Origin of the sequence: Pseudomonas sp. MWU12-2037 (assembly GCF_023242345.1) — a bacterium.
Lineage (GTDB): Bacteria > Pseudomonadota > Gammaproteobacteria > Pseudomonadales > Pseudomonadaceae > Aquipseudomonas > Aquipseudomonas gingeri_D.
Genome location: NZ_JALLIZ010000020.1, coordinates 56,183 through 112,186, shown reverse-complemented (window position 1 = coordinate 112,186; position 56,004 = coordinate 56,183). Strand labels below are relative to the sequence as shown.

At 59.4% G+C, this 56,004-nt stretch carries 55 protein-coding genes and 5 tRNA genes (2 of these 60 only partly in view); 21 read left to right on the top strand and 39 right to left on the bottom strand.

Annotation, left to right across the window (positions count from 1 at the left end):
- On the top strand, positions 1–750 hold the 3' portion of the coding sequence (gene nadC / locus M5B42_RS26990; protein WP_248747524.1) for a carboxylating nicotinate-nucleotide diphosphorylase. Its footprint begins 99 nt before the window's first position; only the last 750 of its 849 coding nucleotides appear in the window; its start codon lies off the left edge, out of view; its stop codon occupies positions 748–750.
- An 8-nt stretch (positions 751–758) separates the two neighbouring features.
- Here nadC and M5B42_RS26985 read toward each other — a convergent pair whose 3' ends face one another.
- Genes M5B42_RS26985 through M5B42_RS26975 form a run of 3 tightly spaced genes read right to left on the bottom strand, consistent with a single transcriptional unit; the run spans position 759 to position 2,895 of the window.
- Positions 759–1,256, bottom strand: a complete 498-nt coding sequence (locus M5B42_RS26985) for a methylated-DNA--[protein]-cysteine S-methyltransferase (protein ID WP_177099389.1) — start codon at positions 1,254–1,256, stop codon at positions 759–761.
- Positions 1,253–2,749, bottom strand: coding sequence for a DNA-3-methyladenine glycosylase 2 (locus M5B42_RS26980; RefSeq protein ID WP_248747523.1), 1,497 nt, complete (start codon positions 2,747–2,749; stop codon positions 1,253–1,255). Before M5B42_RS26980 ends, M5B42_RS26985 begins: the two co-directional genes overlap by 4 nt.
- Complete coding sequence (locus M5B42_RS26975; RefSeq protein WP_248747522.1) at positions 2,746–2,895, bottom strand: hypothetical protein; 150 nt, start codon at positions 2,893–2,895, stop codon at positions 2,746–2,748. Before M5B42_RS26975 ends, M5B42_RS26980 begins: the two co-directional genes overlap by 4 nt.
- Before the next feature lie 831 nt (positions 2,896–3,726).
- Between M5B42_RS26975 and M5B42_RS26970 the strand changes: the two genes are divergently transcribed.
- The 4 genes from M5B42_RS26970 (at position 3,727) to M5B42_RS26955 (ending at position 8,741) form a co-directional block, all read left to right on the top strand.
- Complete coding sequence (locus M5B42_RS26970) at positions 3,727–4,797, top strand: hypothetical protein (protein WP_248747521.1); 1,071 nt, start codon at positions 3,727–3,729, stop codon at positions 4,795–4,797.
- Positions 4,798–4,833: 36 nt separating this feature from the next.
- Positions 4,834–7,092, top strand: a complete 2,259-nt coding sequence (locus tag M5B42_RS26965; protein WP_248747520.1) for a hypothetical protein — start codon at positions 4,834–4,836, stop codon at positions 7,090–7,092.
- Entirely contained in the window at positions 7,092–7,847 is a 756-nt protein-coding gene (locus M5B42_RS26960) for a hypothetical protein (RefSeq protein WP_248747519.1), read from the top strand. Before M5B42_RS26965 ends, M5B42_RS26960 begins: the two co-directional genes overlap by 1 nt.
- Before the next feature lie 450 nt (positions 7,848–8,297).
- A complete protein-coding gene (locus M5B42_RS26955; protein ID WP_248747518.1) occupies positions 8,298–8,741 on the top strand; it encodes a hypothetical protein in 444 nt (147 codons plus the stop codon).
- A gap of 135 nt (positions 8,742–8,876) precedes the next feature.
- Here M5B42_RS26955 and M5B42_RS26950 read toward each other — a convergent pair whose 3' ends face one another.
- The 5 genes from M5B42_RS26950 to M5B42_RS26930 all read right to left on the bottom strand — a co-directional run bounded on the left by M5B42_RS26950 (position 8,877) and on the right by M5B42_RS26930 (position 13,008).
- Positions 8,877–9,698: a hypothetical protein gene (locus M5B42_RS26950; protein WP_248747517.1), complete on the bottom strand. Its 822-nt coding sequence runs from the start codon at positions 9,696–9,698 to the stop codon at positions 8,877–8,879.
- 89 nt (positions 9,699–9,787) lie between these two features.
- Positions 9,788–10,003 (bottom strand): hypothetical protein, encoded by a 216-nt coding sequence (locus M5B42_RS26945; protein WP_248747516.1) that lies wholly within the window; start codon positions 10,001–10,003, stop codon positions 9,788–9,790.
- Entirely contained in the window at positions 9,990–10,160 is a 171-nt protein-coding gene (locus tag M5B42_RS26940) for a hypothetical protein (protein ID WP_248747515.1), read from the bottom strand. The genes M5B42_RS26945 and M5B42_RS26940 overlap by 14 nt, the downstream gene beginning before the upstream one ends.
- Before the next feature lie 581 nt (positions 10,161–10,741).
- Positions 10,742–12,670: a hypothetical protein gene (locus tag M5B42_RS26935; RefSeq protein WP_248747514.1), complete on the bottom strand. Its 1,929-nt coding sequence runs from the start codon at positions 12,668–12,670 to the stop codon at positions 10,742–10,744.
- Positions 12,667–13,008: a hypothetical protein gene (locus tag M5B42_RS26930; protein WP_248747513.1), complete on the bottom strand. Its 342-nt coding sequence runs from the start codon at positions 13,006–13,008 to the stop codon at positions 12,667–12,669. The genes M5B42_RS26935 and M5B42_RS26930 overlap by 4 nt, the downstream gene beginning before the upstream one ends.
- 622 nt (positions 13,009–13,630) lie before the next feature.
- On the opposite strand from M5B42_RS26930, the gene M5B42_RS26925 reads away from it, so the two are divergent.
- Together M5B42_RS26925 and M5B42_RS26920 are read left to right on the top strand one after the other, a co-directional pair.
- Positions 13,631–13,873, top strand: a complete 243-nt coding sequence (locus M5B42_RS26925) for a hypothetical protein (protein ID WP_248747512.1) — start codon at positions 13,631–13,633, stop codon at positions 13,871–13,873.
- Positions 13,866–14,795: a site-specific integrase gene (locus M5B42_RS26920; protein WP_248747511.1), complete on the top strand. Its 930-nt coding sequence runs from the start codon at positions 13,866–13,868 to the stop codon at positions 14,793–14,795. Before M5B42_RS26925 ends, M5B42_RS26920 begins: the two co-directional genes overlap by 8 nt.
- A gap of 232 nt (positions 14,796–15,027) precedes the next feature.
- Here M5B42_RS26920 and trfA read toward each other — a convergent pair whose 3' ends face one another.
- The 8 genes from trfA to M5B42_RS26880 all read right to left on the bottom strand — a co-directional run bounded on the left by trfA (position 15,028) and on the right by M5B42_RS26880 (position 22,116).
- Positions 15,028–15,906, bottom strand: coding sequence for a plasmid replication initiator TrfA (trfA, locus tag M5B42_RS26915; protein WP_248747510.1), 879 nt, complete (start codon positions 15,904–15,906; stop codon positions 15,028–15,030).
- 2 nt (positions 15,907–15,908) lie between these two features.
- Positions 15,909–16,112, bottom strand: a complete 204-nt coding sequence (locus M5B42_RS26910) for an AlpA family transcriptional regulator (RefSeq protein WP_248747509.1) — start codon at positions 16,110–16,112, stop codon at positions 15,909–15,911.
- A 109-nt stretch (positions 16,113–16,221) separates the two neighbouring features.
- On the bottom strand, positions 16,222–16,977 hold the full coding sequence (locus M5B42_RS26905) for a hypothetical protein (RefSeq protein ID WP_248747508.1): 756 nt from the start codon (positions 16,975–16,977) through the stop codon (positions 16,222–16,224).
- A complete protein-coding gene (locus M5B42_RS26900; protein WP_248747507.1) occupies positions 16,974–18,191 on the bottom strand; it encodes a tyrosine-type recombinase/integrase in 1,218 nt (405 codons plus the stop codon). Before M5B42_RS26900 ends, M5B42_RS26905 begins: the two co-directional genes overlap by 4 nt.
- A gap of 165 nt (positions 18,192–18,356) precedes the next feature.
- A tRNA-Thr gene (locus tag M5B42_RS26895) sits at positions 18,357–18,432 on the bottom strand.
- 39 nt (positions 18,433–18,471) lie between these two features.
- Positions 18,472–19,890, bottom strand: a complete 1,419-nt coding sequence (locus M5B42_RS26890; RefSeq protein ID WP_248747506.1) for an O-antigen ligase family protein — start codon at positions 19,888–19,890, stop codon at positions 18,472–18,474.
- A gap of 41 nt (positions 19,891–19,931) precedes the next feature.
- Positions 19,932–21,578 (bottom strand): tetratricopeptide repeat protein, encoded by a 1,647-nt coding sequence (locus tag M5B42_RS26885; protein WP_248747505.1) that lies wholly within the window; start codon positions 21,576–21,578, stop codon positions 19,932–19,934.
- A gap of 130 nt (positions 21,579–21,708) precedes the next feature.
- A complete protein-coding gene (locus M5B42_RS26880; protein WP_248747504.1) occupies positions 21,709–22,116 on the bottom strand; it encodes a prepilin-type N-terminal cleavage/methylation domain-containing protein in 408 nt (135 codons plus the stop codon).
- A 226-nt stretch (positions 22,117–22,342) separates the two neighbouring features.
- On the opposite strand from M5B42_RS26880, the gene pilB reads away from it, so the two are divergent.
- From pilB to yacG, 5 genes are read left to right on the top strand one after another with little or no spacing between them, the layout of a single operon-like run.
- Entirely contained in the window at positions 22,343–24,043 is a 1,701-nt protein-coding gene (gene pilB, locus M5B42_RS26875; RefSeq protein WP_248747503.1) for a type IV-A pilus assembly ATPase PilB, read from the top strand.
- A 3-nt stretch (positions 24,044–24,046) separates the two neighbouring features.
- Entirely contained in the window at positions 24,047–25,264 is a 1,218-nt protein-coding gene (locus tag M5B42_RS26870; protein ID WP_248747502.1) for a type II secretion system F family protein, read from the top strand.
- A gap of 2 nt (positions 25,265–25,266) precedes the next feature.
- A complete protein-coding gene (locus M5B42_RS26865) occupies positions 25,267–26,139 on the top strand; it encodes an A24 family peptidase (RefSeq protein ID WP_248747501.1) in 873 nt (290 codons plus the stop codon).
- Positions 26,136–26,759 carry a dephospho-CoA kinase gene (gene coaE, locus M5B42_RS26860; protein ID WP_248747500.1) on the top strand — a complete coding sequence of 208 codons (624 nt, stop codon included), beginning with the start codon at positions 26,136–26,138 and terminating at the stop codon, positions 26,757–26,759. The genes M5B42_RS26865 and coaE overlap by 4 nt, the downstream gene beginning before the upstream one ends.
- Entirely contained in the window at positions 26,756–26,959 is a 204-nt protein-coding gene (gene yacG / locus M5B42_RS26855) for a DNA gyrase inhibitor YacG (protein ID WP_248747499.1), read from the top strand. The genes coaE and yacG overlap by 4 nt, the downstream gene beginning before the upstream one ends.
- A gap of 11 nt (positions 26,960–26,970) precedes the next feature.
- On the opposite strand, the gene M5B42_RS26850 is transcribed toward yacG, so the two are convergent.
- The gene (locus M5B42_RS26850; RefSeq protein ID WP_103494742.1) at positions 26,971–27,186 is read right to left on the bottom strand and encodes a hypothetical protein; all 216 of its coding nucleotides are present in this window, start codon (positions 27,184–27,186) and stop codon (positions 26,971–26,973) included.
- A 62-nt stretch (positions 27,187–27,248) separates the two neighbouring features.
- Entirely contained in the window at positions 27,249–27,935 is a 687-nt protein-coding gene (locus M5B42_RS26845) for an energy-coupling factor ABC transporter permease (protein WP_248747498.1), read from the bottom strand.
- 141 nt (positions 27,936–28,076) lie between these two features.
- Between M5B42_RS26845 and M5B42_RS26840 the strand changes: the two genes are divergently transcribed.
- From M5B42_RS26840 to M5B42_RS26830, 3 genes are all read left to right on the top strand, one after another.
- Positions 28,077–28,703 carry a DUF1780 domain-containing protein gene (locus M5B42_RS26840; RefSeq protein WP_103494689.1) on the top strand — a complete coding sequence of 209 codons (627 nt, stop codon included), beginning with the start codon at positions 28,077–28,079 and terminating at the stop codon, positions 28,701–28,703.
- Positions 28,704–28,769: 66 nt separating this feature from the next.
- A complete protein-coding gene (locus M5B42_RS26835) occupies positions 28,770–28,943 on the top strand; it encodes a DUF3094 family protein (RefSeq protein WP_100941192.1) in 174 nt (57 codons plus the stop codon).
- 63 nt (positions 28,944–29,006) lie between these two features.
- Positions 29,007–30,305, top strand: coding sequence for an NAD(P)/FAD-dependent oxidoreductase (locus M5B42_RS26830; RefSeq protein WP_103494688.1), 1,299 nt, complete (start codon positions 29,007–29,009; stop codon positions 30,303–30,305).
- 188 nt (positions 30,306–30,493) lie between these two features.
- Here M5B42_RS26830 and M5B42_RS26825 read toward each other — a convergent pair.
- The 7 genes from M5B42_RS26825 to rluD form a co-directional block, all read right to left on the bottom strand.
- Positions 30,494–30,570, bottom strand: a tRNA-Pro gene (locus M5B42_RS26825).
- A 93-nt stretch (positions 30,571–30,663) separates the two neighbouring features.
- A tRNA-Lys gene (locus M5B42_RS26820) sits at positions 30,664–30,739 on the bottom strand.
- 5 nt (positions 30,740–30,744) lie between these two features.
- Positions 30,745–30,821, bottom strand: a tRNA-Pro gene (locus M5B42_RS26815).
- Positions 30,822–30,830: 9 nt separating this feature from the next.
- Positions 30,831–30,906: transfer RNA gene (locus M5B42_RS26810), tRNA-Asn, on the bottom strand.
- A gap of 397 nt (positions 30,907–31,303) precedes the next feature.
- Positions 31,304–33,868, bottom strand: coding sequence for an ATP-dependent chaperone ClpB (gene clpB / locus M5B42_RS26805; RefSeq protein WP_152742072.1), 2,565 nt, complete (start codon positions 33,866–33,868; stop codon positions 31,304–31,306).
- 130 nt (positions 33,869–33,998) lie between these two features.
- Positions 33,999–34,724 (bottom strand): peptidoglycan editing factor PgeF, encoded by a 726-nt coding sequence (gene pgeF, locus M5B42_RS26800; RefSeq protein ID WP_248747497.1) that lies wholly within the window; start codon positions 34,722–34,724, stop codon positions 33,999–34,001.
- Positions 34,721–35,683 (bottom strand): 23S rRNA pseudouridine(1911/1915/1917) synthase RluD, encoded by a 963-nt coding sequence (rluD, locus tag M5B42_RS26795; RefSeq protein WP_103498791.1) that lies wholly within the window; start codon positions 35,681–35,683, stop codon positions 34,721–34,723. Before rluD ends, pgeF begins: the two co-directional genes overlap by 4 nt.
- 150 nt (positions 35,684–35,833) lie before the next feature.
- Here rluD and M5B42_RS26790 point away from each other — a divergent pair, with 150 nt between their 5' ends.
- The 4 genes from M5B42_RS26790 to M5B42_RS26775 all read left to right on the top strand — a co-directional run bounded on the left by M5B42_RS26790 (position 35,834) and on the right by M5B42_RS26775 (position 40,219).
- Positions 35,834–36,856 carry an outer membrane protein assembly factor BamD gene (locus tag M5B42_RS26790; RefSeq protein WP_103498792.1) on the top strand — a complete coding sequence of 341 codons (1,023 nt, stop codon included), beginning with the start codon at positions 35,834–35,836 and terminating at the stop codon, positions 36,854–36,856.
- Positions 36,857–37,060: 204 nt separating this feature from the next.
- A complete protein-coding gene (locus tag M5B42_RS26785) occupies positions 37,061–37,294 on the top strand; it encodes a PP0621 family protein (protein ID WP_103498793.1) in 234 nt (77 codons plus the stop codon).
- A complete protein-coding gene (locus M5B42_RS26780; RefSeq protein WP_248747496.1) occupies positions 37,284–38,873 on the top strand; it encodes an ATP-binding protein in 1,590 nt (529 codons plus the stop codon). The genes M5B42_RS26785 and M5B42_RS26780 overlap by 11 nt, the downstream gene beginning before the upstream one ends.
- Before the next feature lie 2 nt (positions 38,874–38,875).
- Positions 38,876–40,219, top strand: a complete 1,344-nt coding sequence (locus tag M5B42_RS26775; protein WP_103498795.1) for a sigma-54 dependent transcriptional regulator — start codon at positions 38,876–38,878, stop codon at positions 40,217–40,219.
- A 3-nt stretch (positions 40,220–40,222) separates the two neighbouring features.
- Here M5B42_RS26775 and thiO read toward each other — a convergent pair whose 3' ends face one another.
- The 7 genes from thiO to M5B42_RS26740 are packed head-to-tail and all read right to left on the bottom strand — an operon-like array spanning position 40,223 to position 47,081.
- Positions 40,223–41,323 carry a glycine oxidase ThiO gene (gene thiO, locus M5B42_RS26770; protein ID WP_248747495.1) on the bottom strand — a complete coding sequence of 367 codons (1,101 nt, stop codon included), beginning with the start codon at positions 41,321–41,323 and terminating at the stop codon, positions 40,223–40,225.
- A gap of 53 nt (positions 41,324–41,376) precedes the next feature.
- Entirely contained in the window at positions 41,377–41,775 is a 399-nt protein-coding gene (locus M5B42_RS26765; protein ID WP_248747494.1) for a type IV pilin protein, read from the bottom strand.
- Between the two features lie 8 nt (positions 41,776–41,783).
- Entirely contained in the window at positions 41,784–44,900 is a 3,117-nt protein-coding gene (locus tag M5B42_RS26760; RefSeq protein WP_248747493.1) for a PilC/PilY family type IV pilus protein, read from the bottom strand.
- Complete coding sequence (locus tag M5B42_RS26755; RefSeq protein ID WP_248747492.1) at positions 44,887–45,399, bottom strand: PilX N-terminal domain-containing pilus assembly protein; 513 nt, start codon at positions 45,397–45,399, stop codon at positions 44,887–44,889. Before M5B42_RS26755 ends, M5B42_RS26760 begins: the two co-directional genes overlap by 14 nt.
- Positions 45,400–45,403: 4 nt before the next feature.
- Entirely contained in the window at positions 45,404–46,096 is a 693-nt protein-coding gene (locus M5B42_RS26750) for a prepilin-type N-terminal cleavage/methylation domain-containing protein (RefSeq protein ID WP_248747491.1), read from the bottom strand.
- Entirely contained in the window at positions 46,093–46,605 is a 513-nt protein-coding gene (pilV, locus tag M5B42_RS26745) for a type IV pilus modification protein PilV (RefSeq protein WP_178130024.1), read from the bottom strand. The genes M5B42_RS26750 and pilV overlap by 4 nt, the downstream gene beginning before the upstream one ends.
- On the bottom strand, positions 46,596–47,081 hold the full coding sequence (locus M5B42_RS26740; RefSeq protein ID WP_248747490.1) for a GspH/FimT family pseudopilin: 486 nt from the start codon (positions 47,079–47,081) through the stop codon (positions 46,596–46,598). The genes pilV and M5B42_RS26740 overlap by 10 nt, the downstream gene beginning before the upstream one ends.
- 111 nt (positions 47,082–47,192) lie before the next feature.
- On the opposite strand from M5B42_RS26740, the gene M5B42_RS26735 reads away from it, so the two are divergent.
- A complete protein-coding gene (locus tag M5B42_RS26735; protein ID WP_248747489.1) occupies positions 47,193–47,765 on the top strand; it encodes a GspH/FimT family protein in 573 nt (190 codons plus the stop codon).
- Here the strand turns inward: M5B42_RS26735 and ispH are convergent.
- From ispH to murJ, 6 genes are all read right to left on the bottom strand, one after another.
- The gene (gene ispH, locus M5B42_RS26730; protein ID WP_152742083.1) at positions 47,742–48,689 is read right to left on the bottom strand and encodes a 4-hydroxy-3-methylbut-2-enyl diphosphate reductase; all 948 of its coding nucleotides are present in this window, start codon (positions 48,687–48,689) and stop codon (positions 47,742–47,744) included. The genes M5B42_RS26735 and ispH overlap by 24 nt on opposite strands.
- Positions 48,690–48,723: 34 nt before the next feature.
- Positions 48,724–49,161, bottom strand: coding sequence for an FKBP-type peptidyl-prolyl cis-trans isomerase (gene fkpB, locus M5B42_RS26725; RefSeq protein WP_177099610.1), 438 nt, complete (start codon positions 49,159–49,161; stop codon positions 48,724–48,726).
- Positions 49,162–49,168: 7 nt separating this feature from the next.
- Positions 49,169–49,684: a signal peptidase II gene (gene lspA / locus M5B42_RS26720; protein WP_103498804.1), complete on the bottom strand. Its 516-nt coding sequence runs from the start codon at positions 49,682–49,684 to the stop codon at positions 49,169–49,171.
- Positions 49,677–52,508 carry an isoleucine--tRNA ligase gene (gene ileS, locus M5B42_RS26715; RefSeq protein WP_177099345.1) on the bottom strand — a complete coding sequence of 944 codons (2,832 nt, stop codon included), beginning with the start codon at positions 52,506–52,508 and terminating at the stop codon, positions 49,677–49,679. The genes lspA and ileS overlap by 8 nt, the downstream gene beginning before the upstream one ends.
- The gene (gene ribF, locus M5B42_RS26710) at positions 52,505–53,455 is read right to left on the bottom strand and encodes a bifunctional riboflavin kinase/FAD synthetase (protein WP_152742086.1); all 951 of its coding nucleotides are present in this window, start codon (positions 53,453–53,455) and stop codon (positions 52,505–52,507) included. Before ribF ends, ileS begins: the two co-directional genes overlap by 4 nt.
- A gap of 130 nt (positions 53,456–53,585) precedes the next feature.
- Entirely contained in the window at positions 53,586–55,124 is a 1,539-nt protein-coding gene (gene murJ, locus M5B42_RS26705; protein WP_248747488.1) for a murein biosynthesis integral membrane protein MurJ, read from the bottom strand.
- Between the two features lie 253 nt (positions 55,125–55,377).
- Between murJ and rpsT the strand changes: the two genes are divergently transcribed.
- Positions 55,378–55,656 (top strand): 30S ribosomal protein S20, encoded by a 279-nt coding sequence (gene rpsT / locus M5B42_RS26700; protein ID WP_016967023.1) that lies wholly within the window; start codon positions 55,378–55,380, stop codon positions 55,654–55,656.
- 225 nt (positions 55,657–55,881) lie between these two features.
- On the opposite strand, the gene M5B42_RS26695 is transcribed toward rpsT, so the two are convergent.
- Positions 55,882–56,004 carry the final stretch of a CreA family protein gene (locus tag M5B42_RS26695; protein ID WP_177096025.1) on the bottom strand. It continues 339 nt past the right edge of the window, so the window shows 123 of its 462 coding nt (coding positions 340–462); the start codon falls outside the window, past its right edge; it ends in the stop codon at positions 55,882–55,884.

The following is a 56,004-nucleotide window of genomic DNA, read 5'->3' as shown; positions in this document are numbered from 1 at the left end:
CTGATCCCCGCCGAGCGCCTGGCCAAGGCCACCATCATTACCCGCGACGCGGCGACCATCGCCGGTACGGCCTGGGTCGATGCGGTGTTTCGCCAGCTCGACCCAAGGGTGGCCGTGCATTGGCAGGTACGCGACGGCGAACGGGTACAGCCGAACCAGCCGCTGTTCCATCTGGAAGGCCCGGCGCGTTCGTTGCTCAGCGGCGAACGTTGCGCCCTGAATTTCCTCCAGCTGCTGTCCGGGGTCGCGACCCATGCGCGTTATTACGCCGACCAGGTCGCCGATACCGCAGTCAAGCTGCTGGATACCCGCAAGACCTTGCCGGGTTTGCGCCTGGCGCAGAAGTACGCGGTGACCTGCGGCGGCTGTCATAACCATCGGATTGGCTTGTACGACGCGTTCCTGATCAAGGAAAACCATATCGCCGCGTGCGGCGGGATCGCCCAGGCGATCAGCGCCGCGCACAAGATCGCCCCGGGCAAGCCGGTGGAGATCGAGGTGGAAAGTCTTTCCGAGCTCAAGGAAGCGCTGGCAGCGGGGGCGGATATCATCATGCTCGATGAGTTGAGCCTGGACGATATGCGCGAAGCGGTGCGCCTGAATGCCGGCAAGGCGAAGCTGGAAGCCAGCGGCGGGATCAATGAAAGCACCCTGCGGCCGATTGCCGAGACCGGCGTGGACTATATCTCCATTGGTGCGATGACCAAGAATGTGAAGGCGGTGGATCTGTCGATGCGTTTGAGTCTCTGAGAAGAGGCTCAACGCAACGAAAAGCGCCGCGACTCAAGCTCCAGCAACCATTGCTTGGCCGCCAGCCCGCCACCGAACCCGGTCAGGCTGCCGTTGCTGCCGATCACCCGATGACAAGGCACGATCACCGGCACCGGATTGCGTCCATTGGCCGCCCCGACTGCCCGTGACGCCTTGGGTCGATTGATCCGCTGGGAAATTTCGCCATAGCTGGTGGTCACGCCGTAAGGAATGGTCACCAGGGCTTGCCAGACGTCTTTCTGGAAGTCCGTGCCGAGCATATTGAGCTTCAGATCGAACTCGACGCGCTCACCGGCAAAGTACTCCTCCAACTGAATACGCACCTGTGCCAGTTTCTCCGGCGCATGCAGCCAGCCGTCCAATGGCGTCTGCGGCCGATAGTCCAGCTCGAAGCGCAGCTCCCGCAGCCCGTCGTCGTCGGCCACCAGCATCATGGGGCCGATGGGCGAAGGGATGATGTCGTAGTAAATCTGGCTTGCCGTCATTTTTGACTCCTGCGTATCGATTCTGCCTCACTCGCCCCGCGCCACAGGTACATCACCGTATAGGCGCGCCACGGACGCCAGTCTTCGGCGAGTAGTTCCAGCGCCTTGGTACTCAAGGGCGGAACATCCCTGACCACTTCGCGACGCAGGATCAGGTCCGCCGCCGGGAAGGCATCGGGATGATTGAGCGCACGCATGGCGATGTAGTGCGCGGTCCATTCGCCAATTCCCGGTAAGGCGACCCAGCTTTTGACGAAATCATTGAGACGTTGCTCTGTACGAAAACTCACCCGACCATCGAGCAAGGCCCGGGCGATACCTTGAATGGTGGCGGTGCGTGTCCTGATCACGCCGATTGAGCCCAGGTCCGCGTCGACCATCTGTTCTGGAGACGGAAACAAGCGATCCAGGCCCGGTGCCGGCGGTGCCTCAAGGACAGTGCCGAAGCGGGTCAGCAGTCGGGATGCCAGGGTACGTGCCGCCGCCACACTGACCTGCTGCCCCAACACTGCCCGCACCGAAATCTCGAAACCATCCCAGCCGCCTGGCAGCCGCTGACCGGGATAACGCCCAACCAGAGGCGCCAGCACCGGGCTCGCGCCCAGGGTAGCGGCGATGGACTGGGGGTCGGCGTCCAGGTCAAACATCCGGCGAATTCGCGTGACCACCGGCAGCATCTGCCCGGGCGGGACATTGAACAGCTCCAGCTTCAAGGCATGACCGCCATCGGGCCAGGCGCTGATCTGCAGCCAGCTGGGCGATTCGCGATTGCCGAAGACTCGCCGATAGCCTTGCTCGTCGACCACTTCGATACCCGGCAAGGCACGACTGGCAAGGAACGCCAATACAGCCTTGAAATCGTAGGGAGGTCGATAGCCCAGGCGCAGGACCAACGCGCTGTTGGCATTGGCCAAGGGCTTGCGGCGAAAATCCCGGGGCGGTGCATGGTTGGCTTCGGCAAAGGCCGAATTGAAGCGGCGCAGACTCTGGAAGCCCGAAGCCAGCGCCACTTCGGTGATCGGCAGCGCGGTTTCGGTCAGCAGTTGCTTGGCGAACAACAGGCGCTGGGTGGCATGGACCGCGATAGGTGGAGCGCCAAGGTGTTTGACGAACAGGCGCCGCAGCTGTCGGGCGCCGACATCGAGTCGGGCAGCCAGGTCGTCGAGGGACTGTTCGGCGAGAAAACCTTCGTGAATCAGCTTCAGCCCGCGGCCGACCAGATGTTCGCCGTGCAGCCAGATAGTGTTGCCCGGCGCCAGTTCTGGGCGGCAACGAAGGCAGGGGCGGAAGCCCAAGGCCTCGGCGGCGGCGGCACTGGGGTAATACTGCACATTCTCGACCTTGGGCGGACGCGCCGGGCAGACGGGGCGGCAGTAGATCCGGGTGCTGAGGACCGCCGTGAAAAATACCCCGTCGAAGCGCGCATCGCGGCTCAGGCGGGCCTTTTCGCAGATATCGGCCGAGGGAAATGAGGAAGCAATGGTCGTGTTCATGGGCAGAGACTAGCACCGGTGATGGGGCTGTTCTCGCCATTTTCGGACGTTAATGATGTGGTGCCGGAGATAGGAATCGAACCAATCTGAAAAAGTTCAGTAAACACGTCAGCTTTTGCTGATACAAAAACAATATAGGTACTCATTTAGGGACTCAGCAAAAACCAAGGTCTGCCGTCAGCTCTTAACCGCTGTGGCACCTCAGATTAGTCCAGGCATTTGCATTCGATCTGACCACTGATTGCATCGGATTTGACCAGCACGCTTAGTAATCATGATCGGCAGGGAGCTGCCCATAGCTGACGGTGGCGACAGGCAGAAATCGGCCGATTCTGTTGAAAAAGTCGACCTGAGCTGGCTGTCCGTGCATTGAGCGTTGAAAACGCCATTTTTGCACGCTGCTACGTAAAATCTGAGTCCTGAACCCTCTGCTCAAAACACAGATTTCAATCTCAGACGCGTACTTTTCTGCCATGGAAACCGAAGCCGACTTTTTCAACAGAATCGGCCAATTTCTGCCTTTCAGCAAAGGCAGAAAACGCCCAGTAGCACCTGTCGTTTCCGCTTTTGGATTCTCAGATCAAACTTCCTGGTAAGCTGATATGAACACGCTCGCCGGAGATGCTTTCCAGAAACTCTTGGGGAAGAACTCTTTCGAACACATCCAGCGTGGCGCTGTACTCGGCATGATGTGTCCTCCGGATTTATGGAAGGACAGGCATGGACCTTATAGGCAACGAGATCGGGCGCTAATCGGCCAAAAGCAATCAGATGTAACGGGCAGATCACGGCTCCTAAACCTACTTGTGGCGGCTGCGTTTCCTGAGCTTTAAGCTGAGTGCGTCCGGGGTCTGGCTAAGCTAGCCTATACGAGTCGCACCTATAGCCTGATAGCTGTAAAACAAGGGCAATTGTGCGCTACCGAACAGCGGGATACTTGATAGACTGCGCCGCACACGTCCAGGGAGTGGTAAATCATGCGTGGGGCGTTCGCTCTGATTGCGCTGTTAAGTGTTTTCTGGTCTTGCCAAGGGTATTCAGCCCTCAAAGTGGAGCAACTCAAGTCCACGGTCGATCCGCAAAAAGCCGAGGACTTCGCCACGCCGCTGATCGTGGGGTCGCCGGCAACGGTCGCACGACGCATCAATAACTGGCTGCAATATACCCAGCTGGGTTTGACTGACGGCGCGTATAAAACCTCGCCCTTTGAAAACCAGGACCCAGAGACAGGCACAACCGGCCTGAGCTACGTCGTGCTGGGGCAAACCCCGCAGTATTTGTCGCTTGAGTTGCGTGGCGAGTATATGGGTGCCTATCCCAGCTCCCACAGTCAGCCTGTGGTGTTTGATCTGCAGAGTGGAGACCGGATCGAGCTGGCGGACCTGCTGACACCGTCCGGTATGGCGCGCTTCGACAAACGCATGCTCCGCGAGCGTCTGGCGGCCATTGATGCCTTCCTGAAACTGCCGGACACGCGCTTATCGGAAGGTGATCAGGATGGCCACGAAGACTCCGAAACCCAGCGCCGTCTCTATCGGGAATGTCGTGCAAAAATGGTGAGTGGCCAGATCCGCCGCAACGAGTTTTATCTCGCCGACGGCAAGCTGACGGCGCTGCAAGGCTGTGACTTTCCCCATGTCGTCCAGGCGCTGGATGACCTTATGGATTTACCTCACAGCGAAACGTTTGCCGCGCTGGATCATGACCTGACGCCCTATGGTCACTGCCTGTTGATCGCTCATGGCACGCAGTGTGGTTTGCGCGCCGCGTCGGGGATCCACGAAGGCTTGTACGTGGGCACGATGGCTGGCAAGTTGCCGATCAGCCTGATGGTGTTTGGTGATGGCGGGCCATTTTATTTCTATGACCGCTACAAGGAACACATTCCCTTGACGCTCTCGCGACTGGGAGCGGGGCACATCGTGTTGTTGTTCTCCCACGAAAACCAGTCGTCCGAGAAGTTTGATTTGACCGTCGCTGCCGATGGCAGCCTGTCCGGCGGCTGGAGCCGGGGTGGGGCCGAGCCGGTTCCCGTCGTTCTGCATTAATTTCGCCAGGCCATTTCACCCCAATAAGGAAGTCCCATGTTTAGGGCGCTGTCAGCTTGTGTGCTGCTGTGTTTCGTCGGTCCTGCCATTGCCCTCGGGGTCGAGAGTGTTACGCCCGCATTGCCTTTTGCGCCTTTACCAGCCGTCACGATCAACGAATCCGGCAGCTTCACGCCCAATGCTGCCGGTGTACTCGAGTGGATTGGGCATGACTCCTACAAATCTTCCACAGGTGAAAAATGCCCGGTCAACCCGATGACTTGGGACAGTTGGAACCCGGTGACGGGCGAGTTGGTGCAGCGACCGATAGTCATCGATGGTCACGAAAATGATTCGCTCTATTGGCAGGCGCGACTGGCCACCGGGATCGTCGGGTTCTGGGCCATTGACTGTGGCGGACGCAAGGCCGGCTGGTTCGGTTTCATTGGCAACGATGGCAAGGTGTTGAGGTTGGACGACAAGCAGTGGCCCCGCCTGGTTTATCGTTCACGCACGGTGGTGCTTTCAGCGACCTCGCTGGCGCACGTCTGGCGCGCAAACAACGATCATTATTTACACGCGGAGATTGTCCGTTTGCAAGACAACACCTTGCAAGTGCAGTCGATACCCGACCTGCCAATCGCCTATCGAAACGACTATGGGCTGGCGGCGTATGGCGACCGTCTGATGATTCTCGGGGGTGGTGACGAGGAGTATCGCGGCTGCAATGTGTGCCGTGACGAAACCCATGTGTTCGACGCGACTACTGGCCAATGGAGCGATGGCCCGAAGATGCTGGAAGGTCGATCCGAACTCAACGCCACGGCCCTGGCCGATGGCAGTGTGCTGGTTTCGGGTGGCTACACGCGCAAGGCGGGATGGGGGAAAGGGCCTTCGCAGACTGCCGAGAGGCTAAACCCGGCGACCAACCGCTTTGAACCGGTTGCGCCCATGCCGTCCGCCAATGCAAAACACACGGCCATCGACCTGCCCGGCAGCGACGGCCAGGTGATGATGATCGGCGGCTCCAGCGGCAATATCGTCTCTTATGACCCGGCCAGTGATACCTGGCAGTTGCTGGCGACCTGCAATGGCCCGTGCAACGTCTTCCCCTTTCAGGCCGCCGGTCGCCTATATGGTTGGGTTGAGTCACGCGCCGAAGATAACGATGCCTACAGCGGCCCCAAGAGGCTTGCTCCGATAGCGTTGCGTCAGTCAACCTCGGCTCATCCGGCCGTCGTTGCGGTGGCGCCGCAACTCCTGTCGCTGGGGCGCCAGAGCGTGACGTTCCTGCCTTCGACGGCGACCCTGCCCGCGATGGTGATCAGCGGTTCCGGGCTTAACGCCGCTGATACCATTGACACGTCGGGGCGCATGGTCACGGTCCAGCCCATGTTGGGGCCGCACTATCGAGCGACGGCGTTGCGTTTCAATGGTGGCGTACTGGTGTATGGCGGCGAGCGGGATAATGGCCGTGCGCCGCCGACGGAACCGGCCATGGAGTGGCTACCGCCAGACAACGCGATCGGCCCCGCGCAATGGCAACGGGTAGTCGGAACGCCACCATCGTATATCAGCGCCGTCACCAGCCTGGCCAATGGCAATCTGCTGGAGGTCAACGAGGCGGGCGAGATTCATGAAGTCAGTCTGGACACCAGCCAGGCTCCAGCGACGCTGAAGCGCACGGCGTGGCCTGCTTTCCGGCACTTGCGCAAACCGACCGAGAAAAACCCCATGCAGATTCGCCAGCTTGATGATGGGCGAGTGGTCTTTGCCGCAGGTGAGATCCAACCAGTCGGCATGACCTTGCTGAAGCCTGATTCCGATCAGCCGGATTCCAAGGACGAGGTGCAATACCTGGGGGATTTCGACAGCGCCATGACTTACGCGATATTCGACTCGCGGAATCAGCGGTGGATCGAATCGGCCCCCGATGCCTATGAGAATGTCACGACCTTCATTCTAGCGGACGGTCGGGTCGCCCGCTTTGCCCAGGAGCCACTTGGCCCCGAGGCTGGTTTATCGCCCTCCATGCGCCTGTCGACAGCTGACGGCGCGCACTGGACCAGCCCCGCACGCAACGGCCTGCCGGTCGCCAAGGAGTACCGGGTTTATTTCAATATGAGCGACGACCTGCTGAGGAAAGAGTGGCTGATCGAAAAGGGCGCAAAGAACGACGGGCATTACATTCTCGAATGGTTTGACCTGGTGACCTCGACATGGCGCACCGTGCTCGATATGGACACCTACGGTCCCGAGTACCAGGTGGTGGCGCTACCCAATGGGCACAGATTTGTGTTGGCCCGAGACATATGATGAAACCCACGCTTTTACTGCTGAGCAGCCTGCTGACGTGCAACGCCGCGCTGGCGCTGGATGACGCCACATCCTTCGGGCAATTGACGATGGTGGTGGGTAACGATATGACTACCTCGGATGAAATCGTGCCGGGAAACGACTGGCTGTCGTTGCACTGTGACCCGAGCGGTTGCCGACTGCTGCCCGCGACTGTGGCGGTTGGCGGCGAAGAGCCGAGCACTCGCGACAGCATGAACATGACCCTGCATCGCTTGCACTTCGCCAACGCGGGTCCCGAAGGCACCACGGGCGTCGAAGTATGGTTGCGCCGCAATTCCCGTTTCCCCTGGCTCAAGCCCGGACCGGTGCTGACCTATACCGCCACAGAGGGGCCTGTGGATGGGGTCGCAGATCTTGCGACCAAGTCGGTCAGCGTGCCGCTGGCCGATCGCACGGTGACGCTGATGCCGTTGCTGGATATCGAGCATCGGCAGATCCCGCTGCAACTTCGCGAGCCGAAACAACGGCAGATGCTCGACGACATGACCGCGTGTCTGGTGGCGACCGGTTACTTGCGCTGGTCCGGGGACCTGGATGGCGATGGGCGCCCGGATTATCTGATCGATTACCCTCGGGGTTCCGCTGGCACTCACTCGGTGTTGTACCTATCTACGATGGCAAGCCCGAGCCAGTTGGTCGGTTCGAGCGCTGTGTTCGACAGTACTGTCGGGTTTAACGGATGTGATGACAGTGAGTGGTTTGGTAGCGAATAAAACGCGGTATTAATCGCCATTGGTTTCGTAGACGCCTTGAACGGCTGCATTGGGTCCAGGCTGTGTAAAAACGCTTCGTCAAAATTGAAGTTTGCGCGTCTATGCGAAATCTGAAGATTATCGGCTGCTCAGCTGATCTGGATTTTGCGTAGAAACGCGATTTTCAGTCCAGCACTGGGCTCCAATCGCGCTGAAAAACGTTTTTACACAGCCTCGGTCGGAAGCGGCCGTGGCGAATGGACCACTACGGCCGCAGCCGCTGCGCCCAAGCTACCGTGCGAAGCTTCGGGGGCGCCTTCGTCACCCTACCGAAGCCGATTAAGAGGTTCTCGTCGCCGTCCGGGCCGCCAGGGGACCAGAACTGGCATACGTTGACATTGCCGGCAAATGCCGGCATGCTAACTCAATTGATGCCGGCATCCGCCGGCAATTTTCTGAAAGGACTGGCTCATGTCAACGGAATACAAGCCCACGCTACGTTTTAACGCACTTGAAACCCGCCGCATCAACTCCGCAGCCAGCAAGGCAGAGCTGAAACCGGCCGAATGGATGCGCAAGCTGATCCTCGATCACGCCCCGCAGTTGACCATCGCCGACCCACTGGCCGTGCGCGTGGCTGGCTTTGATGAACGGTGTGGCTGGAACCTCATTCACTACGCCGAAGCGCTGGCCCATGCCAAGACCTTCCAGGCGGACGTCAGCGATATCGCGGACTACATGGAACGCTACACGACGATCGAGGACGAGGAGGAGTGGATCGACGGCGACAAACTCCCGGGCGTGTCAGCTCTCGATGTGACCAGTGTAGAGGCAAGGGCTATAGATCTGTGCCGGGCGATCAATCTCGCGCACATACGCGCCGAGCTTGCGAGCGAGAGGGTGTCGGCCAGTTAGTTAAACGGTCGCTGGTCGTCGACTCAGGCCAGGCCGATCAGATCGGGCACGAGATCAGCCTGGGTGAGGTGAAGCGGATTAGGCTGTAAGCCATACCTGCCCCTCCTAAAGCCCCGCCAGGGGCGGGGCTGGGTGTCACGGATTACCAGCCATCTGACGGGCGTAATGACGGTCACTGAGATTCTTCTTAGGATCAGCCTTGGCCCAACGCTCCGGCCCCTTACAGTCCATGCAGATCAGTATCTGTTTATCGGTACTGAGAGTGTACAGGTGAGTTTTAGAACCATCGCCGATCTTCAAGCCGGCGTCCGTTACATTGAACCCTGGAACCTCATACCCCAGACGATCATCCATATTCTCGAACTTGAACGACCAGACCCTGATCTGTTTCTCGCGCCAGATGGTCATTATGGTCAAAGGGTCTTGTTTCGTAGTACGTTGAAAGACCCAATCGCCCTCATAAGGCGTCAGCTTCGGGGCTTCTAAATTACGTAGACCTTGCTCCAGGGCTTTCTGCTGCATTTTTTCCCGTTCGGCATTCCGCGCTTCCTCGTTCTTGCGGGCTTGCTCCTTAAGCATCTGATCTACGTCATACGGCCCTTTAGGGTCATATTTCCAAACATGCTCGTCCGTCTCCATGCCGAGTACCTTGCAATTAAGGCAGTCAAGGCTTCGCTCATCGACGTTACGCCTCATTACCAGACGTGTAGAGCCGTTCACGGCATCAAGAAGAAGTTTCTTATCTTTTACCGAAACCTTCATTTTACCCAGAGGTTTGATGCCGTCTTTCTCAAAATCCCCAAAGAGCTCCGCTTCATCACTATGAACATTGAGAACCATGGCCCCCTTCATAGTTGAGTCTTTAAATCGGTAAGCCCCAGTAAAATCCTCACCACCACAGGCAGCAAGGAGTGAACCGGAAACAACAGTTGCCACTAGCCTGAATAAAGTACGCATAACATCCTTTTTTGCTATTTATGACGCCTGTTTCCTAGCGTCCTGTGAGGGGGAGCAATAGCCCAAAGCGGCACGCCAAAACAAAGAAGTCATTTTGCCATCATTGCCATTTGTTTGCCATTGAGCTCGCCAACGAACAATTCAGCGCGAAACGGATCCAGTCGCAGCGGTACTGGCATCCAGTACAGCCGCAGCACCGCTCCATCCGTCGCGACGATCACAGGCCGCGTCGAGGAGGCCGACCAGACCAGCTCTGGACAGAGGCAACTGACGAGTATCAACTCATCCAGGTCAGCGTGAATCATCGTCCGATCCTCCGCGATGCTCCAGCCACTCCCCCAACCCCCACAAAACGGCGCCCAGCGCAGCCAGCGCGACGATGCACCGCAGCGGCAACCAGCGATTTGAACCGATCCAGACCCCCAGTCCACCGAAGAAAACCGTCATCAACAGCCGCTTCATCTCACGCCTCAGATTTTGTTCGAGAGGCAAACGTTAACCGTGGGTCGGGACGTGTCATCGAGGCGCCACGAAAAATCGCCAATTCCTGAACTTGGAAGTGGCGAAACTTCAGCGGCATCGCTGAGAACGACGGTGACTCCCTTAGTGGATTTGGGTGGCACAAATGCGGTCCGCTGTTATCTCTCAGGGGTATTTGAGTGACGCGCCGCTGGTTCAGTGGGGTTTCTCAGGGGCATGAGAGTGACTCGATTATTGTCCGCTGTGCCCCCGTGGTTGGGGGTGTAGTGAATGCTCGGTATAACTAGGTGGCTTATTGGGGAGATCGGAGGAGGAAGCCAGGTAAGCAGCAGTGAGCCGCCAGTGGTGAGAATGGGAAATGAGCCGTTATAATGAGGTGAGGGCAGTGGGCCACCCAGCAGAGGTGGCTGGTGATGCTGACGATGCCAGTAAGACCGGTACCCAGCATCACGCGCCCATTCCTATTGCTCAGGTCAAACATATAGATGGGCCTGTACTATGGTGTGCCCAACCTAGTGCATCACCAACTCACTTGAACGGCGAGTCTTCTGCCCGAAAAGATCTCAACGTGGCGGTGGCGGTGGGACCAGTCGTGAACGCCGGACCTCGCCACGCCCGCTCGGATTGGGTGTTGTAGGCCAATACATCTTCGCCACGCTGTCAGACGCGCCGGGATTTGGCGCAGGCCGAACTGGCGGAAGCGAACCGCTGCCAGCAAGGCTCGGGGAGACGGGACGCGGCGGAATCGTACTACCACCGACACCAGAACCACCCCCTCCCCGTCCAACTGCTCCCCCCCTCATCGCGCCCAGTCGGCTAATCGCCATAACAGTTCCCACAGCACGTGCTGCGAATCCACCGACACCACTAGCTGTAGCCATCGCGCCAGTCAGACTGCCCGCCAAGCCACCCAGAGAAACACCGGTCAGACTAGATGCAATCCAGGTCGTGATAGCGAGCAGGATCGCCGCAATCGCGCCCATAAATCCGCGTATCGCGTCGAACCCAGCACCAGAACCTGTCCAACCACTCGCGGCAGCCGCCTGACCAATAGCGACGGAGGCCATTACGAGCGAGACAGCCACGATTAGGGCATGCGCAAAAAGCATTGCAATAACAGGGAAAAACAGGAGTGATGCCCAGCTCATCAGAACCCGCGCCCCCCGTAATGGGGTAAGCAGCAACGCCACCGGCGCAGCAAGCAGCACGAGCCAGAACAACCAGGCCGACAACATCACGTATCCCGGCAGCAGGGTTTGCAGATCAAGCCAACCAGACATGTCCTTGAACATTTGAACACTGGCTAGAACGCCCGCCCCAATCTCAGAGCTCTCTTTCGAAAGGCCGGTAGTGCTTTGCAATGAGCGCGTCATAAAGCGTTGCCATGCCGTCGCAGTGCTCACGGCCCCCACTTCGGCACTAACACGTTGACCGCCGGCAATTGTTCCGCCTGCCTCTTTTAGAGCCTGGTAGGCCTGTTCAGCGCCCAACTGGGCTATTTTGTAGGCCTCCACGCAACTGCTAGGCTGAAACATGATTGCAGTGTTATCCCCCCCCACAACCTCCGACTTCTGGCCAGGGATCATCGTAATCGGCAGATAACTTGGAGTTGCATCTGATTTTCCGGTGAACAGAGCCTGCCAGTGCGCTTGGGTAGGTAGTGCATAACGGCCGCCCTGAAACGGCCCGGAAGTCTCCAGAGCTGCCATTCCTGCCTCACGGCGTGATCGGATCGAACCAATGTCTACGGCTTGGTTAAGCCCGGTTCGAGCAGCGCCGCCGCCCAGGAGATAGTTAAGCCACCCACCATTCTCCTCAGCAGAGCCATTTAGGTATTTTCCTAAACCGTCACCTGCCGCCTTTATTTGGGCTAACAGTCCGATTTGCTCATCTGGAATGCCAAGCCCGCCGCCGCCCAAGAGGCCAACCGCATGCAAGGACTCAACTTTCGCTGCATGCTCAGGTCCCGCCAATTCCGCACGACCTGGTGCACAACTGGCATTGTAATCCTGGATCAGTCGGGCCAGATCGGTGCCCTGGTACAACTGCGCGCCCCGGGCCACGATGTCATCGACTGCCGCCTGAGCCGGGATAATCGATCCGGCAATAGTGTGCTCGCTGAGCACCCCATCCAGCGCCGATCGATAGATACGATGCACTGCCATTGCCAATTTCAGGGGCGTTGCCTGAATCTCCACCAAATTAACCGAGGTCCCACTGGGCAGTTGCACGGTCGCCGGCCTCATCCCGTAAAGCACGAAAAAGAAAATGACCGCACCGCTCGCCAAACTACGAGCCAACCCATCATATGCTCGCAGCACAGTCATTATGAGCCAGGCAAATCCGACTGCTCCGCTCAGTCCAACGCTGCTGCTGTTAAATGCAGTAAAAATGGGTTGAGTTGCGGCGAGCATGGTCATGCCCACGTCATCCCACAGAGCAAATATCCAACCGAACCCTGCGTAGCCCTCCGGGGTTGCCGCGACGCTCATACCGAACATTCCGGCCAGCGACTACCCAGCCGCCGGCGCAGTGTGAGGAGCAGGCGCAGCCCCCACATGCCGACCCACAGCAAACATAGGGTGAAACCGAGCAGGATCAGATACTGGGCCAGCGGCGCAGTCAGTAGATCGCCGGTTCGCTGAACGGCATCGTATTGCTCCAGTGCTCGGCGCCCGTATACGCCGGGCATGAGCAGCATGGCGGCAATGTGGAGCAGCCCGAGCAGAGGGCCGAGCGCAATTCCGGCCCAACCAACTCGTTTCGTGATTGCTGGCATACGCTGATGTGCTGCATCCAAAATTCGCGAAATTTTCTTGCTGGTCATCATTCGCCATATCCCCTCATCCATGTTGACTGCAACCAGCGTAATGGCGAAGCCACTGTGTCACCACCGAACCCGATGCACTTTCTATGTTGCGCGTAAGCCCGCTATGTAACGCGCCTAATCGGCGCTTTACATAGCGGGCTTACTGGATATCTATGATTTAGCGCAACAGACATAACGCAACCCTAAACGATTGCGTCCTCCCCCTAGGCTCTCGTAAGCTGACCAGGCTCAAAACCGCCCTGCCCGGCCGCTCGTGCCCGTGTTGTTCATGGGGATAGGCAATGGCAGAGGGCTCCTGTTCTGCGTCATCGCAGGCAGGGCTTTATCGATTACGCGCCGCGTCATCGCTCGCGTAACCGGCTTGGCCCCGACCGATTTATCGGGAACATCAAAGACCAACAGAGGAGAAACGACAACCTAACCAGATCAGCCAGACCAACAATGGCAACCGCACCTGAACGGTTAATCAGGAACCCGCTCGGAGACTCCGAATAGGCGTGAACAGTCCCCGCCTGCACATCAGTGCAAAGGGGGGCGAACAGGCACACAACGAACCATCCTCGGATGGTGTGTCGCTGAACCGGCAATGGTCAGAAGTTCTTACACATCCAGAGAGCGTCCCATGAGCGAATTCGATGCGGAGACCATTGCTGCGCGCCTCAAATCCGAGTCTAGGATTCGGAGAAAACCCCGAACTTATGCCCAGCGGCGCTCATTACTTGATAACTACAAACACGAGCTGTTGCAGCTTGATGCAGTAGGTTGCAATGGCAGCGAGTTGCAGCGCTGGATAGCCGAGAAAGGCATTACAGTCGAACGCTCGACTGTGAACCGCTGGCTACATCGGAACCGCCAGCATGGCTAAGTTCGCCAAACCGGCGAAGCAAGCAGCGTCCGTGATGAAGCAGCTGCAAGGCAGCCACATCAAATCGGTCAGCACCGTACGGAACTATGAACAACGCTTAAAGCAAATCACTGTCCATCTCCAAGAGCACCGCCTGGGCAGCCTTCGTGATATGACTCCGACTCGTGCCCTCGAATATCTACGACAACGTGCCGAAGTTGTTGGCCAAAAAACTCTGGATATGGAGCGGCAAGCCCTGCAAGCGATGATGCAACACGTCACTCATCAGCTCCCACCAAGTCAAACTCTGGTTGTCATCAAAAGCACCGCACCGGCAGCCCGAAAAGGAAAGGCCGGTCAGCCAACATTAGGTCGACGATTGGCCGAGCAATCGAGGTCATACACCCGTGAGCAAGTGACTCTCATCGCCGCTCGCCAGTCGCCACACAACGCCCTAGCAACCGAGATTTCCCATGCATCAGGCCTGCGTGCCCATGAGTTACTAACGCTGCGCCGTATCCACCACAAAGCCCCAGATGTTCGACCTGCGCATGCTTTGAAGTTTTCCGGCATCCGGGAAAACTCCATTGCCTACACCGTTCACGGTAAAGGTGGTCTTACCCGCGAGGTACGTATTCCGATCAACCTGGCTAGGCGCCTGGAAGCGACACGTCTACCAGAGGCTCGTAGCGTTACGGATCGAGGTGTCCGATACCAGCAGTTCTACGAACTTGGCGGCGGTCAGCCCTGGAGCAAATCATTCGGTGCGGCTTCAAAAGCAGCGCTTGGCTGGTCCAACGGAGCCCACGGGCTCCGTCACAGTTACGCCCAGGAACGCCTTAGCACGATGCAATGCCATCTCACCCGTGAAGAAGCAAAGCGCGTCGTCTCTCAGGAGTTGGGCCACTTTCGTCCAGAAATTACCGAGGTCTATCTACGATGACAGTCGCTAGACCTTCGCCGAAAAGATAAAGATTAAAAATGATTAAAAACAGATTAGTGCCTCCGGCGAAAATCTGTGCACAGCCGATTCGTCCTGGGCTAGAGACCGATATCAATGTCGCGTACCAGGAGTGCTGGAACGGTATCTACAGGGGTGCCAGAACGGCATCGTCGGAGTGCAGGAACGGTAACCGGGGGTGCTAGAACGGTATCACAGGTGGGCTGGAACGGTATCAGCGTTTATTGGCTAAGTGTCGCCGCTGCGAGGGGCTGGGAGTAGTTTTGACTCGCACCAGGTTCCCCTCTATCAGGTAACTAAATGGTTGTCCTGCTGCATTGCAGGCTCTTTCCACAGTATCTAACGATCGGCGCAAATCCTTTTTGAAATCAACTAAAGAGCTAGCTCGGCTTCCACACAGTCGATGCAGAGTTTCGACCCTCAGATTATAGGGTCGTGCATGAGTCACATAGAAACCATGTAGCCACTGCGCAAGCGGTCTCCCATGCAGCGTTTGACGAACAGACCAATCCACATCAGTGAACTGGTCATCAAGGAACAGCACCCGGAGCTTAGGATTCAATCGAATGACATAACTCCGTGAGTCATGGTCGCGGTAGACCTCGTGAATCAAACTCCCCTCGTATGAATGCTCGCCCACTCGAACCTGCAAGGCGGTCGCCTTCATTCTGCTTAGATGCCTATCTAAGATCGTTCGATTCTTTCCTGTATCGGTTCTACCGAGATCTTTCAGGAGTCGATAGGCGGTTACCCTGCACTCCGAACCTAGCTCCTGCATCCGCGCCAAGTGCAGCACGGTTTCCCACACGTCCAAATCCCCCTGATCAAGCAAGGCACCCGTGTAAAGTATGCTGATTCCACCCAGAGCGTTAATCTCCACTCGCTCAAGGTATGGACGGTGCCCCTTGCTGATTGCACCAAATAGCGCTGAGCGAAGAGCAACGTTCGGCACACGCCGAACCGAGTCAGACCAGTTCGGCAATAGGCCACGAACCTGTTCGATCTCCGCGTCTTGCAGCTTCGCGCGAGAGCGCTTTCTGTTCTCTTCTAGCCGGGCAAGGGTACGGCTAGGAATTGGCGTAATTACAGACATCGTTAACGAACGGATGCACTTATTTTTTCTGCAACCCAGGCATGCACTTGCTCGGCAGGCCATGCCACAGAATTCGCCCCAAGTGAAATCCCAGCAGGGAACTCGCCCGCCCGAATCAGGCGATATATCTGAGATTTGCTCAGCCCAACGAGGGCACAGACATTAGGAAGGCGAAGCAGTAGAGGTGAAACAAATTGACTAGCCATCTGGACGGGTCTCCTTGGAACCGGACTGGATGGCTAGGGATTTAATGGCACCTCAAGCGAGGAGTCATGGGAACTCCCAAATTCTCGGGGAAAATCCCAAGTTTTTTGGTTATGTGACTTCATGCCCACTATCGGATTTGGACGGGGCACGCATGTATTTTCTCAGTGTTTTATGATCTTTAGGCATGTCGACTCCGGCATCCTCTGCGAGAGATATGACGGCAGAATATAAATCGAAATTCTTACGCGGAGGATTGTTGAGCCTGGAGGCAGCACGCTTAATAGCCTCTGCGCGCATTTTGTCAGCGCTACCGAGTAACCGGCCAGAATGGGCCTTATCAACCTCCTTAATCAAATCAACCAAACCATTAATTATCTTATTAATAGTTCCCAACTCTTTTTCTTGAAAACCCTGACCGCCCTCACCCCCCTTAGCGCTCTCACCTGCATTAACGTTCAATATATAGTCTGGAGGTTCAACCCCTGCATCCAAAGCCCATTTAGCCAAAGCACTCTTAGACAAATATATTAAACCCGCAGGAATATCTTTAGCAGAACTGTCACTCTCACAGTACGAAGGGATAAGGTCTTTATCAACCCCGGACAGGGGATCACATGAACAATCCAAGTATTTTATGAGCCCATCAAAAAACAGTTTATAACTTCGAATTGAGCGTTGTGAAGAGCCCACCCTTCCAACCCAGAATATGTGACCAGGCAGCGCAACTTTTCCTTGGCGCACGCTGTACTCTAGACACAACTCCTTAATCAGCTCATGTAGAGCGTGTGCAGCATCTTGAGTATCAACTTTATAGTAACGAGCACACCCAGACACCAAGTCCGGTAATCGCATAACATCACTCATACGGCGTTCTCCTCGCCTGCGGTAGAAGCTACGACACTACTGCATGACAAAACATCTAAATGGTCGGCATACCACTGAAGCATCTCGCGACGGCCCTCCAGATACTGGGCATGGTTGTAGGTGCCGCGAATGCTGTTCTTGTCCACATGCGCCAATTGGGTTTCGACCCACTCACTGCGGTACCCCTGCTCATGCAGAGCGGTGGACATCGTGTGACGGAATCCATGACCTGTGGCACGACCGTCGTAGCCGGAGCGCTTCAACAGCTGGTTGATGGCGGCCTCGCTCATGGGCTTTGCCGGATCGTTACGACCAGGGAGCGCGAGAGTGTAACCACCAGTAATACTTTCCAACTCACGCAGTGCAGCCACCGCCTGCTTGGAGAGCGGGACTAGATGAGCGCGGCGCATCTTCATACGCGCAGCAGGAACCAGCCAGAGCGCCTTATCGAGGTCAAACTCCGACCAAGGAGCCCCCCTCAGCTCAGCCGTACGCACCCCCGTCAGAATCAGCAGGCGGGTGGCGATCTTAACTACGTCATGCCCCGGACACGCCTGAATACTGCGTATGAGCTCCGGGATTTCTGCAATAGGCAAGAAAGGATAGTGTCGGGAGGTAGGGGTCTGAAGCGCCCCTCCGATGTCTGCGATTGGGTTGTACTCAGCACGACCAGTGGCAATCGCGAAACGGTAGACCTCTTGGCAGCGTTGCCGAACCTTGCGCAGCTTCTCCAAAGCACCTCGCGACTCGATACGGCGAAATACCTGTAACCACTGCATGGGCTTGAGGTCGGTTAACGGGAAACGTCCCACTTGGGGAAAGATGTCCAGCTCGAAAGCTTCCATAACGTCACCGGAATAACCTACCGACCAGCGTGGCGACTTATGTTGATGCCACTCCAGCGCTAGGCTCTTGAACGTATTAGCGCGAGAGATAGCCGCCTGGGCCCGAGCGACCTTTCTCTCAAGCCCAGGATGCCGCCCCTGCGCCACAAACTGGCGAGCTTCAGAAGCAAGCTGCCGCGCCTGTGCGAGGGTTACCTTGTCGATGGTGCCAAGGGAAATATGCGACTGCTTGCCATCCAGGCGGAATCGGAAACGCCAGGACTTGCCGCCTACTGCGCGAATCCAGAGGAATAGGCCACTGCCATCGGCGAGGCCATAGTCCCTCTCGCGTGGTGCAGCATTCTTCACCTGAAGAGCCGTCAAAGGCATGTTGAGTACCTATAGATTATTGAACAACCTAAAGGTACTCGGATAGGCACTCAGAAGACAAGCGCTTGGGTGGAACCGGATGGCACCGCATAAAACAAGAAGCCCGCACTAGGCGGGCCTTCTGGGAATTCATGACACGGCTTGGCACTGCATGAATCTATTAAGTGGTGCCGGAGATAGGAATCGAACCTACGACCTTCGCGTTACGAGTGCGCTGCTCTACCGACTGAGCTACACCGGCGTGGCGCTAAAGCTAGCATCCGATGCCCCGGCGGGCAAGCTACTCGGGCTTGATCGCAATCACGCCCTGAATCCAGAAGCGCGGTTGGTAATGACCGCCGTATTGCTGCTGGTAGAGGTTGTTGCGCTCGTCCTGGTGAGGAACATCGCGGATTGCCACATAGGCCAGGAGCAACACGGCGGCGCTGCTGATGCCCATCCAGGACCAATGGATAAAAGCATTGGGTTTGGCCGGCTCACGCCTCCAGACATGCAGCCCTATCAGCCAACCAACCACCAGCGACAACCAGAGCTGGGAGTACGGCATCACGATCACACCGTCGACCATGGATTGGGTCAGGGCGCCGATCAGGCTGGCGAACAGGCACAGGCGCAGCAGATCGGTCGACTCATGGGAAGTCGAGCGCTCGCGAATCAGGCGCAAGGTCGCCCACAGGCCGCGCCCGACCAACCCCATCACCAGCAAGGTGGAAGGAATCCCCCATTCACTGGCCCATTGCAGGATCGCTTGATGCGGATGGGCCGCGATGGGATTGTGGATATCCGCAAAGTGCATGGGGCCAAAGCCGAGCCAGGGGCGTTCGCGGATCATGTCCCAAGCCTGTTGCCAGAGTGGGCCTCGGCCGGAAAGCGAGGTGGTCAGACGATCGCTGACAACATTGCTCACCTCCATGTCGAGGTAGCCGGTGAGGACGCTGAACAAGAGCCAGTAAAGTATGCCCCCGACTATAACCGCAGATAGTTGCCAGGCGATCCAACGCCCGCCGATGTGACCGCAGAAGAACAGCACACCAGCGGCTACACCCAAGCCAAGCCAGGTACCGCGAGTGCCGCCGGTTACAGCGATCAGCCACCAGAGACTCAAGAGCGAGAAGCTCCAGATCCGGGTGGAGCCTTTGGTGGCAGGCAGCAGAAGAGGGAAAGCCAGAAGCGGCAGGGTGAAGGTCTGGAACTGGCCGTAGAAACGTTTGTTGGAGAAACCACTCAGAAATTCGTCGGGATCCAGCATCCGTATACCCGAGAAAAGCCAATGGAATGCCAATGTCAGGAAATCAAAGCTCTTGAAGGCACAGATAAAAACAATAAACAGCATCAGCAGCCGATCAAACGATGCCCCATTTAATCGACGTGTGCGGGCAAAGGCTTCAGCACAACAACAAGAGGCGACGATCAAGGCGACCTCTGTAAGCGCCCAGAGTGGTTGATGTGCGGAGAGGGAAGAGACGATGCCGGCCAGCAAGACCAGCCCGCAGGCCAGGAGCGCGGGCCGCTTGACAAGACTGGAGGCATAGGGTGTTCGGCAGAAAAGAAGGAGAACCACTGCCGAACCGGCGATGACGAGTTGTCCTAAACGCTGAAGCGTATGCCCGCCCAGACCGTGCCCAAGGACCATCACCGCGGCGATCAGCAGCGTGAGTACCAGCCAAGTCCTTGTTCGCCCAGTCCAGGCAGCGTCCATTACCACCTCGGAATGTCCATTTCAGGTAGTTTACAGAGGGTTCAGGCTTTCGGCGCCAACATCAACGGTGGCTTGGGGTGCGCTCTGTCACAGACCTGCTGAGCCCCTCTGCTGCATCCAAGCTCTAGGGTTCGCTGGGCATCCTCCGGTCTCCCCAACGCTTTCAAGGTCTCAGCCATCCCCACGTATGGCTTGGCGTAACCGGGCTTCAACCGGATAGCCTGTTCAAAATCCAGCCTAGCTTTTTCGAACTCTTTCAACTCAAAAAAAGCTCTACCTCTTTGATGGTAAGCATATGAATAGCTAGGTTTCAAGGAAATTGACTTGTCATATTCTTTCAACGCCTGCTCGATAAACCCGGCTTCAAAAAAAGCATTACCAAGATTGTAATAAATTCTATAACCACCGTACAGCCCTGGGGTATCGCCCTGAGCCTCCAGATAGCGGGCGGCATCGTCCCAGACAAAATAAGGCGAGGATATAGCCATCAACCGATCATAAGAAAGCCCGGATAGATACAGCGCAAAGACAGGTAGTAGCGTAGCGAGATAGAAACGTTTGAGCCGACGAACCCCCATTGCCAGGGCAATAAACATCCCCGGCACCCACAGATAGCTGCGATATAGGACAAAAGGTTCCTGCAGGCGCACTGAGGCCAGCTCCGTGGCAAAGAGCACCCACGGGAACAATAATGAGAATCCGAAAAGCCCTCTGCTACCACCGCGAATCAACAATAGAAAAGCCGCAGCACCATAAGCCACAAATCCTACAAGCCCCACCCAGAGCCACCACACCCCATAACTTAATGGGAAGGGCACTCTCAGATCGAGTCCCATCGCGCTGCTCTGGGGCAAAATCAATATTGAAAGGTACTTGAAGAACAACCCCATCTGATTGAACAGGCTCAACAGGTAAAAAGAGCCCTGAGGCTTGAATAGTTCATCACGAAGGAGCTCTTCACTATTCATTTCATAATTCTGACCTATCACTCCTTTAAGCCACAGTACGACAGAGATCGAGACAATTGCCTGAACAGCTAGCGCAGAAAAAATTTCACGTGCGCCGAGAGTCGACGGCAAGCGACTCCGATGATGCAATACCCATAACAGAAAGCACAATACTGGCAGCATCACTGCATGCTCTTTGGCATACATAGATAAAAGGATGCACACACAGGAAATCCAAAGTGCCCAACGCTTACCGCACAACCCCTGCCAAAACGCCCATAAACCCAGTAAGCCAAACAGCGTGGCACAAACAGTGGTGCGCTGAATCAAGTAACCCTGAGTCATGATAGCCAGCGGGTGGATCGCGAATATAAATGTAGCAAAAAAGGCAGCGGTATCTGTTTTTAGGGAAAAAATCCCGCTACGTTCCAGAGTATTCAGAAGCTGGCGGATCAGTCCGAACAGGGCAAGGCTCGCCAAGCCATGGATAAATAGATTCTCCAGTCTGAGGGAAATAATTTTATCGCTGATATAGACGAAGCTGGCGGCCATGGAGTAGTCCACCCACCAACGCGGAGTCCAGAGAAAACCTTTAGCGATGACCGACAATGGACCGTCAGCCCGAAAGAAAGGCTCATCGTCAAAAATGAGAGCACTATTCAAAAACGAGAATGAAAGTACTAATAGCAGGCCGGCAGAGAGCACGGTAAAAAATAAAAACCCCGAGCGACGCGAAACCATAGAGCTCTCTTTATTAATAACTTCAAAATAAAGCAAGTTTCTTAGTTGTACAAAACCAGCCCCTCCTTCTCAGAGAAGGAGATGCCGGTTTCATTTCTCAACAACTCAAAATGCCATTTCAGCGCACGCGTTACTTACACGCATTATTGGTCAAACAGGTACCGCCAGTGATCCACTGAATACCGCCATTAATAAGGTTAGGTGTAAGAGTTAGTGTATAACTGCCCGCCGCTGCAGTACCGGCCATGCTGATCACGCCGCTCGATACAGTCATACCTGCTGCAAGGTTAGTCGTAGCTGGAGCAGCAGCGGGGATACCGCTGGAGCCCGCATTACAACCACTGAAGTTGGTGCCCCCGGAATCCGTGATGCAAAGTGCCACAGCCGTCTTGTAGCCATCAGCAATCGAAAGCACTTCAGCGAAACGTGCTCGCTGCGTATAGGTGTTATAAGCCGGCAACGCAATAGCTGCCAAAATGCCGATGATCGCGACAACGATCATCAGTTCGATCAAGGTGAAACCCTTTTGAGCATTCATATTTCGTCTCCAAACGTGAGCAAAGGCGTTATGACTCCGATAACGATTAGCACAGCCCGTGCCATACCGCTCAGTACAGCTCAGCACCTGCCAAAATGCCCTGCCACGCCAAGAGCGCTGCTTCAGAACAACAAAACCTGACATTTTTTGTCACCCACCTACCTCCGATTTGGCACCATCGCCCGACTACGCTATAAGACTCCGACTGTTTGCGTTTGGTGCTCAAATGAACGATATCGCCCTTTCCGGTCTGGCCAAGCAACTGGTTGCCGCCGAGCTGATTACCGACAAGAACGCTCAGCAGGCGTATCAACAGGCTCAGCGCAATCGGGTGTCCCTAGTCAGCTACCTAGTCCAGAACAAACTGGTAAAGAGCCGCCAAGTAGCAGAAATCGCCTCAGAGCATTTCGGGGTCGCCTTGCTCGACCTGAGCTGTCTTGACAAGGAGAGTCAGCCTAAAGGCCTTGTCAGCGAAAAGCTGATCCGTCAGCACCATGTCCTGCCACTCTGGCGGCGTGGGAATAAATTGTTTGTCGGGATATCCGACCCCAGCAATCACCAAGCAATTACCGATATCCAGTTCAGCACAGGGCTCACCACCGAAGCTATCCTTGTCGAAGACGACAAGCTTGCCGATGCCATCGACAAGTTCTTCGACAGCCACACCAGTGGCCTTGAGGACATGGCAGATGTCGACCTCGAAGGCCTGGATATAGAGTCGGTTGATGACAAGAAGCACGAACAGATCGCTGGCCAGGATGCCGACGATGCCCCAGTGGTACGCTTCGTCAACAAAATGTTGCTAGACGCTATCAAAGGCGGCTCCTCAGACTTGCACTTCGAACCCTATGAAAAGGTCTACCGCGTTCGCCTGCGTACCGACGGCATCCTGCGCGAAGTGGCCAAACCGCCGATCCATCTCGCCAGCCGTATCGCCGCACGCCTGAAAGTCATGGCCAGCATGGATATCTCGGAGCGCCGCAAGCCCCAGGATGGGCGCATCAAGATGCGTATCTCGAAGACCAAGGCCATCGACTTCCGGGTCAACACCCTGCCGACGCTGTGGGGCGAAAAGATCGTGATGCGGATCCTCGACCCATCCAGCGCCCAGATGGGGATTGATGCACTCGGCTACGAGCCGGATCAGAAAGCACTCTATATGGCAGCCCTGAAACAACCGCAGGGCATGATCCTGGTCACCGGCCCCACCGGTTCGGGTAAAACCGTTTCGCTCTACACCGGCCTGAATATCCTCAACACCGTGGACATCAATATCTCCACCGCCGAAGACCCGGTGGAAATCAATATGGAAGGCATCAACCAGGTCAACGTCAACCCGAAACAAGGGTTGGACTTTGCCCAGGCGCTACGCTCGTTCCTGCGCCAGGACCCGGACGTGATCATGGTCGGCGAGATCCGCGACCTGGAAACCGCCGAGATCGCCATCAAGGCCGCCCAGACCGGCCACATGGTGCTGTCCACCCTGCACACCAACAGCGCGGCCGAAACCCTGACCCGCCTGCACAACATGGGCATTCCCGGTTTCAACATTGCCACCTCGATAAACCTGATCATCGCCCAGCGGCTGGCGCGCAAGCTGTGCAGCCACTGCAAGAAGGAAATCGATATCCCCGAGGAAGCCCTGATCAAGGAAGGCTTTCCTGCGGATAAAATCGGCACCTTCAAGATCTACGAGCCCGTCGGCTGCGAGCAATGCAACGGGGGCTACAAAGGCAGGATCGGGATCTACGAAGTGGTCAAGAACACCCCGGACCTGCAACGACTGATCATGGCCGAAGGCAACTCCATCGAGATCGCCACCCAGATGCGCAAGGACGGCTTCAATGACCTGCGCACCTCGGGCCTGCAAAAAGCCATGCAAGGGCTGACCAGCCTGGAAGAAGTCAACCGCGTGACCAAGGACTAAACCATGGCGACCAAAGCAGTCAAAGTCAGCGTTTATGCCTGGGAAGGGACGGATAAGAAAGGTAATAAAATGTCCGGCGAGCTCACCGGCCACAACCCGGCGCTGATCAAGGCACAGCTACGTAAACAAGGGGTCAACCCGGGCAGAGTGCGGAAAAAAAGCAACTCTATCTTCAGCAAAGGCAAACGTATCAAGCCTCTGGATATCGCTCTGTTCACCCGCCAAATGGCAACGATGATGAAGGCCGGTGTGCCGCTGCTGCAGTCCTTCGATATCATCGGCGAGGGCTTCGAAAACCCGAATATGCGCAAGCTGGTGGACGACATCAAGCAGGAAGTTGCGGCCGGTAACAGCTTCGCAACATCCTTGCGTAAGAAGCCGGAATACTTCGACGATTTATATTGCAATCTGGTTGACGCGGGTGAACAAGCTGGCGCCCTGGAAAACCTGCTCGAACGGGTAGCCACCTACAAAGAAAAGACCGAAGCCCTGAAAGCCAAGATCAAAAAAGCAATGAACTACCCGATTGCCGTCGTACTCGTGGCGGTCATTGTCTCCGGGATCCTGCTGATCAAGGTCGTGCCGCAGTTCCAGGCTATTTTCAAGGGTTTTGGCGCAGAGCTTCCAGCCTTCACCCTGATGGTGATCGGACTCTCCAACGTGGTGCAAGAGTGGTGGTGGATCATTATTCTGGCGTTGGTTGCGGCAGTCTATTCCCTGAGACGGGCGCATAGAACATCTGAGCGTTTTCGCAATTGGATGGACAGGACACTGCTAAAAATGCCAATCGTCGGCGGCATACTCTACAAATCCGCCGTCGCTCGCTACGCACGAACCCTCTCAACTACCTTCGCTGCCGGCGTTCCGCTCGTCGAAGCCCTTGACTCCGTGGCTGGTGCCACCGGTAATGTCGTCTTCAGGAATGCGGTCAACCGCGTAAAGCAGGACGTCTCCACCGGCATGCAGCTGAACTTCTCCATGCGGACTACCGGTGTGTTTCCGAACATGGCCATCCAGATGACAGCAATCGGCGAAGAGTCCGGCGCCCTGGACGATATGCTCGACAAAGTCGCCACCTACTACGAAGGCGAAGTCGACAATATGGTCGACAGCCTTACCAGCCTGATGGAACCCATCATCATGACCGTACTCGGCATAATTGTCGGCGGTCTGGTAATCGCCATGTACCTGCCTATCTTCAAACTCGGCTCAGTAGTCTGAACATGCCCCTACCCGACTTCCTGGCCAGCCACCCGCTGGCCTTTGTTTTTTTCGCCCTGCTCCTCGGCCTGATCGTCGGCAGTTTCCTCAACGTCGTCGTCTGGCGACTGCCGAAAATGCTCCAACGCGACTGGCGCACCCAGGCCCACGAGGTCCTCGGCCTGCCCCAACCCGCGCCCGATCCGACCTACAACCTGCTCCTGCCCCACTCCCATTGCCCGCACTGCAATCACCAACTGCGCGCCTGGGAAAACCTCCCTCTGATCAGCTACACCCTGCTGCGCGGCAACTGCTCCAGCTGCAAGGCCCCCATCAGCAAACGCTACCCACTCACCGAACTGGCTTGCGGCCTGCTCTCGGCCTTTGTCGCCTGGCATTTCGGTTTCGGCTGGCCCGCCGCCCTGATGCTGGTACTGACCTGGGGCCTGCTGGCCATGAGCCTGATCGACGCCGATCACCAGCTCCTGCCTGACGCCCTGGTCCTGCCGCTGCTCTGGCTCGGCCTGATCGCCAACCACTTCGGTCTCTTCACCGACCTGGACGACGCCCTGTGGGGCGCCGTAGCCGGTTACCTGAGCCTCTGGTCCGTCTACTGGCTGTTCAAACTGCTCACCGGCAAGGAAGGCATGGGCCATGGCGACTTCAAGCTGCTGGCGATGCTGGGTGCCTGGGGCGGCTGGCAGATCCTGCCGTTGACCATCCTGCTCTCATCCCTGGTGGGCGCCGTACTCGGCCTGATTCTGCTGCGCCTGCGCAACGCCCAGACCTCGACGCCGATCCCCTTTGGTCCCTACCTGGCGATTGCCGGCTGGATTGCCTTGCTCTGGGGTGGTCAAATAACCGCTTCCTATCTGCAGTTTGCCGGTTTCAAATGACCACAGCCGTTTCAACACCCTGGATTCTCGGCCTTACCGGCGGCATCGGTAGCGGCAAGAGCGCAGCGGCCCAGCACTTTATCGACCTCGGCATCCACACCGTGGACGCCGATCACGCCGCCCGCTGGGTGGTGGAGCCCGGTCGCCCGGCGCTGGCGAAGATCGCCGAACACTTCGGCCCCGGCGTGCTGCAAGCCGACGGCCAACTGGACCGCGCCGCCCTGCGCACGCTGATCTTCGAAGCCCCGGAGCAACGGCGCTGGCTCGAAGCCCTGCTGCATCCGCTGATCGGCGAAGAGATCGCCAGCCACCTGGCCCAGGCACAATCGCCCTATGCGATCCTGGTCTCGCCGCTGCTGATCGAATCGGGACAATACAAGAACACCCAGCGCGTGCTGGTGATCGACGCCCCGCAAGCGTTGCAGATCCAGCGCACCCAGCAACGGGACCAGACCAGCGAACAACAGGTGCAGGCCATCCTCAAGGTCCAGGCCAGTCGCGAAGAGCGCTTGCGCCATGCCGACGATGTGCTGGTCAACGACCGCGACCAGGCCTGGCTACGGAGCGAGGTCGAGCGTCTGCATCACTTTTATCTGACTTTGCGTGGAGGCCACTCATGAGCCAACCCTTGACCGTTGAATGCCCGACCTGCGGCGCCCCCGTGGAATGGATCGCCGCCAATCCGCAGCGGCCGTTCTGCTCCGACCGCTGCAAACTGATCGACCTCGGCGCCTGGGCCTCGGAAGAACACAAGATTCCCGTCAGCCCCGATGCCGAGGACGACCTGTTCTCCGACGATCTGCCGCCTCGCGCCCACTGATCGAGAGAGAATCAGGGCCGCATAAAACCGTAGTCCTGCTCATCATCGAGGTTCTCGGCAAGAAATTGCAGTTCGTCCGCCAGATCCTCCGCACTGCGCAACGCCTTGCTCTGCTGCACCACCGCGCTGAGCAAGGCGCGCAGGCCCAGCCCCGGTTCGAATCCCTCCACTTGTGCATCTTCCAGACTGGCCTGCACCTGCTGACGCGCCCATTCGTACACACTCATGACCTTGCTCCCGTTTTTTTCCGCAGCATGGTCGTGGGGCGAACCTGCCGGCTTGACCCAGGTCAACGGGGCTCATTGTCCTTCCAGGGTGCCGACAGGTAGCGGGTGCGGTTGAAGGTTTCCAGCCACTCCGGACAGAACACCACCAGCGCGCTGACCACCATGCCGTTGATAAAGGCCTCGGGAAAAATGATCAGCCACAGGTAACCGACAAAATCCCCCAGCCACTCCGGCAGGGCGAAACGCCCGTCGAACCAGAGCAATCCAAGGCTCGCCAGCAGGCAGAACAAAGCCGCCAGGGCTGCGGCGAAAAAGCCCGAGCAGAAGATATACACAAAGGGGTTACGCGGCTGCGCCCGTTCCACCAGGATCGCGCAGACCTCCGTCACCAGCACCGGCAGCAGGATCAGCAAGCTGCCGTTGACGCCGAGCGCGGCCAGGTCCTGGCGCCCCAGCAACACCAGGCCGAGCTGCGCCACCAGACCACCGACAATCGCCAGCGGCCAGTCCAGCAGCAGGGTCACCGCCGTCAGGCCGATAAAGTGATAGGACACCCCGGTATCGAAGTCACGTCGCACCAGCCAGAGCAGGAACAAGGCGAAGACCGTGCCGAACAGCAGGTGCTGGCGGCGACTGTCAGTGAACAGCTCGACCCAGGGCGAACGCCAGATCGCCCAGGCCACCACCGGCAGATAGATCAGCCAACCGATGACCAGGCTGGCGGGCGACAGCAGTTGCGCGCCGATCATAAAAACATCTCCACACTCCGCGGACTCGATAACACTTGCCGGCTTGAGTCCTGAAGTCTACACCGCCCGTTACGACGCATCGCGTCGACAAAAATTGCCCAGGACTTCCAGCCTTTGCAGTTTCGACGCTAAGCTTGGGCCATGGACGACTCGGATTTTTTACGCTTGCTGACCATCCAGGCGGAGCAAGCCAACACCTTTCTTTCCAATGCCCGCAAATGGGAGCGTGAGCGTTGGGTCTGCCAGCGCCTGCTGCAAGGACTGAACATTCCCTATCGCGCCGAAGACTTCCACCCCGCCCAGGAGCCGCCGGACGTGCTGTTTCGCGATGCCTGCTTCGAGGTGTTTTTCGTCCTCGACGAAGGCCGGCGGCTGAACGATGAGTGGCGCGAAGAGTTGCAGCGCCGGCGCAGCGCCTTTTCCCTGAGCCAGCTGGTGCGCCGCGAAGCCAAGCCCAGGCGCATTCCCGCCTCCGAGTTGTTGCAGCGGCTGGCCCCGACCCTGCGCAAGAAAGCCCACAATTACAAGGAGCGCGGGCTGGACCTGGGTGAGCTGGACATCATCGCCTTCGCCAGTCTCAAGCGCGAAGTGCTCGACCTCAACAGCCACTTCCCGCCGCCGACCGAATACCTGCGCCAGGGCTGGCGCTCGCTGTCGCTGGTGGGGCCGACCTTCGCCCGGGTGCTGTTCGCCCACCCCGACGCGCCGGACTTCCTGCGCGGCAACCTGGGGCGCAGCATCGTTTTCGACGTCGGCATCAGTTTGTAAGCCATGGCGTAATCACTGCACCAGTGATACAAAGCATCTTAATAGCGTCTTCCTGACGAGGCTCCCATGACCAGCCGCCTGAACCCCGACGACCAGCAGCATGTCGATCAGTATCTGCAGCTTCCCCAACACCAAGTCGAGCGCCGGCCCTTTCGGCCGTGGATGCTCCTGGTGGTGGTGCTTGCCGTGGTCATCGGCCTGGGCCTGTTGAGCCGCTTCCTGAGTTACCTGGTGCTATGAGCTGCCTCGCGCTCGCCCGGATAACGCAGGCACAGATTTCCTTTAGCCTTGCGAGATATCCCCATGAACCATCGTATCGTGATCGTCGGCGGCGGCGCCGGCGGCCTGGAACTGGCGACCCGCCTGGGTAAGACCCTGGGCAGACGCGGCATTGCCAGCGTCATGCTGGTCGACGCGAACCTGACCCATATCTGGAAACCCCTGCTGCATGAAGTGGCGGCCGGCTCCCTCAACTCTTCGGCCGACGAGCTCAACTATGTCGCCCAGGCGAAATGGAACCACTTCGAGTTCCAGCTGGGGCGCATGAGCGGGCTTGATCGTGAGCAGAAGAAAATCCAGCTGGCCGCCACCTACGACGAACACGGCGTCGAGCTGCTACCTGCACGGGAACTGGGCTACGACTCGCTGGTGATCGCGGTGGGCAGCACCACCAACGATTTCGGCACCGAGGGCGCGGCGCAACACTGCCTGTTCCTCGACACCCGCAAACAGGCCGAGCGTTTCCACCAGCAATTGCTCAACCACTACCTGCGCGCCCATGCCGGACAGACCGATACGGTCGAGCAGATCAGCGTGGCGATTGTCGGCGCCGGTGCCACGGGCGTGGAACTGGCGGCGGAGCTGCATAACGCCGCTCACGAGCTGGCGGCCTATGGCCTGGACCGGATCAAACCGGAAAACATGCATATCACCCTGATCGAGGCCGGTCCTCGGGTGTTGCCGGCCTTGCCGGAGCGTATCGGCGGACCGGTGCACAAGACCCTGGAAAAACTCGGGGTACGAGTCATGACCAATGCGGCCGTGAGTGAAGTGACCGCGGACAACCTGGTGACCGCCGACGGCCAGGTGATTGCCGCGAGCCTCAAGGTCTGGGCGGCAGGGATTCGCGCGCCGGGCTTTCTCAAGGACATCGATGGCCTGGAAACCAACCGGATCAATCAGCTCCAGGTGCTGCCGACGCTGCAGACCACCCGCGACGAGAATATCTTTGCCTTCGGCGATTGCGCGGCCTGTCCGCAGCCGGGGACCGACCGCAATGTACCGCCACGGGCACAGGCGGCCCACCAGCAGGCGTCATTGCTGGCCAAGTCGCTGAAACTGCGTATCGAAGGCAAGACCTTGCCGGAGTATCGCTATACCGACTACGGCTCGCTGATTTCGTTGTCGAGGTTCTCCGCCGTCGGCAACCTGATGGGTAACCTGACCGGTAGCGTGATGCTGGAAGGCTGGCTGGCGCGGATGTTCTATGTGTCGCTGTACCGGATGCACCAGATGGCGCTGTATGGCACCTTCCGCACCTTGATGCTGATGCTGGGCAGCCGGATCGGACGCGGGACCGACCCACGGTTGAAGTTGCACTGATAGCGGGTGCCATAGTAGGAGCGAGCTTGCTCGCGATGGTCGTGAACGATAACGCGTGTTTAGCCGGTACACGCGGCGCTCTTGAGCCCATCGCGAGCAAGCTCGCTCCTACAGTCCAGGGCGATCAAAAGCCTTGAGTAAAATACAGGCAAAAAAAAGCACCCTTGCGGGTGCTTTTTTTCTGAAGATGGTCGGGGTAAGGGGATTCGAACTCCTGACATCCTGCTCCCAAAGCAGGCGCGCTACCGGACTGCGCTATACCCCGGTAAAAAAAAGGCACCCGTTAAAGGCGCCTTCTGCGATCAGCGCTTTTGGCCTCTGATCTTAAGATTCAATCCCAGCGAACTGGTTTCAAAAATGGTGGGTCGTGTGGGATTCGAACCTACGACCAATTGGTTAAAAGCCAACTGCTCTACCAACTGAGCTAACGACCCAAAAATGGTCGGGGTAAGGGGATTCGAACTCCTGACATCCTGCTCCCAAAGCAGGCGCGCTACCGGACTGCGCTATACCCCGATTTGAAATTGGCTCCGTGACCAGGACTCGAACCTGGGACCCAATGATTAACAGTCATTTGCTCTACCGACTGAGCTATCACGGAACTACATATTTCAAGTTACAACCTTTACCACAGACTTCCATCGCTGAAAGCCTCCTCAACCAGGCTTTTGCATCGCTGCGTTCGCTTGTCTGAGGCGCGCTATTCTACAACCCTGAAAACCTCTGTCAACCCCCTAAATTGCTTTCAAGACAATGATTTGCAATCTTTTTTCGAACTTCCCTTGTGGGAGAAATCCGAGGGGTGACGTACTGCGGGGCGCACTTTACAAGCCTTTGCCCCTGAGTTCAACGCCCTATCGAAAAAAACCTGCGAAATCGCAATACACTGTGTAGGAGCCGGCTTGCCGACGATGAGGCCAGCAAGCCTTGCATCGACCTTGCGGACGCCATCGCCGGCAAGCCAGCTCCTACAAGGGGATCGCGTTGATCCCAGGTACTCAGGCAAACACGATCTCGTCGTTGACCACCGAGGCCGTCACGCTCGTTCCCGGCAGGAACCGCCCCGACAGGATCAACTGCGCCAACGGGTTCTCGATCCAGCGCTGGATCGCACGCTTGAGCGGCCGCGCGCCATAGACCGGGTCGTAGCCCACCGCGATCAACTTGTCCAAGGCCTCGCTGCTCAGTTCCAGCTTCAGCTCGCGCTCCACCAGGCGACTGCGCAGGCGACCCAACTGGATCTCGGTGATACCGGCGATCTGATCCCGGGCCAAAGGCTCGAAAATCACCACCTCGTCGATCCGGTTGATGAACTCCGGCCGGAAATGCGTACTCACCGCATCCATGACCGCTGCCCGCTGCGCCTCGCGATCCCCCACCAACTCCTGGATCTGCGCCGAGCCCAGGTTGGAGGTCATCACGATCACGGTATTGCGGAAGTCCACCGTACGACCATGGCTATCGGTCAGGCGACCGTCTTCCAGCACTTGCAGCAGGATGTTGAACACATCCGGGTGGGCCTTCTCGACCTCGTCCAGCAGGATCACCGAGTAAGGCTTGCGCCGCACGGCCTCGGTCAGGTAACCGCCTTCCTCATAGCCTACATAGCCCGGTGGTGCCCCGATCAGACGCGCCACGGAGTGTTTCTCCATGAACTCCGACATATCGATACGCACCATGGCCTCTTCGGTATCGAAAAGGAATTCGGCCAAGGCCTTGCACAACTCGGTCTTGCCCACCCCGGTCGGGCCGAGGAACATGAAGGAGCCGCTCGGACGGTTCGGATCGGACAAGCCGGCCCGGGAACGGCGTACCGCGTTGGCCACCGCCACCACCGCCTCGTTCTGGCCGATCACGCGCTGGTGCAGCAGGCTTTCCATCTTCAACAGTTTGTCGCGCTCGCCTTCGAGCATCTTGGACACCGGGATACCGGTCCACTTCGACACCACTTCGGCGATTTCCTCTTCGGTCACCTTGCTGCGCAGCAGCTGGTTCTCGCTCTTGCCGTGCTGGTCGACCATCTGCAGGCTACGCTCCAGATCCGGAATCACGCCATATTGCAGCTCCGCCATACGGTTGAGATCGCCTTTACGGCGTGCCGTTTCCAGTTCCTGGCGCGACTGCTCGATTTTCTGCTGGATCTGCGCCGAGCCCTGCACTTCGGCTTTTTCCGAAGTCCAGACCTCTTCCAGGTCGGCGTACTCGCGTTCCAGGCGGACAATTTCTTCCTGGAGTTTTTCCAGGCGTTTTTTCGCCGCTTCGTCGTCTTCTTTCTTCAGGGCCTGGGATTCGACCTTGAGCTGGATCAGGCGACGCTCCAGACGGTCCAGCACTTCCGGCTTGGAGTCGATCTCCATGCGGATACGGCTGGCGGCCTCGTCGATCAGGTCGATGGCCTTGTCCGGCAACTGGCGGTCGGTGATATAACGATGACTGAGCTTGGCCGCCGCGATAATCGCACCGTCGGTGATCGCCACCTTGTGGTGCACTTCGTAACGCTCTTTCAGGCCACGGAGGATGGCAATGGTGTCCTCCTCGCTCGGCTCGTCCACCAGTACCTTCTGGAAGCGCCGCTCAAGGGCCGCATCCTTCTCTATATATTGGCGATATTCATTGAGCGTGGTCGCCCCGACGCAATGCAGCTCGCCACGGGCCAAGGCCGGCTTGAGCATGTTGCCCGCATCCATCGAGCCTTCGCCCTTGCCGGCGCCGACCATGGTGTGCAGTTCGTCGATAAACAGAATGATCTGCCCTTCCTGCTTCGACAGTTCGTTGAGCAGCGACTTCAGGCGCTCTTCGAACTCGCCGCGGTACTTGGCGCCGGCAATCAGCGCGCCCATGTCCAGGGACAGCAGGCGCTTGCCCTTCAGGCCATCCGGCACCTCGCCATTGATAATGCGCTGGGCCAGGCCCTCGGCAATGGCGGTCTTGCCCACGCCGGGTTCGCCGATCAACACCGGGTTGTTCTTGGTCCGCCGTTGCAGCACCTGGATCGTGCGACGGATCTCGTCGTCACGGCCGATCACTGGGTCGAGCTTGCCTTCTTCGGCACGCTTGGTCAGGTCGACGGTGTACTTGTCCAGGGCCTGGCGCGCGCCCTCGGCGTTGGGGTCATTGACCGCCTCGCCGCCGCGCAGGTTGTTGATGGCATTCTCCAGGGCCTTCTTGCTCACACCCTGGCCGAGCAGCAACTTGCCCAGCTTGCTGTTCTCGTCCATGGCGGCGAGCAGCACCAGCTCGCTGGAAATGAATTGGTCGCCCTTCTGCTGGGCCAGGCGATCGGCCTGGTTGAGCAGGCGCGCCAGATCCTGGGACATGTTCACGTCGCCGGTGGGATTCTGGATTTTCGGCAATTGATCGAGCTCTTTGCTCAATTCCTTGCGCAGGCTGTTGATGTCGAAACCGACCTGCAACAGCAGGGGTTTGATCGAGCCGCCCTGCTGCTCCAGCAGCGCCTGCATCAAGTGCGCAGGCTCGATGGCCGGATGATCGTGGCCGACCGCCAGGGATTGGGCGTCTGACAACGCCAACTGCAATTTGCTGGTTAAACGATCTATACGCATGAGTCACCTTCCTTTGGAGCAGGCCGGAGCAAAGGACGCACCTGAATAAAGAAACCTGCCAGATGCCCAAGTAGATGCGGCCTATTCTGAGAGATTCAAGCGTCACAAGCTTGACGAAGATCAGAAGAGTCTAGTCTTCCAGCCAGATCAGGGAGGCGAAGCGACCGGTACGCGGACTGCGCCGGTAGGAGAAAAAGCGCGGGTCGCTGACCGTACACAGCCCGCCACCATGGACGGCGGTGATTCCGCGGGCGGCCAGACGCAGGCGCGCCAGGGCATAAATATCGGCCATGAAGCGTCCGGCATTGACGCTGGGGACAAAGGCTTCGATTGTTTCAGGATGCGTAGAGAGAAAGGCTTCGCGCACTTCCGCCCCCACTTCGAAGGCCCCGGGACCGATGGCCGGGCCGAGCCAGACGAGGATTTGCGAAGCCGGCACGTCCAGTCGATCGACCGTGGCTTCCAGCACGCCTGCGGCCAACCCGCGCCAACCGGCATGGGCAGCGGCTACGCGGGTGCCGGCACGGTCGCAAAACAACACCGGCAGACAATCGGCGGTCATCGAGGTGCAGGCAATGCCCGGCGTACTCGTCCAACTGCCGTCGGCTTCGACGGTCAGCGTCGGATCGGCCTCGACCACCCCGACACCGTGCACCTGGCGCAGCCAGGCGGGCTGAATAGCAAAGGTATCGGTGAGGCGACGGCGGTTTTCCGTGACGGCAAGGGGATCGTCGTCGACATGATCACCGAGGTTGAGACTGTCGAACGGCGCCAGGCTGACGCCGCCCGCCCGCGTGGTCACGCAGGTCCTGACCCGCGCCGGCGCAGGCCAGTCGGGAATCAGGAAGTCACTCACCCGATGAACGCCTCGCGGTCCTGCTTGAGCAACGTCAACAACCAGACGAAATCGTCCGGCAGTGGCGACTCCCAGCTCATACGCTTACCGCTGGTCGGATGATCCAACTCGAGGAAACGTGCGTGCAGGGCCTGGCGCGGGAAGTTTTTCAGCGACTCGACCATGGTCACGCTGGCCGCCGGCGGAATACGGAAGCGACCGCCGTAGGCAGGATCGCCGACCAACGGGAAGTTGATATGGGCCATGTGCACGCGAATCTGGTGGGTACGACCGGTTTCCAGCTTCACCCGGACATGGGTGTGGGAACGGAAGCGCTCCAGCACGCGGTAGTGACTCACCGCCTGCTTGCCGCCTTCCATCACCGCCATGCGCTGGCGCTGCTGGCCGTGACGACCGATGGGCGCATTGATCTTGCCGCCGGCGGTGACCACGCCGATCACGATGCATTCGTAGATCCGGCTGACGCTGCGGCTCTGCAATTGCGTGACCAGCTGCGTCTGGGCCTGGATGGTCTTGGCGACCACCATCAGACCGGTGGTGTCCTTGTCCAGGCGGTGCACGATGCCCGCGCGCGGCACATTGATAATGTCCGGCACGTGGTGCAGCAAGGCGTTGAGCAAGGTGCCATCGGCGTGACCGGCGGCCGGATGCACCACCAGGCCCGCAGGCTTGTTGATCACAAGGATGTCGTCGTCTTCATAGACGATATCGAGTTCGATGTCTTGGGCGATCCACTCACCCTGAGCTTCCTGCTCGGCAATCAGTTCAAGAACAGCGCCACCATGGACAATGTCTCGTGGGCGGATAACCGCGCCATCCACAGTCAGGCGGCCGTCTTTGATCCAGGCGGAAAGGCGCGAGCGTGAGTGCTCAGCGAAGAGTTGGGCGGCGACTTGATCGAGGCGTTGGCCGCCCAGTTCGGACGGCACCTCTGCGCGAAGTTCAATTTTATCGGACATGCTCGGACTAGGCGTCGGCACAGCCTTTGGTTTCGGCTGCGCGCTTGTGGTTAAATACGGCGTCTTTTGCCCCGAGGCTATCAACGGGGCACTCATCATAACAGGACGGCCCCGCCCAAGACAGCGGCCGTCATAGGGACGCAAGCCGCCATGCAAGTGAGACACCTGCTGCTGATCGCCATCCTCGCACTGACTGCTGCTTGCTCGTCGAAGGAAGTCGTCGACGAAAACTTGAGCGAAGTCGAGCTGTACCAGCAGGCGCAGGCCGACCTGGACAACCACAGCTATACCAGCGCCACCGCCAAGCTCAAGGCTCTGGAGTCGCGTTATCCGTTCGGTCGCTACGCCGACCAGGCCCAGCTCGAACTGATCTATGCCAACTACAAGAATGGCGAACCTGAGGCTGCCAAGTCGGCCGCCGAGCGTTTCATTCGCCTGCACCCGCAACATCCGAACGTGGACTACGCCTACTACCTCAAGGGCCTGACCTCGTTCGACCAGGACGTCGGCCTGCTGTCGCGCTTCCTGCCGCTGGACATGACCAAGCGTGACCCGGGCGCGGCCCGTGACTCCTACAACGAGTTCGCCCAGCTCACCAGCCGCTATCCGAACAGCCGCTACGCGCCGGACGCCAAGCAGCGCATGATCTACCTGCGCAACCTGCTGGCGGCCTACGAGATCCACGTGGCCGACTACTACCTGACCCGTCAGGCCTATGTCGCCGCCGCCAACCGCGGTCGTTATGTCGTGGAAAACTTCCAGGAAACCCCTTCGGTCGGTGACGGCCTGGCGGTGATGGTCGAGTCGTACCAGCGTCTGCACCTGGACGAACTGGCGGCTTCGAGCCTCGAAGTGCTGAAAACCAACTACCCGAACCATCCGACGCTGGTGGACGGTCAGTTCGTGCCACGGGTGGCCGAGGCGGACAACCGTTCGTGGATGAGCAAGGTCACCCTGGGCCTGATCGAATCCCGTCCACCGCTGCCGCCGGGCGAAACCCGCGCCAACCAGGACGTGGTCAAACAGTTCCAGGACGCCAAGGATTCGATTCCGTCGGACCTGAAGCCGGAAGGCGGCGATGCGGCCCAGGAAGAGCAACACGAGGCCGAAGGCAGCAAAGGCAGCAGCAACCGCTCCTGGTTCAGCTACATGACCTTCGGCGTGTTCGACTGAGTCACAGCCCCGTGTAGGAGCCGGCTTGCCGGCGATGGCGGCAGCCCATTCAGCGCCGCACTCTTCCCCTACCCGCCGCCGGCGTAAGAAAAGAGCCTTTCGAGGCTCTTTTTTTTGCCTTCGCCACGCCCCCCATCAAATGCGCTGTGCGCCCGGCATGTCCTTGGCTAAACTGCCGGATCATTTGCCAATAAGCGGGTTGCCATGGTTCGCCTACTGTTCTGGATTGCACTGATTGCGGCCGCCGTGTGGTTCTGGCGTAAATTCAATCGGCCCACCGCCCCCAACCGCCCGGCAGACACACTGGAAGCCGCGCCCATGGTCCGTTGCGCCCATTGCGGCGTGCACCTGCCCCGTGACCGCGCCCTGAGCGTGCAACAGGACTGGTATTGCAGCCAGGCCCACCTCGAGCAAGGCCCGGGCCCTCGTGAGCGCTGAGACCTTCAGTCTCGGCGGCGCCCAGGCCCAGCGCCTGCTACGGCTTTATCATCTCTACCGTCTGAGCATCGGTATCGCCCTGGTTTTGCTGATCTCCAGCAAGATGGACGACAAACTGCTGGAGCTGGCCGACGGCGAACTGTTCCGCACCGGTAGCTGGATCTACCTGATCCTGAATATCCTGGTGGTGGCCCTGCTGGAAAACCCCAGGCGCCAGGGCCAGGTCTTTATCCTGGCACTGGCGGATGCGGTGATGCTGTCCGGCCTGTTCTATGCCGCCGGCGGCGCACCGAGCGGCATCGGCAACCTGCTGATCGCCTCCGTGGCCATCAGCAACGTACTGCTGCGCGGCCGCATCGGCCTGCTGATCGCCGCCGTCTCGGCCATCGGCATCATTTACCTGACCTTCTACCTGAGCTTCAGCCGCCCGGCCGCCGCCGGCTATTACGTGCAGGCCGGTTTGCTGGGCATCTTGTGCTTCGCTGCCGCGGTTCTGGTCCAGGGCCTGACCCGGTTGCTGGCGGTGAGTGAAAACCTCGCCGAACAACGCGCCAGCGACGTCACCAATCTGGAAGAGCTCAACGCCCTGATCCTGCAGCGCATGCGCACCGGCATCCTGGTGCTTGACGAACAACACCGGGTGCAGCTCGCCAACCAGGGGGCGCTGACGCTGATGGGGGAGCAGGACCTGAACGGTCATGTGCTCGACGCCTATTCCCTGGAATTGGTCGAGCGCCTGCAAGTCTGGCAACGCAATCCGATACTGCGCCCGCAAAGCCTGAAGATCCTCGGCGCCGGTCCGATCCTGCAGCCCAGCTTTATCGCGCTCAAGCGCGGCGAGCACACCCAGACACTGGTCTTCCTCGAAGACTTGTCGCAGATCGCCCAGCAGGCCCAGCAGCTCAAGCTCGCGGCCCTCGGGCGCCTGACCGCCGGGATTGCCCATGAGATCCGTAACCCATTGGGCGCCATCAGCCACGCCGCCCAACTGCTACAGGAGTCGGAGCAGATGCCGGAGGCGGACCGCCGTCTCACGCAGATCATCCAGGACCAGTCCAAACGCATGAACCTGGTGATCGAGAACGTGCTCCAGCTGTCCCGGCGGCGCCAGACGCAAGCGCAACTGCTCGACCTCAATAAGTGGCTGCAGGCCTTTGTCAACGAATGGCGCGAGCGTTCCCGGCCCAAACAGTGCCTGCACCTGCAGATCGACGACGCGTCCCTGCAGACCCGCGCCGATCCGCTGCAACTGACCCAGGTGCTGAACAACCTGCTGGAAAACGGCCTGCGCTACAGCGCCCAGTTGCATGAACTGGCGCAGGTCTGGCTGACCTTGGCAGTGGACCCGAACAACGGGCTGCCGACCCTGGAAGTCCTGGATAACGGCCCCGGCGTCGCCGCCGAGCAACGCCAGCACCTGTTCGAACCGTTCTTCACCACCGAGAGCCAGGGCACCGGCCTTGGCCTCTACCTGTCCCGCGAGCTATGCGAAAGCAACCAGGCGCGCCTAGACTACTCGGTACGCCAAGGCGGCAGTTGCTTTCGCATCACCTTCGCTCACGCACGTAAACAGAGTTGAACATGAGCCCACGGCAGAAGATCCTGATCGTCGACGATGAACCGGATATCCGCGAACTCCTGGAAATAACCCTGGGCCGGATGAAACTCGACACCAGCAGCGCGCGCAATGTGGCGCAAGCCCGGGAAAAGCTGGCCCAGGAAAATTTCGACCTGTGCCTGACCGACATGCGCCTGCCGGACGGCACCGGCCTTGAGTTGGTGCAGCATATCCAGCAACGTTATCCCCAACTGCCGGTGGCGATGATCACCGCCTATGGCAGCCTTGACACCGCGATCAACGCCCTGAAGTCCGGCGCCTTCGATTTCCTGACCAAGCCGGTGGACCTGGCCCGCCTGCGGGAACTGGTCGCCAGCGCCCTGCGTTTGCCCACCAGCGGTGGCAAGGCGCCGTCCATCGACAGCCGGCTGCTGGGGGATTCACTGCCCATGCGCGCCCTGCGCAAGCAGATCGACAAACTGGCCCGCAGCCAGGCGCCGGTGTATATCAGCGGCGAGTCGGGCAGCGGCAAGGAGCTGGTGGCGCGGCTGATCCATGAACAGGGGCCACGTGCCGAACGGCCGTTCGTACCGGTGAACTGTGGGGCGATTCCGGCCGAGCTGATGGAAAGCGAGTTTTTCGGCCATCGCAAAGGCAGTTTTACCGGCGCGGTGGAGGACAAACCGGGGCTGTTCCAGGCGGCCAATGGCGGCACGCTGTTTCTCGATGAAGTCGCCGATTTGCCGCTGGCGATGCAGGTCAAGCTGCTGCGCGCCATCCAGGAAAAGGCCGTGCGCAGTGTCGGCGGCCAGCAGGAGGAAATCGTCGATGTGCGCATCCTCTGCGCCACCCACAAGGACCTGAACGCCGAAGTCAGTGCCGAGCGTTTTCGTCAGGACCTCTACTATCGATTGAATGTCATTGAGTTACGGGTGCCATCCTTGCGTGAGCGCCGCGACGATATCGAGCCCCTGGCCACCAATGTCCTCAATCGACTGGCCTCGGGTAGCGGCATGCCGGCGGCTCGCTTGCATCCGCTGGCGCTGGATACGCTCAAGGGCTACCGCTTTCCCGGCAACGTGCGGGAATTGGAAAACATGCTCGAGCGGGCCTACACCCTGTGTGAAAACGAACAGATCGAAGCCGGCGACCTGCGTCTGGCCGAGGGTGGCGGGAGCACCATGCAAGTCGGCGAACCGAGCCTGGCGCAGATCGACAATCTGGAAGATTACCTGGAGAGCATCGAGCGCAAGCTTATTCTCCAGGCCCTGGAGGAAACCCGCTGGAACCGCACGGCGGCGGCCCAGCGCTTGAACCTGTCGTTTCGTTCGATGCGCTATCGGCTCAAGAAGCTCGGGCTGGATTAAGCCTCAGATCCGGCCCTCGGGCGCATAAGGCGCCGGATCGATGATCGGCTCGCGTCCCAGCAACAGATCGGCAAACATCTGGCAGGACGCCGGCGCCAGCACCAGTCCGTTGCGATAATGCCCGCAGTTCAGCCATAGCCCCTCGAACCCCGGCACCCGGCCGATATAGGGAATCCCCTCGGGCGAGCCCGGGCGCAATCCCGCCCAATGCCCGACCACCTCAGCCTGCGCCAACGCCGGAATCAACTCGACCGCCGAGGCCTTGAGGCTTTCCAGCGCCGACAGCGTCGGCGTCTTGTCGAAGCCTTCATGCTCCAGCGTGCTGCCCACCAGGATATGCCCGTCACGCCGGGGAATCGCATAACGGCCTTTCGCCAGGACCATGCTCGAGAGAAAATCCGCCGCGCATTTGTAGAGGATCATCTGGCCCTTGACCGGCTCGACCGGCAGCGCCAGCCCCAAACTGCCCAAGAGTTCGCCGCTCCAGGCACCCGCCGAGAGCACGACCTGATCGGCACGCAGCTCACCCGTGGCCGTGCGTACGCCGACCACGCGCTCGCCTTCACGGAGAAACCCGGCGACTTCGCACTGCTCGCGAATCGTCACATTGGGCAAGGCCTGCAAGGCCGCCTTGAGGGATTTCACCAGGCGCGGATTGCGCACATTGGCGACATCGGCCATGTAGATGGCCCGGGAATAACCGTCGCCCATCACCGGCACCGCATCGTGAACCGCCGAGATATCCACCGCGCTCAGGGGACGCTGCTCACGTTCGGCCCAGGCCAGGGCCTCGGCTTCGTCGTCCAGGTCGAGCCAGTACAGGCCGGTGGTGTGAACCTCGGGATCGACACCAGTGGCGGCGAACAAGCGCTCGCCCAGTTGTGGATAGAAGTCCTGGGACCAATGGGCCAGGGCCGTGACCGCGGGACTGTAGCGCCAAGGGTACAGCGGAGAAACGATACCGCCGCCGGCCCAGGAAGACTCCTGGCCAAGGCCGGAACGGTCCAGCAGCGTCACTTGCCCGACCTCGGCGGCCAGATTGAAAGCAGTCAGCAAGCCAATCACACCGCCGCCGATGATTACCACGTGTTGTTGCCCGGCCATCTCATCATCCAACCAGAAAAGGAAACAGGCGCCAGGGTGCGCCCATAAAAGCCTCAACGTCCCCAGCAGTCCTTGGTCGTTGCGCCCACGGAGCCAGGATTGCCCCTCGCGCCGGTATTGTCGAGGGTGTAATTGCCGCACATGTCGCCCACCATCATCGACCCCGTGCTCGGCGTGGCCGTCAGTGTGAAAGTCGTGGCCGTGGAGGCGACCGAGATGGTGTAGTAGCTATTACCCGCGCTCAGGCCAGTCGCGTTGAGATAGGTCGCGTTCCTGGTGTAGAACCGCTCCAGTGTCTGCGCCTGCTCGGAAATCAGCTCGGCGATTTCATAGCGATGGGTCCTTTGCATATATGCGATGTAGTTGGGATAAGCCACGGCAGCCAGGATGCCGACAACCGCCACGACGATCATCAGTTCGATCAGGGTGAAACCGCTACTGCTTCTACGCATTGAATCCCTCACTGTAATTGACGCCACATGATACGACGGTTGTTCACACCACCGAGCTCCAACGGACCACCTGGCCCGCCCGGCCCACCCGGTAGCCCCATCAACATTTGTGAACCATCGGAATTACTCATTAGCCCGGCCAGGTTCGGTACCCCACCAACGAAGTTCATCCCACTGATAATCTGGTCGCTGGCGTTGACCTTGCGGTCGCCATTGGTGTCCAGCACCGGGTAGGTCAACATCGCCCCGGTGACGGCGTCGACATCCATGAAGCGCCCCGACCCCGCACTTGAACAGGGGTCAGTGGTATCGACAATCGCCGTGGTGAAAAACAGCCGGCCAAAACTCAGCACCGCCGGATAGATCACCCGCTCCCCGGTCAGCACGCTGTTGATCACCAGGGAGAAGTAGAAACCTTTCTTGGTGGTGTAGTCGACGGTGTTCTGGCTTGAGGTGAAATTCACACTGCCGGCGGCGGGCGCATTGATGGTCTGCGCCACCAGGCTGCTTTCCGTGATGCTGGCGGTGGCGCCATCGTTGTCGAGCACCGCATAGAACGCCTGGCGTGCTGTGCTGGTCTTGTCCGCCGTCTCGCTGAGCTTACCGGTGCCGAAATAGACCAGCTTGCCCTGTCCTGGCAGATTGCCAATCACCGGCTGAGCCGTAATCGGCTGCGCCGAGCCGCCCGAGGCGGTGAACAGCGGCGCCCCCGAGAAAGCGACTTTCCAGCTGGCCGGGGACAAAGCGGTCAGATCGAACTTCCACATCTGCCCCTTGAGATCGCCGCCGTAGGCATACAGCACCTGGCTTTGCGCATTGACACGCAGCTTCACCGAACTCAAGCCATTGTTGCCCGTGGTATCGACAGGAATCTCGGTGATCACCGAACCATCTTTCATATCGAGTACCAGCAGCGAAGCCACCCCGTTGAAACTGCCGTAGCCATTGCCGATGAACGCCGCCCAGCGACCGTCCTGCAAGCGCGCCACCTCCGGCTTGGCGTAGGCATACCCCAGGTTGTTGTACTTGTTGCCGGTGGTGGAGACATCCGGGGCCTTCACATCCCACAAGGCACTGATCGTGTTACCGGCCGAAGCGTCGTACAGCTGAATCGCGTAGAAGGCCTTGCCGCCCGCTCCCACACCGCCCACAGCAATGGTCTTCCAAGTGGTACCGGGCTTGGCGTCCACCACTGAGATCTGGCCGTCGGCGAGGAATTTGTGCGTGGTGCCATTGATGTAGGCCGGGTCAGCCACGTAATGCAGGTTAGTCAGGACACTGGAGGGCATGTAGGCATAGAGACGACTGCCCGTGGTCGGATTGATAACATTGAAAAAGCCATCGTTGGCGTTCACCACCAGGCGCGGACTCATCCCGGTCGAGGAGGACTTGCCGTCCAGGTAAGCGGTATAGCTGGTATCCCCGGTGAGATCGGACGCCGTATGGTCGGTGGGTGACGCATAGACCAGACGCGAATTGACGATATCGCCAAGGAGTACGGTACGGGTCTTCAGGCCGGTCTTGTTGACCCCCATGCTCCATTGCACCAGGTCACTGCCGCTGATCCCCGTGGGCAGGCTGGCGCTCAGGGCGGTCTGCTGGGTGGTGGCGAAGTTGGCGTATGCCAGGGTGATCGCCAGGTTCGTGCCGGTATTCCAGGACTGGAAGGTCGCTGTGTTGGTGCTCCCGGGAATAATGGTGGTATCGGTGCTCCAGTTCGCATTGGTGTTGAGCGACCCGTCAGTGCCAAATCCAAAGGCCTTGATGGTCCCGCGCCAGTCGGTCGGATCGTACTGGGAGGTGTAGTAAAGCGAGCCGGTGTTAAAGCTCGACGAACTCGTGGCACCGCCACCACCGGATCCCGCCTTGGACGTAATGTCGTTCAGGGCTGCCGACAACGCAGCGTTGAGGCCGGCGCTGTCAGTGGCCTGATAGTAAATGCCGTGACCATAGGTCGCCGTATCCGCGAGCATCTGATTGGCGGCCGTAAACCCCACGGCGTAGGTGAACATGTTCTGCTTGGGGAAATCGCTCGCATCCCAGCTCTTGCCCGCAGCGTCGTTGCCGGCGGAGCGCATGTCGATGTCATAGGCGAACTTGGCGATGTCGTCGAGAAACAGCGAGTCGCCCTCATTGTCCCCGCCCAGCGGATTGTTGCCGTCATTGTTGATACCGTCCCAGTTCGGAAGATTCGATCCACCCAATGGGTCATTGCTGGGAAAGGTCCGGTCATAGGTCGGAAAGCCGTCGGTGATCACCACACCGTAGTTTTTCTGGCAACGGTACTGGATCGGGCTGGTGTAGGTGGTCGGCGAAGAGTTGTAGTAGGGCGCCATGCCACGAAAATAACGGGTGATCTCGTAATAGGTTTCAGCCAGCGGCGTGTTGGCGATGGCCGCCAGGCCGCTGATGGAAGTCAGCAGTGCGTTGTAGTTGGCATCCGCCTGGGTCTGGGTGGTCGAACTGGTCACCGACAGGTCGCTGATGGCCCGGGCAATATAGCCACCGGGCCCGGGATCGCGACTGTTAGGCGGGTTGAAGGTCGCCAGGCCGATACGCAGGTTGCGGTTGCTGGTCACCAGTGCCGAAGACACATTACGCGCCACGTTGACCCGGTAATCATTGGGGATCGAACCGTCGGTATAGTCCTTGGTCGTACCCGTCATCTGGGTGATCAGGTAGGCCAGGTATTTGTTGGCGATGCGTGTATTGCCGCCGCCCACCGGGTCGGGCAGCTTGAGGCAGTAGACCGTGTTGCTGGTGCCGATCTTGAACCCGTCGTAGTTCGACGCGCAGGGCCCCGGGTAGAAGCTGCTGATGAACTGGTTGTCACTGGTCATGTCCAGTGTGGTCACACTGTTGCAGTTGGAGTACGAGTAGCAGTTGTAGACCTGTGCACGGGTCACGGTCGGGTCATAGCCTGTCGGCCAGATCAGGTTGTTCATACTGCCGGAGTCGTCCACCAGCAACATCACGTTCGGCGGCACCGAGCCGGCGCTCAACAACGGCGAGTCGGAGGGCGTGAAAGCATAGACCGGAGCGCTGAGGTACAACCCGAGAAGCCCCCCGGCCAGCCAGGGCATCAGCTTCGAGCGCAGGCGATCCAGGCGCTTACTTCTTGACATAGATGCTCTCCAGCACGGTTTTCGAGGTGCCTTGCACACCCACGCCGGTAATTCGATAGAGGGTCCAGGGCAGGCTGTCTTCCATTCCCGCCAGGTTCATGTTCACCGGGTCCTTGGTGGTACCCAGCTTCTGGATGCCATAGAAACCGCTGTTGCTTGTGACCCAGGTCACCCCGGAAGTAGTGTTCAGTCCTGCAACCAGAGGCGTGTTCGGGTCCACCGCCTCGGCCGGCGGCGCGCATTTCGTCGTGTTCGGGCACACGGGCAAGCTGTAGGCCTGGGCCTGTACCACGGTTTCCCCGGCCCGCAGGGCCGTTTCGGCGAACTGGAAGGACTCGTTGCGCAACTTGACGCTACCGGCCATCTTTTCCTGCAGGTTGGCGTTCTGCATCGACGAGATACCGATCAGGGTCAGCAGCAGCAGGAACACCAGGCTGACCAGCAGGGCCATGCCGCGCTGCTTGCCCGAACTGCGAACAGAGTAGTGATTCATCGACATCCCCCTATCTCAACCGATTGCGTAAGGCCGCCACGACACTGAAGGTCTGGTTGCGCACTTTGCTGGTGGGGTCCTGCAAGGTCAGGGTCAGACGCACGCTACGGATCAGCGCCGGGTTGCTCGGGGTCGTCGAGTAACTGGAGGCCACGGTATCGAGCGGGGTCCTGGCCATGCCGAAGAGCACGCTGAAGGCGTTCACATTGTTGATCAGTGCCTGGGCGCCGAGATAGATCTGGTTGGTCTTGAAGGTGTAGGCCACTTGCCGAACTGGAATGGCGATCTGCCCTACTGCCGGCGCAACCACTCCGTCATTTGCCGTGGAGAGCACCAGGCAGTCGGACAGCACCGTCCAGTTCTGCCCGATGCCGTTCCCACCGACATCCGCAGTGACCAGGGTCAGGATATTGTTGGCGCTGTCCCAGGTGATCGGGTTCGCCATCGCCGTGGTGTAGGTCTTCGAAGCACTCGAGTCCGCCACGGTGCCCACGCACCCGATCATGCCCACCATACGAATTTCCTGGAGCATCTTGCTCAGCACGAAACGGGCGTCCTCCTGCATCGCCGCGGAAGCCGTCTGACTGGTGTAGGTGGACTTGGCCGCAACAAAAATCTGGATGATACCGGCGGTCACCACCAGCCCCAGGGTCAGGGCAATCATGAGTTCGATCAGGCCGAAGCCTCTGGACTGATTTTTCATGTTCCGGTCCATACAGTGGCGATCTGACTGACCAGGGTATAGGTGATGCTCGCGGTGCCCGCGCTAGTGTTCCCGGCCGCCGTATTGGCCGCATTGGCCGCTCGCGAGTCATCCCAGGTGATGCTGATAGTGACCACACCGCCGGTGATCGAAACCGACCGCTGTGTCGAGCCACCCAGGTTCGTGACATTGTTAGCGAAGTCGGATAGATCCTGGTCACGCACACTGGATATGGTGGTCGGCGCGGCGGTCTGGGCGGCCAATTGGTAATCCGCACCAGGATTCGAGCACGGGCTGAACGACGCATTCGAGCAAGGATTGGCGCGGATACGATCGAGCAGGTCATAGGCAATGAAACTGGCCTGGGTGCTCGTCGTCGAACTGTCGGTGTACCTCAGGGCGTTGAGTTGCAGTGCCGCAGCCCCAAGCAGACCTACGGCCAGGACCAGCATGGCAACCAGGACCTCGATCAGGGTCACCCCGGCCTGATGATGACGCTTCATGGGCAACTCCCATTGAGCGCGATCCGTCCCGTGAGACAGACGCTGAGGGTATTGGTATAGGCACCCTCGACAAACGAAAGGGTCACCGCCGTCGCCGGGGAAACCAGGGCCCCGAGGTTGTTGAACTCGATAAAGGTGACCGTGCTGGCCGTCATCGTCGAGGTGCTCGACATGGCCGGCACCACCCGCAATACGGTCGTACGCAAATTGTTCGCGGTGGTCGCGCCCATGGTGGTGCTCTGCCCGCTCGTCCAGTCGCTCCCGGCTCCGCTCGAGGGGCCGATACGCACATTCACGCCGCGGTTGATGGCTTCAAGGCGGGTGTAGTTCAACGCGCGTTGCAGGTCGCTCGCCTCGGAATCTGCGCGAGACTTCTGGATGCTGCTGGTAAAGGAAGGCGCAGCAATAGCTGTCAGGATCGCCAGCACGGCGATCGCGACCATCATCTCAACCAAGGTAAACCCTTTGGTACCTTGAAACATATACGCACTCCCCCAGCCAGTGCTCTGGACTATAACTAGCCTTACCGTCCGAACCACCCGGCGACAGGATATACGGTTGTTTTGGATGGACCAGTGCACATGGACCGTGCAATGAAAATAAACAGGGAGGTGTTCGACATGCCGCAGCGTGGCCTGAGCCTGATTCAACTATTGATAGGACTGAGCCTGATCGCCCTGCTCGCGCATCTGGCCTTGCCGTCCTTCCGGGAAACCGTCGATGCCCACCGCCGGCAGATCTCGGCCGAGGAACTGATCAGCGGCCTGCGCACCGCCAGGACCGAAGCGATCCTGCGCCAGCGCGATGTGGTGATCCATGCGCTGGAAGAAGATTGGAGTCGAGGCTGGCGGATCATTGTCGACCGCAGCGGACAAGGTCACTTGGATCCGGACAACCCGGTGCTGGTTGAACGACGTAGCGACGGACTGACACCGATCAAAGGCAACCGATGGCTCGAGCAGTTTGTCCGCTTCACCCCTCTCGGTTCGCTCAACCCGCAAAACGGTGCCTCGATGGGCGGCACACTGCATATCTGCGCCAGGGACCAGCCGGTCAGCCACCATCAGGTGATCCTGGCAGCAACCGGTCGGATCAGGCTCGAAAAAAGAGCAATACCCGAGGCACTCTGCGCCTCCCCGGGCTTACAGCAAGGAGCGAACGCGTAGTTCCTTGGGCATGGAGAAGGTCACATTCTCCTCACGCCCGGCCAACTCGTCGGCACCGGTCGCCCCCCAGGCCTGGAGCTGCTGGATCACGCCACGCACCAGCACTTCCGGTGCCGAAGCCCCGGCGGTGATGCCGATCCGCTCGACACCGTCGAACCAGCTGCGCTGCAGGTCTTCGGCACCGTCGATCAGGTAGGCCGGCGTCGACATGCGCTCGGCCAGCTCGCGCAGGCGATTGGAGTTGGAGCTGTTCGGGCTGCCCACCACCAACACCACATCGCATTCGTCCGCCAGTTGCTTGACCGCGTCCTGGCGGTTCTGCGTGGCGTAGCAAATGTCGTCCTTGCGCGGCCCACCAATGGCCGGGAAGCGCAACCGCAGGGCATCGATCACGCGGCTGGTGTCGTCCATGGACAAGGTGGTCTGGGTCACGAACGCCAGTTTTTCCGGGTTGCGCACCTGCAAGGCGGCGACGTCTTTCTCGTCCTCCACCAGGTAGATCGAACCGCCATTGGCGTCGTCGTACTGGCCCATGGTGCCTTCGACTTCCGGGTGGCCCGCATGGCCGATCAGGATGCATTCACGACCGTCGCGGCTGTAGCGCGCCACTTCGATATGCACCTTGGTCACCAGCGGGCAGGTCGCGTCGAACACCTTCAGGCCACGACCCGAGGCTTCCGTGCGCACGGCCTGGGAAACGCCGTGGGCACTGAAGATCACGATCACGTCATCCGGGACCTGCTCCAACTCTTCGACGAAGATGGCGCCACGGGCGCGCAGGTCTTCGACGACAAATTTGTTGTGAACCACTTCATGGCGCACGTAGATCGGCGGGCCGAAGACTTCCAGGGCCCGGTTGACGATTTCGATCGCCCGGTCCACGCCGGCGCAGAAGCCACGGGGGTTGGCGAGTTTGATATGCATGCTGTGCCTCGTGTCTTGCGCGCAAGGGGAAATATTAAAGCGCCTTGACCTCGATGATCTCGACATCGAAGGTCAGGGTCTTGCCCGCCAGCGGGTGGTTGAAGTCAACGGTCACCTGGGCGTCGTCGAACGTCTTCACCACACCTGGCAGCTCGGTGTTGGCCGCATCGTTGAAGATCACCAGCAAACCTTCCGACAGCTCCATGTCCTGGAACTGCGAACGCGGGATGACCTGCACATTCTGCGGGTTCGGCTGGCCGAAGGCATTTTCCGGGGCCACGGTCAGGTTACGCTTGTCACCGGCCTTGAAGCCGAACAACGCCACCTCGAAGCCCGGCAGCAGGTTGCCGTCGCCGACCTTGAAGGTCGCCGGGGCCTTGTCGAACGTGCTGTCGACGGTGTCGCCGTTTTCCAGGCGCAAGGCGAAATGCAAGGTGACCTGGGTGTTCTGACCGATGCGTTGCTCAGCCACTGCGTGTTCAGTCATGAACGGGTTCTCCGGACTTTTTACTCTTGAACATATCCAGCGCCAGCATCACCGCGCCGACGCTGATGGCGCTGTCGGCAAAGTTGAACGCCGGGAAGTACCAGCGGTTCTGCCAGTGCACCAGGACGAAATCGATCACGTGACCCAGGGCCATGCGGTCATACAGGTTGCCCAGGGCACCGCCGAGCACCAGGGCCAGCGCAATCGCCAGCCAGGTTTCGTTGCGTCCCAGGCGCTTGAGCCAGACCACCAGTACCGCGCTGACCACCAGCGCGATCAGCGCGAACAGCCAGCGCTGCCAGCCGGAGCTTTCAGCCAGGAAGCTGAAGGCCGCGCCGGTGTTGTAGGCCAGGGTCCAGCTGAAGTAATCGGGGATGATCACGATCTGCTGGTACAGGGACAGCGAGCTTGCGAAGTGAAGCTTGCTGACCTGGTCGATGACCAGGACCAGCACGCTCAACCACAGCCAGCCCAGGCGGCCGAAACGGCCGGCACTGGTATTAGGCATAGTGGCGCACCTCGCCTTCGCCGCTGATATTGTCCACGCAACGACCGCAGATTTCCGGATGCTCCGGGTTGACCCCGACATCCTCGCGGTGATGCCAGCAACGGCCGCACTTGGCATGGGCGGACTTGACCACCTTGAGCTTGAGCCCGGCGACTTCGGTGACCACCGCATCCGCCGGAGCCAGCGCCAATGGCGCAACGGTCGCGGTGGAGGTGATCAGGACAAAACGCAGTTCGTTGCTCAGCTTGCCCAGGTCGGCCACCAGGGCCTCTTCGGCGAACAGGGTCACTTCGGCCTGCAGGTTGCCGCCGATGGCCTTGGCCGCCCGCAGGTTTTCCATCTCCTTGTTGACCGCGACCTTGACCGCCATGATCCGCTCCCAGTAGGCGCGGTCCAGCTCGAAGCCTTCCGGCAGCTCGCTGAGGCCTTCATACCAGGTATTCAGCATGACCGACTCGTTGCGCTCGCCCGGCAGGTACTGCCACAGCTCGTCGGCGGTGAAGGCCAGGATCGGCGCGATCCAGCGCACCAGCGCCTCGCTGATGTGGTACAACGCGGTCTGGCAGGAACGCCGGGCCTTGCTGTTGGCGCCGGTGGTGTACTGGCGATCCTTGATGATGTCGAGGTAGAAACCGCCCAGTTCCTGCACGCAGAAGTTGTGTACCTTGGAGTAGACGTTCCAGAAACGGTATTCGCCGTAGTGCAGTTCCAGCTCCCGTTGCAGCAACAACGCGCGGTCCACGGCCCAACGGTCCAGGGCGAGCATCTCGTCGGCCGGCAACAGGTCGGTGGCCGGGTTGAAACCGCTCAGGTTGGAGAGCAGGAAACGCGCGGTGTTGCGGATCCGCCGGTAGGCGTCGGCGCTGCGTTGCAGGATCTGGTCGGAGACCGCCATCTCGCCCGAGTAATCGGTCGAGGCGACCCACAGGCGCATGATGTCGGCACCCAGGGTGTCGTTGACTTTCTGCGGCGCGATCACGTTGCCCAACGACTTGGACATCTTGCGACCGGCCTCGTCGACGGTGAAACCGTGGGTCAGCAGTTCGCGGTAAGGCGCGTGGTTGTCGATGGCGCAACCGGTCAGCAAGGACGAGTGGAACCAGCCGCGATGCTGGTCCGAGCCTTCCAGGTAGAGGTCGGCCCGTGGACCGCTCTCATGGCCCATCGGGTGCGAACCGCGCAGCACGTGCCAGTGGGTGGTGCCGGAATCGAACCAGACGTCGAGGGTGTCGCTGATCTTGTCGTACAGCGGCGCTTCGTCGCCCAGCAACTCGGCGGCGTCCATCTTGAACCAGGCCTCGATGCCTTCGACTTCGACGCGCTGGGCCACCTGCTCCATCAGCTCGGCGGTACGCGGGTGCAGCTCGCCGCTTTCCTTGTTGAGGAAGAACGGGATCGGCACACCCCAGTTGCGCTGGCGGGAGATGCACCAGTCCGGACGGTTGGCGATCATCGAGTGCAGGCGCGCCTGGCCCCAGGCCGGGACGAACTGGGTCTCTTCGATGGCCTTGAGCGCGCGCTCACGCAGGGTATCGCCGGCCACCGGGGCCTTGTCCATGCCGATAAACCACTGCGCGGTGGCGCGGTAGATCAGCGGGGTCTTGTGGCGCCAGCAATGCATGTAGCTGTGGCTGATGGTTTCGGTATGCAACAGCGAGCCGACTTCGCTCAGCTTGTCGACGATGCCCGCGTTAGCCTTGAAGATAAACTGGCCGCCGAAGAACTCCAGGGACTCGGCATACACGCCGTTGCTCTGCACCGGGTTGAGGATCTCATCGTTGACCATGCCGTACTGCTTGCAGATCTTGAAGTCGTCCTCGCCGTAGGCCGGGGAGCAGTGAACGATACCGGTACCGGCACTCAGTTCGACGTAGTCGGCCAGGTACACCGGCGACAGACGGTCATAGAACGGGTGACGGAAGTTGATCAGTTCCAGGGCTTCGCCCTTGGCAATGGCCAGTACCGAGCCTTCGAGTTTGTAGCGCGCCAGGCACGATTCGACCAGCTCTTCAGCCAGTACCAGCAGGCGGTCACCGACATCCACCAGGGCGTAGTTGAATTCCGGGTGGACGTTCAGCGCCTGGTTGGCCGGGATGGTCCACGGGGTGGTGGTCCAGATCACGATCGCCGCCGGCTTGGCCAGGGACGGCAGGCCGAACGCGGCGGCCAGCTTGTCCTGGTCGGCAATCGGGAAGGCCACGTCGATGGTCGAGGACTTCTTGTCCTGATATTCGACTTCGGCTTCAGCCAGGGCCGAACCGCAATCGAAGCACCAGTTCACCGGCTTGAGGCCCTTGAACACGAAACCGCCCTTGACGATTTCGGCGAGTGCGCGGATTTCACCGGCCTCGTTCTTGAAGTCCATGGTCTTGTAGGGGTTGGCGAAGTCGCCGAGCACACCCAGGCGGATAAATTCGGACTTCTGCCCTTCGATCTGCTCGGTGGCGTAGGCACGGCACAGTTCGCGGGTCTTGTCCGCGCCCAGGTTCTTGCCATGGGTCACTTCGACCTTGTGTTCGATCGGCAGGCCATGACAGTCCCAACCCGGCACATAAGGGGCATCGAAGCCGGCCAGGGTCTTGGAACGGATGATCATGTCCTTGAGAATCTTGTTCAGCGCATGACCGATGTGGATCGTGCCGTTGGCATACGGAGGACCGTCGTGAAGAACGAACTTCGGACGATCCTTGCCAATCTCGCGCAACTTCCCGTACAGGCCAATGCTGTCCCAGCGCTGCAGAATCTGCGGTTCGCGCTGTGGCAGGCCGGCCTTCATTGGGAAGGCGGTGTCCGGAAGGTTAAGCGTGGCTTTGTAGTCGGTCATTTCAGGCTCTTTTTAAGCGGTGAACCCTGCCAGTGGGCACGGGCGGCGGCGACGTCCGCATTGATCGCCGTCTTGAGCGCCTCCAGGGAGGCGAATCGCTGCTCATCGCGCAGCTTGTGGTGGAAAACCACGGTCAAACGCCGGTCATACAGATCACCGGTAAAATCCAGCAGGTGCACTTCCAGGTGAGCGCTGCCATCACCTGAAACCGTGGGCCGCACGCCGATATTGGCGACGCCCGGCCACGGCTGGCCGTCGATCTCGACGCTGACCAGGTAAACCCCGGTCAACGGCACGCGACGGCGCTTGAGCTGCACGTTGGCGGTCGGCGTGCCCAGTTGGCGCGCCAGCTTCTGGCCATGCAGCACCCGTCCGGCAATCCGGAACGGGCGACCGAGCAAGCGCTCGGCCAAGGCGAAGTCAGCCGCCGCCAGGGCATTACGTACCTGGGTGCTGCTGACCCGCAGGCCATCGAGCTCGACGGTCTGCGCCGCCTCGACGGTGAAACCCCGGGCGCTGCCCGCCTGTTGCAGGAACTCGAAATCGCCGACGCGATCACAGCCGAAGCGGAAATCGTCGCCGACCTCCAGATGCTGCACGCCGAGACCGTCCACCAGGATGGTATCGACGAACTCGGCGGCGCTGAGTTTGCTCAGGCGCTGGTTGAAGGCCAGGCACAGGACCCGGTCGACGCCCTCGGCGGCCAGCAGTTTCAGCTTGTCGCGCAAGCGCGCCAGACGTGCCGGCGCGGTGTCCGGAGCAAAGAATTCACGGGGCTGCGGCTCGAAAATCACCACGCAGCTGGGTACACCCAACTCCAGCGCACGCTCACGCAGTCGGGCCAGGATAGCCTGGTGACCACGGTGAACACCGTCAAAGTTGCCAATGGTGGCGACGCAGCCCCGATGCCGGGGGCGCAGGTTGTGAAGGCCTCGAACCAGCTGCATAACGCGCTTCTTGCTCATAAAGTGGTCGATTATAACCACACCCGACGGCCGACGACAGGCAACAGCAGCACCCAAATCGATCGAACCGACAAAACTCTCTTGCGTGACACCCTCTCGGGGGCACCCCGAGCTACGTCAATGATTTGCGATTGAAATGCCGCAAACGCAGCCCCATCGCCGCCAGCATGGCGAAATAGGCCAGCACACCGGCCACCACCAACCCACCCAAACGCAGGAAACGCTCGAACATGTGCCCCTGGTCCCAGGCCGGCATGATGTGCATCAACCCCAGCAATACCGCCGACATCACCGCCACCGCCAGCACCAGCTTCAGCAGATAGACGCCCCAGCCCGGCTGCGGCACAAAGAGTTGTTGCTTGCGCAATTGCCAGAACAGCAGCCCGGCATTGATACAAGCCCCGGCGCTGATCGCCAGCGCCAGCCCGGCATGGGCCAATGGCCCGATAAAGACCAGGTTGAGCAGTTGCGTGACCGTCAGGGTGAAAATCGCGATTTTCACCGGCGTGCGAATGTTCTGCTGCGCGTAGAAGCCCGGCGCCAGCACCTTGATCATGATGATGCCCAGCAAGCCCAGGGAGTAGGCCACCAGCGCACGCTGGGTCATGGAGGCATCAAAGGCACTGAACTGGCCGTACTGGAACAGCGCCACCGTCAGCGGCTCGGAGAGAATCGCCAGCGCCAGGGAGCACGGCAGCACCAGCACGAAGCACAGGCGCAGGCCCCAGTCGAGAATCCGCGAATACTCGTGGCGGTCCTTGCTGGCATAGGTTTTCGACAGGATCGGCAACAGGATGGTGCCCAGGGCCACACCGAGCACCCCGGACGGCAACTCCATCAAGCGGTCGGCGTAGTACATCCAGGACACCGAGCCCGCCACCAGGAAAGAGGCGAAGATGGTGTTGATGATCAGCGAGATCTGGCTCACCGAAACGCCGAGAATCGCCGGCAGCATCTGCTTCATTACCCGCCAGACACCGGCGTCACGCAGACTCAGCCGTGGCAGCACCAGCATGCCGACCTTTTTCAGGCTCGGCAGTTGGTAGAGCAGTTGGGCCAGGCCACCGGCCAGCACCGCCCAACCCAGGGCCATGACCGGCGGGTCAAAGTACGGCGTCAGGAACAGGGCAAAAATGATCATGCTCACGTTCAGCAGCGTCGGCACGAAGGCCGGCACCGAAAAACGGTTCCAGGTATTGAGGATCGCCCCCGCCAGGGAGGACAGCGAGATCAGCAATATATAAGGGAACGTCACCCGCAGCAGGTCGGAGGTCAGCTTGAACTTCTCCGGTGTGTCGGTGAAACCCGGGGCCGTGGCCCAGATCACCCAGGGCGCGGCGACCATGCCCAGCACCGTCACCAACGCCAGCACCAGGGTCAGCAGGCCGCTGACATAGGCGATAAAGGTTCGGGTCGCCTCCTCGCCCTGCTGGCTCTTGTATTCCGCCAGGATCGGCACGAAAGCTTGGGAAAACGCGCCCTCGGCAAAGATCCGCCGCAGCAGGTTGGGCAGTTTGAAGGCAATAAAGAAGGCATCGGTGGCCATTCCGGCCCCGAAGATACGCGCGATAATCGTATCGCGAACGAAGCCCAGAACCCGGGAAATCATCGTGATAGAGCTGACGGCAGCCAACGATTTGAGCAGATTCATTAAAAGAGTGTGCGCCTTTGGAGAAAGAGCAGGCGAACAAAGCGCCCAGTTGTGCGATACTCCGCGCCGCAACAGCACAGAGCCAAAGCTCGCGAGTTTACAGGTCAGGCGCCGGAAATAAATCACCCGTCACTTCAAGATCGACCACTCAGCGGAACGCATCACCCGCCCTTGACAAGACCTCAACTCATCGGCATGATTCGCGGCCTATTTTGTTTGCTATTTCCTAAAAAGTCTTTCGAGGAGCTCGACGGTGGCCAACACACCTTCCGCCAAAAAACGTGCAAAACAGGCTGAGAAGCGTCGCAGCCACAACGCCAGCCTGCGTTCCATGGTTCGTACCTACATCAAGAATGTGGTTAAAGCCATCGACGCAAAAGACGCTGCCAAAGCTCAAGCCGCTTATGTTCTGGCTGTTCCTGTTATCGACCGTATGGCCGATAAAGGCATCATCCACAAGAACAAGGCCGCTCGTCACAAGGGTCGTTTGAACGGCCACATCAAGGCTCTGAACCTTGCTGCTGCAGCCTAAGCGACACGCTTGTTAAAAAACCGACCCTAGGGTCGGTTTTTTATTGCCTGCAATTCCGACACCCCTTACAGAAAATCACACCAATCTGTAGGAGCAGGGCTTGCCCGCGAAGAGGCCCTCAAGATCGCCAAAAGCTTCGCGGCGGTGCGGCGCCCCGACAAGCCCTGCTCCTAGAGGTTCGCGTTCAACGTCAGAACCAGGCAACACAATTGCCGCCCCAATACCTTACTGATGCGGCCAAGGCAGGATCGGAATCGCCGTCACCGCATTCTGCGGGCTACCTTCGATCAAGCGGTCGCTATAGACCAGATACACCAGGGTATTGCGCTTCTTGTCGAGGAATCGCAC

Bases quoted from the DNA above. Each gene is read 5' to 3' on its own strand.
- M5B42_RS26985 (WP_177099389.1), bottom strand. From the start codon at position 1,256: ATGACGGCAAGCCAGATTTACTACGACATCATCCCTTCGCCCATCGGC.
- M5B42_RS26980 (WP_248747523.1), bottom strand. From the start codon at position 2,749: ATGAACACGACCATTGCTTCCTCATTTCCCTCGGCCGATATCTGCGAA.
- M5B42_RS26975 (WP_248747522.1), bottom strand. From the start codon at position 2,895: ATGAGTACCTATATTGTTTTTGTATCAGCAAAAGCTGACGTGTTTACT.
- M5B42_RS26970 (WP_248747521.1), top strand. From the start codon at position 3,727: ATGCGTGGGGCGTTCGCTCTGATTGCGCTGTTAAGTGTTTTCTGGTCT.
- M5B42_RS26965 (WP_248747520.1), top strand. From the start codon at position 4,834: ATGTTTAGGGCGCTGTCAGCTTGTGTGCTGCTGTGTTTCGTCGGTCCT.
- M5B42_RS26960 (WP_248747519.1), top strand. From the start codon at position 7,092: ATGAAACCCACGCTTTTACTGCTGAGCAGCCTGCTGACGTGCAACGCC.
- M5B42_RS26955 (WP_248747518.1), top strand. From the start codon at position 8,298: ATGTCAACGGAATACAAGCCCACGCTACGTTTTAACGCACTTGAAACC.
- M5B42_RS26950 (WP_248747517.1), bottom strand. From the start codon at position 9,698: ATGCGTACTTTATTCAGGCTAGTGGCAACTGTTGTTTCCGGTTCACTC.
- M5B42_RS26945 (WP_248747516.1), bottom strand. From the start codon at position 10,003: ATGATTCACGCTGACCTGGATGAGTTGATACTCGTCAGTTGCCTCTGT.
- M5B42_RS26940 (WP_248747515.1), bottom strand. From the start codon at position 10,160: ATGAAGCGGCTGTTGATGACGGTTTTCTTCGGTGGACTGGGGGTCTGG.
- M5B42_RS26935 (WP_248747514.1), bottom strand. From the start codon at position 12,670: ATGAGCGTCGCGGCAACCCCGGAGGGCTACGCAGGGTTCGGTTGGATA.
- M5B42_RS26930 (WP_248747513.1), bottom strand. From the start codon at position 13,008: ATGATGACCAGCAAGAAAATTTCGCGAATTTTGGATGCAGCACATCAG.
- M5B42_RS26925 (WP_248747512.1), top strand. From the start codon at position 13,631: ATGAGCGAATTCGATGCGGAGACCATTGCTGCGCGCCTCAAATCCGAG.
- M5B42_RS26920 (WP_248747511.1), top strand. From the start codon at position 13,866: ATGGCTAAGTTCGCCAAACCGGCGAAGCAAGCAGCGTCCGTGATGAAG.
- trfA (WP_248747510.1), bottom strand. From the start codon at position 15,906: ATGTCTGTAATTACGCCAATTCCTAGCCGTACCCTTGCCCGGCTAGAA.
- M5B42_RS26910 (WP_248747509.1), bottom strand. From the start codon at position 16,112: ATGGCTAGTCAATTTGTTTCACCTCTACTGCTTCGCCTTCCTAATGTC.
- M5B42_RS26905 (WP_248747508.1), bottom strand. From the start codon at position 16,977: ATGAGTGATGTTATGCGATTACCGGACTTGGTGTCTGGGTGTGCTCGT.
- M5B42_RS26900 (WP_248747507.1), bottom strand. From the start codon at position 18,191: ATGCCTTTGACGGCTCTTCAGGTGAAGAATGCTGCACCACGCGAGAGG.
- M5B42_RS26890 (WP_248747506.1), bottom strand. From the start codon at position 19,890: ATGGACGCTGCCTGGACTGGGCGAACAAGGACTTGGCTGGTACTCACG.
- M5B42_RS26885 (WP_248747505.1), bottom strand. From the start codon at position 21,578: ATGGTTTCGCGTCGCTCGGGGTTTTTATTTTTTACCGTGCTCTCTGCC.
- M5B42_RS26880 (WP_248747504.1), bottom strand. From the start codon at position 22,116: ATGAATGCTCAAAAGGGTTTCACCTTGATCGAACTGATGATCGTTGTC.
- pilB (WP_248747503.1), top strand. From the start codon at position 22,343: ATGAACGATATCGCCCTTTCCGGTCTGGCCAAGCAACTGGTTGCCGCC.
- M5B42_RS26870 (WP_248747502.1), top strand. From the start codon at position 24,047: ATGGCGACCAAAGCAGTCAAAGTCAGCGTTTATGCCTGGGAAGGGACG.
- M5B42_RS26865 (WP_248747501.1), top strand. From the start codon at position 25,267: ATGCCCCTACCCGACTTCCTGGCCAGCCACCCGCTGGCCTTTGTTTTT.
- coaE (WP_248747500.1), top strand. From the start codon at position 26,136: ATGACCACAGCCGTTTCAACACCCTGGATTCTCGGCCTTACCGGCGGC.
- yacG (WP_248747499.1), top strand. From the start codon at position 26,756: ATGAGCCAACCCTTGACCGTTGAATGCCCGACCTGCGGCGCCCCCGTG.
- M5B42_RS26850 (WP_103494742.1), bottom strand. From the start codon at position 27,186: ATGAGTGTGTACGAATGGGCGCGTCAGCAGGTGCAGGCCAGTCTGGAA.
- M5B42_RS26845 (WP_248747498.1), bottom strand. From the start codon at position 27,935: ATGATCGGCGCGCAACTGCTGTCGCCCGCCAGCCTGGTCATCGGTTGG.
- M5B42_RS26840 (WP_103494689.1), top strand. From the start codon at position 28,077: ATGGACGACTCGGATTTTTTACGCTTGCTGACCATCCAGGCGGAGCAA.
- M5B42_RS26835 (WP_100941192.1), top strand. From the start codon at position 28,770: ATGACCAGCCGCCTGAACCCCGACGACCAGCAGCATGTCGATCAGTAT.
- M5B42_RS26830 (WP_103494688.1), top strand. From the start codon at position 29,007: ATGAACCATCGTATCGTGATCGTCGGCGGCGGCGCCGGCGGCCTGGAA.
- clpB (WP_152742072.1), bottom strand. From the start codon at position 33,868: ATGCGTATAGATCGTTTAACCAGCAAATTGCAGTTGGCGTTGTCAGAC.
- rluD (WP_103498791.1), bottom strand. From the start codon at position 35,683: ATGTCCGATAAAATTGAACTTCGCGCAGAGGTGCCGTCCGAACTGGGC.
- M5B42_RS26790 (WP_103498792.1), top strand. From the start codon at position 35,834: ATGCAAGTGAGACACCTGCTGCTGATCGCCATCCTCGCACTGACTGCT.
- M5B42_RS26785 (WP_103498793.1), top strand. From the start codon at position 37,061: ATGGTTCGCCTACTGTTCTGGATTGCACTGATTGCGGCCGCCGTGTGG.
- M5B42_RS26775 (WP_103498795.1), top strand. From the start codon at position 38,876: ATGAGCCCACGGCAGAAGATCCTGATCGTCGACGATGAACCGGATATC.
- thiO (WP_248747495.1), bottom strand. From the start codon at position 41,323: ATGGCCGGGCAACAACACGTGGTAATCATCGGCGGCGGTGTGATTGGC.
- M5B42_RS26765 (WP_248747494.1), bottom strand. From the start codon at position 41,775: ATGCGTAGAAGCAGTAGCGGTTTCACCCTGATCGAACTGATGATCGTC.
- M5B42_RS26760 (WP_248747493.1), bottom strand. From the start codon at position 44,900: ATGTCAAGAAGTAAGCGCCTGGATCGCCTGCGCTCGAAGCTGATGCCC.
- M5B42_RS26755 (WP_248747492.1), bottom strand. From the start codon at position 45,399: ATGTCGATGAATCACTACTCTGTTCGCAGTTCGGGCAAGCAGCGCGGC.
- M5B42_RS26750 (WP_248747491.1), bottom strand. From the start codon at position 46,096: ATGAAAAATCAGTCCAGAGGCTTCGGCCTGATCGAACTCATGATTGCC.
- M5B42_RS26740 (WP_248747490.1), bottom strand. From the start codon at position 47,081: ATGTTTCAAGGTACCAAAGGGTTTACCTTGGTTGAGATGATGGTCGCG.
- M5B42_RS26735 (WP_248747489.1), top strand. From the start codon at position 47,193: ATGAAAATAAACAGGGAGGTGTTCGACATGCCGCAGCGTGGCCTGAGC.
- ispH (WP_152742083.1), bottom strand. From the start codon at position 48,689: ATGCATATCAAACTCGCCAACCCCCGTGGCTTCTGCGCCGGCGTGGAC.
- lspA (WP_103498804.1), bottom strand. From the start codon at position 49,684: ATGCCTAATACCAGTGCCGGCCGTTTCGGCCGCCTGGGCTGGCTGTGG.
- ileS (WP_177099345.1), bottom strand. From the start codon at position 52,508: ATGACCGACTACAAAGCCACGCTTAACCTTCCGGACACCGCCTTCCCA.
- ribF (WP_152742086.1), bottom strand. From the start codon at position 53,455: ATGCAGCTGGTTCGAGGCCTTCACAACCTGCGCCCCCGGCATCGGGGC.
- murJ (WP_248747488.1), bottom strand. From the start codon at position 55,124: ATGAATCTGCTCAAATCGTTGGCTGCCGTCAGCTCTATCACGATGATT.